Origin of the sequence: Acinetobacter sp. YH12142, from assembly GCF_013418435.1 — a bacterium.
Taxonomy (GTDB): domain Bacteria; phylum Pseudomonadota; class Gammaproteobacteria; order Pseudomonadales; family Moraxellaceae; genus Acinetobacter; species Acinetobacter amyesii.
In genome coordinates this window covers 1-56546 of sequence record NZ_VPCB01000018.1, presented here as the reverse complement: position 1 = coordinate 56546, position 56546 = coordinate 1, and the positions used below count along the sequence as shown (strand labels likewise).

Annotated in this window: 68 protein-coding genes and 4 tRNA genes; 24 read left to right on the top strand and 48 right to left on the bottom strand. The window is 42.2% G+C overall.

Features of this window, described 5'->3' with window-relative positions; genetic code table 11:
- Nucleotides 1-46: 46 nt before the first annotated feature.
- A complete protein-coding gene (locus FTU77_RS13340) occupies nt 47-703 on the bottom strand; it encodes a ribonuclease I (RefSeq protein ID WP_180055997.1) in 657 nt (218 codons plus the stop codon).
- A 49-nt stretch (nt 704-752) separates the two neighbouring features.
- Entirely contained in the window at nt 753-2729 is a 1977-nt protein-coding gene (locus FTU77_RS13335; RefSeq protein WP_180055996.1) for a lytic transglycosylase domain-containing protein, read from the bottom strand.
- Nucleotides 2730-3036: 307 nt separating this feature from the next.
- On the opposite strand from FTU77_RS13335, the gene miaB reads away from it, so the two are divergent.
- From miaB to FTU77_RS13315, 4 genes are all read left to right on the top strand, one after another.
- Nucleotides 3037-4494: a tRNA (N6-isopentenyl adenosine(37)-C2)-methylthiotransferase MiaB gene (miaB, locus tag FTU77_RS13330; protein WP_180035682.1), complete on the top strand. Its 1458-nt coding sequence runs from the start codon at nt 3037-3039 to the stop codon at nt 4492-4494.
- A gap of 38 nt (nt 4495-4532) precedes the next feature.
- Nucleotides 4533-5624, top strand: coding sequence for a PhoH family protein (locus tag FTU77_RS13325; RefSeq protein ID WP_111885944.1), 1092 nt, complete (start codon nt 4533-4535; stop codon nt 5622-5624).
- Nucleotides 5625-5633: 9 nt separating this feature from the next.
- Nucleotides 5634-6116 (top strand): rRNA maturation RNase YbeY, encoded by a 483-nt coding sequence (gene ybeY, locus FTU77_RS13320; protein ID WP_078192431.1) that lies wholly within the window; start codon nt 5634-5636, stop codon nt 6114-6116.
- 63 nt (nt 6117-6179) lie between these two features.
- Nucleotides 6180-6470, top strand: a complete 291-nt coding sequence (locus FTU77_RS13315; protein ID WP_111885943.1) for an antibiotic biosynthesis monooxygenase — start codon at nt 6180-6182, stop codon at nt 6468-6470.
- Here the strand turns inward: FTU77_RS13315 and FTU77_RS13310 are convergent, their stop codons facing one another.
- Nucleotides 6471-7328 (bottom strand): energy transducer TonB, encoded by an 858-nt coding sequence (locus FTU77_RS13310; protein WP_213066202.1) that lies wholly within the window; start codon nt 7326-7328, stop codon nt 6471-6473.
- 258 nt (nt 7329-7586) lie between these two features.
- On the opposite strand from FTU77_RS13310, the gene FTU77_RS13305 reads away from it, so the two are divergent.
- The 4 genes from FTU77_RS13305 (at nt 7587) to FTU77_RS13290 (ending at nt 10476) form a co-directional block, all read left to right on the top strand.
- Nucleotides 7587-8270 (top strand): hypothetical protein, encoded by a 684-nt coding sequence (locus FTU77_RS13305; RefSeq protein ID WP_180055995.1) that lies wholly within the window; start codon nt 7587-7589, stop codon nt 8268-8270.
- 158 nt (nt 8271-8428) lie between these two features.
- On the top strand, nt 8429-9142 hold the full coding sequence (locus tag FTU77_RS13300) for a DUF3108 domain-containing protein (protein WP_111885940.1): 714 nt from the start codon (nt 8429-8431) through the stop codon (nt 9140-9142).
- 90 nt (nt 9143-9232) lie between these two features.
- Entirely contained in the window at nt 9233-9808 is a 576-nt protein-coding gene (locus tag FTU77_RS13295) for a xanthine phosphoribosyltransferase (protein ID WP_078189246.1), read from the top strand.
- Nucleotides 9809-10077: 269 nt separating this feature from the next.
- Nucleotides 10078-10476 (top strand): hypothetical protein, encoded by a 399-nt coding sequence (locus tag FTU77_RS13290; RefSeq protein WP_171319318.1) that lies wholly within the window; start codon nt 10078-10080, stop codon nt 10474-10476.
- Between the two features lie 108 nt (nt 10477-10584).
- Here FTU77_RS13290 and FTU77_RS13285 read toward each other — a convergent pair whose 3' ends face one another.
- Nucleotides 10585-10770 (bottom strand): hypothetical protein, encoded by a 186-nt coding sequence (locus FTU77_RS13285; protein ID WP_111885938.1) that lies wholly within the window; start codon nt 10768-10770, stop codon nt 10585-10587.
- 320 nt (nt 10771-11090) lie between these two features.
- Entirely contained in the window at nt 11091-11684 is a 594-nt protein-coding gene (wrbA, locus tag FTU77_RS13280) for an NAD(P)H:quinone oxidoreductase (RefSeq protein ID WP_111885937.1), read from the bottom strand.
- Nucleotides 11685-11796: 112 nt separating this feature from the next.
- On the opposite strand from wrbA, the gene FTU77_RS13275 reads away from it, so the two are divergent.
- On the top strand, nt 11797-13044 hold the full coding sequence (locus tag FTU77_RS13275; protein WP_111885936.1) for a YihY family inner membrane protein: 1248 nt from the start codon (nt 11797-11799) through the stop codon (nt 13042-13044).
- A gap of 53 nt (nt 13045-13097) precedes the next feature.
- Here the strand turns inward: FTU77_RS13275 and FTU77_RS13270 are convergent, their stop codons facing one another.
- A complete protein-coding gene (locus tag FTU77_RS13270; RefSeq protein ID WP_180055994.1) occupies nt 13098-14027 on the bottom strand; it encodes a DMT family transporter in 930 nt (309 codons plus the stop codon).
- Between the two features lie 103 nt (nt 14028-14130).
- On the opposite strand from FTU77_RS13270, the gene FTU77_RS13265 reads away from it, so the two are divergent.
- A complete protein-coding gene (locus FTU77_RS13265) occupies nt 14131-14946 on the top strand; it encodes a helix-turn-helix domain-containing protein (protein WP_111885935.1) in 816 nt (271 codons plus the stop codon).
- Between the two features lie 96 nt (nt 14947-15042).
- Nucleotides 15043-15813 (top strand): tetratricopeptide repeat protein, encoded by a 771-nt coding sequence (locus FTU77_RS13260; protein ID WP_180055993.1) that lies wholly within the window; start codon nt 15043-15045, stop codon nt 15811-15813.
- 54 nt (nt 15814-15867) lie between these two features.
- On the opposite strand, the gene FTU77_RS13255 is transcribed toward FTU77_RS13260, so the two are convergent.
- Nucleotides 15868-16509 (bottom strand): fumarylacetoacetate hydrolase family protein, encoded by a 642-nt coding sequence (locus FTU77_RS13255; protein WP_180055992.1) that lies wholly within the window; start codon nt 16507-16509, stop codon nt 15868-15870.
- 32 nt (nt 16510-16541) lie between these two features.
- Entirely contained in the window at nt 16542-17039 is a 498-nt protein-coding gene (locus FTU77_RS13250; protein ID WP_111885932.1) for a YcxB family protein, read from the bottom strand.
- A gap of 184 nt (nt 17040-17223) precedes the next feature.
- Between FTU77_RS13250 and FTU77_RS13245 the strand changes: the two genes are divergently transcribed.
- Nucleotides 17224-18507 (top strand): SRPBCC family protein, encoded by a 1284-nt coding sequence (locus tag FTU77_RS13245; RefSeq protein WP_373685826.1) that lies wholly within the window; start codon nt 17224-17226, stop codon nt 18505-18507.
- 93 nt (nt 18508-18600) lie between these two features.
- Here FTU77_RS13245 and FTU77_RS13240 read toward each other — a convergent pair.
- The 4 genes from FTU77_RS13240 to FTU77_RS13225 all read right to left on the bottom strand — a co-directional run bounded on the left by FTU77_RS13240 (nt 18601) and on the right by FTU77_RS13225 (nt 19442).
- Nucleotides 18601-18677: transfer RNA gene (locus FTU77_RS13240), tRNA-Arg, on the bottom strand.
- Between the two features lie 457 nt (nt 18678-19134).
- Nucleotides 19135-19211: transfer RNA gene (locus tag FTU77_RS13235), tRNA-Arg, on the bottom strand.
- Between the two features lie 49 nt (nt 19212-19260).
- Nucleotides 19261-19337, bottom strand: a tRNA-Arg gene (locus FTU77_RS13230).
- 15 nt (nt 19338-19352) lie between these two features.
- Nucleotides 19353-19442: transfer RNA gene (locus FTU77_RS13225), tRNA-Ser, on the bottom strand.
- Nucleotides 19443-19708: 266 nt separating this feature from the next.
- On the opposite strand from FTU77_RS13225, the gene rnr reads away from it, so the two are divergent.
- From rnr to FTU77_RS13195, 6 genes are all read left to right on the top strand, one after another.
- Complete coding sequence (rnr, locus tag FTU77_RS13220) at nt 19709-22129, top strand: ribonuclease R (RefSeq protein ID WP_180056002.1); 2421 nt, start codon at nt 19709-19711, stop codon at nt 22127-22129.
- Nucleotides 22130-22202: 73 nt separating this feature from the next.
- Nucleotides 22203-22787, top strand: a complete 585-nt coding sequence (locus FTU77_RS13215; protein ID WP_111885424.1) for a hypothetical protein — start codon at nt 22203-22205, stop codon at nt 22785-22787.
- 74 nt (nt 22788-22861) lie between these two features.
- Nucleotides 22862-24901, top strand: a complete 2040-nt coding sequence (locus FTU77_RS13210) for a M3 family metallopeptidase (RefSeq protein ID WP_180055990.1) — start codon at nt 22862-22864, stop codon at nt 24899-24901.
- A 40-nt stretch (nt 24902-24941) separates the two neighbouring features.
- Nucleotides 24942-25151 carry a YheV family putative zinc ribbon protein gene (locus FTU77_RS13205; protein ID WP_171256675.1) on the top strand — a complete coding sequence of 70 codons (210 nt, stop codon included), beginning with the start codon at nt 24942-24944 and terminating at the stop codon, nt 25149-25151.
- Between the two features lie 16 nt (nt 25152-25167).
- On the top strand, nt 25168-25605 hold the full coding sequence (locus FTU77_RS13200) for a hypothetical protein (protein WP_180010531.1): 438 nt from the start codon (nt 25168-25170) through the stop codon (nt 25603-25605).
- A gap of 66 nt (nt 25606-25671) precedes the next feature.
- Entirely contained in the window at nt 25672-26550 is an 879-nt protein-coding gene (locus tag FTU77_RS13195) for a DMT family transporter (RefSeq protein WP_180055989.1), read from the top strand.
- A gap of 87 nt (nt 26551-26637) precedes the next feature.
- Here the strand turns inward: FTU77_RS13195 and FTU77_RS13190 are convergent, their stop codons facing one another.
- From FTU77_RS13190 to FTU77_RS13170, 5 genes are all read right to left on the bottom strand, one after another.
- The gene (locus FTU77_RS13190; RefSeq protein ID WP_180003463.1) at nt 26638-28923 is read right to left on the bottom strand and encodes a TRAP transporter large permease subunit; all 2286 of its coding nucleotides are present in this window, start codon (nt 28921-28923) and stop codon (nt 26638-26640) included.
- 192 nt (nt 28924-29115) lie between these two features.
- Nucleotides 29116-29688 (bottom strand): rhombosortase, encoded by a 573-nt coding sequence (gene rrtA, locus FTU77_RS13185; RefSeq protein WP_180010529.1) that lies wholly within the window; start codon nt 29686-29688, stop codon nt 29116-29118.
- Between the two features lie 43 nt (nt 29689-29731).
- Entirely contained in the window at nt 29732-30796 is a 1065-nt protein-coding gene (locus FTU77_RS13180; RefSeq protein ID WP_180010528.1) for a hypothetical protein, read from the bottom strand.
- Nucleotides 30797-31315: 519 nt separating this feature from the next.
- Nucleotides 31316-31702: a hypothetical protein gene (locus tag FTU77_RS13175; RefSeq protein ID WP_078189263.1), complete on the bottom strand. Its 387-nt coding sequence runs from the start codon at nt 31700-31702 to the stop codon at nt 31316-31318.
- Nucleotides 31695-31952 (bottom strand): succinate dehydrogenase assembly factor 2, encoded by a 258-nt coding sequence (locus tag FTU77_RS13170; protein ID WP_078189264.1) that lies wholly within the window; start codon nt 31950-31952, stop codon nt 31695-31697. Before FTU77_RS13170 ends, FTU77_RS13175 begins: the two co-directional genes overlap by 8 nt.
- A gap of 181 nt (nt 31953-32133) precedes the next feature.
- On the opposite strand from FTU77_RS13170, the gene FTU77_RS13165 reads away from it, so the two are divergent.
- Nucleotides 32134-33306: an acyl-CoA dehydrogenase family protein gene (locus FTU77_RS13165; RefSeq protein ID WP_180055988.1), complete on the top strand. Its 1173-nt coding sequence runs from the start codon at nt 32134-32136 to the stop codon at nt 33304-33306.
- Between the two features lie 44 nt (nt 33307-33350).
- Here the strand turns inward: FTU77_RS13165 and FTU77_RS13160 are convergent, their stop codons facing one another.
- The 31 genes from FTU77_RS13160 to FTU77_RS13010 all read right to left on the bottom strand — a co-directional run bounded on the left by FTU77_RS13160 (nt 33351) and on the right by FTU77_RS13010 (nt 50545).
- Nucleotides 33351-34148 (bottom strand): alpha/beta fold hydrolase, encoded by a 798-nt coding sequence (locus tag FTU77_RS13160; RefSeq protein ID WP_373685824.1) that lies wholly within the window; start codon nt 34146-34148, stop codon nt 33351-33353.
- A gap of 133 nt (nt 34149-34281) precedes the next feature.
- Nucleotides 34282-35772, bottom strand: a complete 1491-nt coding sequence (locus FTU77_RS13155) for an NAD(P)/FAD-dependent oxidoreductase (protein ID WP_180055987.1) — start codon at nt 35770-35772, stop codon at nt 34282-34284.
- Between the two features lie 216 nt (nt 35773-35988).
- Nucleotides 35989-36354, bottom strand: coding sequence for a 50S ribosomal protein L17 (gene rplQ / locus FTU77_RS13150; RefSeq protein ID WP_005012953.1), 366 nt, complete (start codon nt 36352-36354; stop codon nt 35989-35991).
- 18 nt (nt 36355-36372) lie between these two features.
- On the bottom strand, nt 36373-37380 hold the full coding sequence (locus tag FTU77_RS13145; protein WP_004650465.1) for a DNA-directed RNA polymerase subunit alpha: 1008 nt from the start codon (nt 37378-37380) through the stop codon (nt 36373-36375).
- Nucleotides 37381-37397: 17 nt separating this feature from the next.
- On the bottom strand, nt 37398-38024 hold the full coding sequence (gene rpsD / locus FTU77_RS13140) for a 30S ribosomal protein S4 (protein WP_180055986.1): 627 nt from the start codon (nt 38022-38024) through the stop codon (nt 37398-37400).
- A gap of 12 nt (nt 38025-38036) precedes the next feature.
- Nucleotides 38037-38423 (bottom strand): 30S ribosomal protein S11, encoded by a 387-nt coding sequence (rpsK, locus tag FTU77_RS13135; protein WP_001040166.1) that lies wholly within the window; start codon nt 38421-38423, stop codon nt 38037-38039.
- A 19-nt stretch (nt 38424-38442) separates the two neighbouring features.
- Nucleotides 38443-38799 carry a 30S ribosomal protein S13 gene (gene rpsM / locus FTU77_RS13130; protein WP_078189269.1) on the bottom strand — a complete coding sequence of 119 codons (357 nt, stop codon included), beginning with the start codon at nt 38797-38799 and terminating at the stop codon, nt 38443-38445.
- Between the two features lie 107 nt (nt 38800-38906).
- On the bottom strand, nt 38907-39023 hold the full coding sequence (rpmJ, locus tag FTU77_RS13125; protein WP_000867907.1) for a 50S ribosomal protein L36: 117 nt from the start codon (nt 39021-39023) through the stop codon (nt 38907-38909).
- A 20-nt stretch (nt 39024-39043) separates the two neighbouring features.
- The gene (gene secY / locus FTU77_RS13120; RefSeq protein WP_171263746.1) at nt 39044-40363 is read right to left on the bottom strand and encodes a preprotein translocase subunit SecY; all 1320 of its coding nucleotides are present in this window, start codon (nt 40361-40363) and stop codon (nt 39044-39046) included.
- Between the two features lie 45 nt (nt 40364-40408).
- A complete protein-coding gene (rplO, locus tag FTU77_RS13115; RefSeq protein ID WP_078189271.1) occupies nt 40409-40849 on the bottom strand; it encodes a 50S ribosomal protein L15 in 441 nt (146 codons plus the stop codon).
- 3 nt (nt 40850-40852) lie between these two features.
- The gene (rpmD, locus tag FTU77_RS13110) at nt 40853-41029 is read right to left on the bottom strand and encodes a 50S ribosomal protein L30 (RefSeq protein ID WP_005012961.1); all 177 of its coding nucleotides are present in this window, start codon (nt 41027-41029) and stop codon (nt 40853-40855) included.
- Between the two features lie 6 nt (nt 41030-41035).
- On the bottom strand, nt 41036-41533 hold the full coding sequence (rpsE, locus tag FTU77_RS13105; protein WP_067762902.1) for a 30S ribosomal protein S5: 498 nt from the start codon (nt 41531-41533) through the stop codon (nt 41036-41038).
- Nucleotides 41534-41535: 2 nt separating this feature from the next.
- On the bottom strand, nt 41536-41886 hold the full coding sequence (rplR, locus tag FTU77_RS13100) for a 50S ribosomal protein L18 (RefSeq protein ID WP_067762903.1): 351 nt from the start codon (nt 41884-41886) through the stop codon (nt 41536-41538).
- 14 nt (nt 41887-41900) lie between these two features.
- Entirely contained in the window at nt 41901-42434 is a 534-nt protein-coding gene (rplF, locus tag FTU77_RS13095; RefSeq protein ID WP_078189272.1) for a 50S ribosomal protein L6, read from the bottom strand.
- Nucleotides 42435-42447: 13 nt separating this feature from the next.
- Entirely contained in the window at nt 42448-42843 is a 396-nt protein-coding gene (gene rpsH, locus FTU77_RS13090; protein ID WP_078189273.1) for a 30S ribosomal protein S8, read from the bottom strand.
- Between the two features lie 12 nt (nt 42844-42855).
- Entirely contained in the window at nt 42856-43161 is a 306-nt protein-coding gene (gene rpsN / locus FTU77_RS13085) for a 30S ribosomal protein S14 (RefSeq protein ID WP_067762906.1), read from the bottom strand.
- A gap of 9 nt (nt 43162-43170) precedes the next feature.
- A complete protein-coding gene (gene rplE / locus FTU77_RS13080) occupies nt 43171-43707 on the bottom strand; it encodes a 50S ribosomal protein L5 (protein ID WP_067762907.1) in 537 nt (178 codons plus the stop codon).
- 15 nt (nt 43708-43722) lie between these two features.
- A complete protein-coding gene (gene rplX, locus FTU77_RS13075; RefSeq protein WP_078189274.1) occupies nt 43723-44040 on the bottom strand; it encodes a 50S ribosomal protein L24 in 318 nt (105 codons plus the stop codon).
- A gap of 9 nt (nt 44041-44049) precedes the next feature.
- On the bottom strand, nt 44050-44418 hold the full coding sequence (gene rplN / locus FTU77_RS13070) for a 50S ribosomal protein L14 (RefSeq protein WP_005012978.1): 369 nt from the start codon (nt 44416-44418) through the stop codon (nt 44050-44052).
- 89 nt (nt 44419-44507) lie between these two features.
- A complete protein-coding gene (rpsQ, locus tag FTU77_RS13065) occupies nt 44508-44762 on the bottom strand; it encodes a 30S ribosomal protein S17 (RefSeq protein ID WP_180055985.1) in 255 nt (84 codons plus the stop codon).
- Nucleotides 44759-44956 (bottom strand): 50S ribosomal protein L29, encoded by a 198-nt coding sequence (rpmC, locus tag FTU77_RS13060; protein WP_005012982.1) that lies wholly within the window; start codon nt 44954-44956, stop codon nt 44759-44761. The genes rpsQ and rpmC overlap by 4 nt, the downstream gene beginning before the upstream one ends.
- The gene (gene rplP, locus FTU77_RS13055) at nt 44956-45369 is read right to left on the bottom strand and encodes a 50S ribosomal protein L16 (protein ID WP_068909575.1); all 414 of its coding nucleotides are present in this window, start codon (nt 45367-45369) and stop codon (nt 44956-44958) included. The genes rpmC and rplP overlap by 1 nt, the downstream gene beginning before the upstream one ends.
- Before the next feature lie 3 nt (nt 45370-45372).
- Entirely contained in the window at nt 45373-46125 is a 753-nt protein-coding gene (gene rpsC, locus FTU77_RS13050; RefSeq protein WP_078189277.1) for a 30S ribosomal protein S3, read from the bottom strand.
- 1 nt (nt 46126) lies between these two features.
- Nucleotides 46127-46456: a 50S ribosomal protein L22 gene (rplV, locus tag FTU77_RS13045; RefSeq protein ID WP_035265103.1), complete on the bottom strand. Its 330-nt coding sequence runs from the start codon at nt 46454-46456 to the stop codon at nt 46127-46129.
- Between the two features lie 11 nt (nt 46457-46467).
- Entirely contained in the window at nt 46468-46743 is a 276-nt protein-coding gene (gene rpsS / locus FTU77_RS13040) for a 30S ribosomal protein S19 (RefSeq protein WP_004281508.1), read from the bottom strand.
- A gap of 19 nt (nt 46744-46762) precedes the next feature.
- Nucleotides 46763-47587 carry a 50S ribosomal protein L2 gene (gene rplB / locus FTU77_RS13035; protein ID WP_078189278.1) on the bottom strand — a complete coding sequence of 275 codons (825 nt, stop codon included), beginning with the start codon at nt 47585-47587 and terminating at the stop codon, nt 46763-46765.
- Between the two features lie 11 nt (nt 47588-47598).
- Nucleotides 47599-47919, bottom strand: coding sequence for a 50S ribosomal protein L23 (gene rplW / locus FTU77_RS13030; protein WP_005012992.1), 321 nt, complete (start codon nt 47917-47919; stop codon nt 47599-47601).
- On the bottom strand, nt 47916-48518 hold the full coding sequence (gene rplD, locus FTU77_RS13025; protein ID WP_078189279.1) for a 50S ribosomal protein L4: 603 nt from the start codon (nt 48516-48518) through the stop codon (nt 47916-47918). Before rplD ends, rplW begins: the two co-directional genes overlap by 4 nt.
- An 11-nt stretch (nt 48519-48529) precedes the next feature.
- On the bottom strand, nt 48530-49168 hold the full coding sequence (rplC, locus tag FTU77_RS13020) for a 50S ribosomal protein L3 (protein WP_078189280.1): 639 nt from the start codon (nt 49166-49168) through the stop codon (nt 48530-48532).
- 59 nt (nt 49169-49227) lie between these two features.
- The gene (gene rpsJ, locus FTU77_RS13015) at nt 49228-49539 is read right to left on the bottom strand and encodes a 30S ribosomal protein S10 (protein ID WP_000070912.1); all 312 of its coding nucleotides are present in this window, start codon (nt 49537-49539) and stop codon (nt 49228-49230) included.
- A gap of 268 nt (nt 49540-49807) precedes the next feature.
- Complete coding sequence (locus tag FTU77_RS13010) at nt 49808-50545, bottom strand: type 1 glutamine amidotransferase (RefSeq protein WP_078189281.1); 738 nt, start codon at nt 50543-50545, stop codon at nt 49808-49810.
- 158 nt (nt 50546-50703) lie between these two features.
- Here FTU77_RS13010 and FTU77_RS13005 point away from each other — a divergent pair, with 158 nt between their 5' ends.
- From FTU77_RS13005 to yihA, 5 genes are all read left to right on the top strand, one after another.
- The gene (locus tag FTU77_RS13005; RefSeq protein WP_180021614.1) at nt 50704-51906 is read left to right on the top strand and encodes a PLP-dependent transferase; all 1203 of its coding nucleotides are present in this window, start codon (nt 50704-50706) and stop codon (nt 51904-51906) included.
- Between the two features lie 14 nt (nt 51907-51920).
- Nucleotides 51921-53504: a helicase HerA-like domain-containing protein gene (locus tag FTU77_RS13000; protein WP_180055984.1), complete on the top strand. Its 1584-nt coding sequence runs from the start codon at nt 51921-51923 to the stop codon at nt 53502-53504.
- Between the two features lie 150 nt (nt 53505-53654).
- Entirely contained in the window at nt 53655-54863 is a 1209-nt protein-coding gene (gene hmpA, locus FTU77_RS12995; RefSeq protein ID WP_078192460.1) for an NO-inducible flavohemoprotein, read from the top strand.
- 86 nt (nt 54864-54949) lie between these two features.
- Nucleotides 54950-55393 (top strand): Rrf2 family transcriptional regulator, encoded by a 444-nt coding sequence (locus tag FTU77_RS12990; RefSeq protein ID WP_078192461.1) that lies wholly within the window; start codon nt 54950-54952, stop codon nt 55391-55393.
- A gap of 85 nt (nt 55394-55478) precedes the next feature.
- Complete coding sequence (yihA, locus tag FTU77_RS12985; RefSeq protein WP_180010522.1) at nt 55479-56339, top strand: ribosome biogenesis GTP-binding protein YihA/YsxC; 861 nt, start codon at nt 55479-55481, stop codon at nt 56337-56339.
- The last annotated feature ends 207 nt before the right edge of the window (nt 56340-56546 follow it).

Sequence of the window (56546 nt, the reverse complement as noted above, 5' to 3'; positions counted from 1 at the left end):
TCAACAAAAGTATGATAGGAAATATAAATAAAATGCCGAAAAAAGCTTAGAAAGAACCTTTAATTATGAAAGTTGCAGGACAATTTCCGACGATAGTTGTAGGGCAACTTTTGTACTGACCATTGTTTTTATAGCAAATTTTAATCTCAGTCAGCAGGCTGCCACCACGGGTTTGCATACAGTTAAATTCAATACTTTGAGATACCAATCCGCTGTTCATACGCAACATTTTATTACGCAAGACATTGGCTTGAATGGATTGGGTTTCTTGGCTAGTCAATTCATCTGGAATTTTTAGCTTATCTGCATGATTAATAATGGTTCTGAAATACTGGCTGGCATTCATAGGAACACAGCCACCGGTATTGTGCCAAAGCGCCACGCGAGCATTTTCATCAGGCATAATCCGTGCAACCACTTTGGCTTGCAGCGGAGAAAGTTTAGCGGAACTATTGGTGGTGCAATCACGGGTAGAAGTTTCTGGATATAGACCCGTGATATTGAGTGAATACCCTTCCAGACATTTACGTTTTTTACTTTTTAAAGGATCATAGGCGCAAACAGCTGGCACCATTTGCACATCCATCACATAGCCATTAACCACGGGTGCTGCCGAAAGCACAGACACACCAAAGCCTGCACCACTGCCGATGAGCAGTGATGTCAGTATTCGATAAACAGGTCTAATGTTCAAGTTCGGCATTCATTATTTACCCATATTGCGCCTCAAAACAGGCGCATTGCTTCAATGCTTATTGCGCATTCCGTAATGGAATCATTTGCATTCGTTTTTCAATCGATTGCGGCCCCTGACCCAATAAAAGGCCGTAATGGGTTGCATTGGTCATCACATGTTTTACATAGTCTCGCGTTTCCGTTAATGGAATCGATTCTGTATATTGGTCCGCTGCAATCGCTTGATACTCAGGCTGCCAGCGTCGAGCACGATTTGGACCCGCATTGTAACCTGCGGTCGCTAATACTGGACTATTACTCAATTGACGTTGAATCATTGATAAATAGAAAGTGCCATAACGGATATTGGTATTCATATCCGTTAATGCAGCGGGGTTATAACTCTCCCCCATCTGACGAGCCACCAATTTTGCGGTGTCTGGCATAATTTGCATTAAACCACCGGCACCGACATGTGAACGTGCGCTAGTAACAAACCGACTTTCTTGACGCATCAAACCATAAGCCCATGCTGGGTCAATCCCTGCATTACGACTATGACTCACCACATAATTTTGATGTGGCATGGCATAACGTAAAGCATAGTTATGCTGGTTGGTGGTTCGATCTGCTGCATAAATCGCCCGATCATACCAACCCATATCGGTTGCTCGTTTAGCTGCGGCAAGAATCATGCCATCATCATGCTTTAAATAGGCTTGACGCACTGCCCAGTTCCATTCACGGTTAATATAGCTGTCAGATGCATTAATATTGCGCAATGCAAAGGCACGACGGAAGTGAATATCCTGACTGAGACGCTGCGCATCTTGTGACGAAGGCTGCACATTTGACGGAATATTGTTATAAGACTGACCAATTTTGTCACGTGCTAACAAATTATGGTAATCATCGCCAGCAGCGAGCTTACGATAAATGTCTTGCGCCGTGCGTTTTGATGAGGCATCGCCACGTTGTTCAGAGGCACGTGCTAACCAATATTGCCAACGATCTTCTTGCTTTTGCGAAACGCTCATCGCATCAATTGCACGAATGACACTTTCCCATGCGCCAAAACGAATGGCTTGTCGCGCATAAATCTCGGCTTCTTCTGCACTAAAAGGCAGTCCATAACTCAAATCAAGATAATTTAGAACTTCACGGTTGAAATTATTTTTCATTACCGTTGTACCACCGATATACCCGACACTACGGTATAGGGCTTTTTGTACATCGGCTGGTGTGCCTTCTGCTGCACGTTTCACCGAAGAAATTGCGCCATTTAAGTCGCTATCTGCCAAGCGTCCCATCGCATAAATCAGGTATGCATGATCTTCAGCTGTGGCTTTGGGTGCAGACCATAAATAATTCAGTGGATTGGCTTGAATGGTGTTGAGTTGCGATAAATTAATATTCACGCCAATGGTTTGCGCAGTCGCAATCGCTTGTCCTGACTGACCCGCTCTTAACTGTCCCCACATCCGTTGATGGCGGTCATCTTGAGTCATTAAAGGACTCGACAGCATCATACGGCCCAAGCCCGTACACGAGTCAGGTTGTGAGTTTGTGGTCAACCATACATCTTTAAATTCTGCGTAAACCAGAGGGTCGCCCGACTTTGCGCGGACTTGAGCCATGGCACATGTTTCAGCACGGTCAGCATTAGTCACATATTGCAAAACAGGCTGTGCTGTAGCGAAATCAGCTTGTTTGACTTTTTCTTCAACATAATCTGCGGCTAATTTTTCTGCCATTGCCGAGTTTGGATAGCGCTGTGCAAAATTAATAATGGCACTTGCAGGTTGTGAAGCCAAATTGTTATTCAGTAACCAATATTCTGGATAATAGCCCAAAACATCATTTTGCATAGATGATTGGTATTGTTGTAATAAACTAATATTGCCTGCATTCGCAGCACGTAAAGCATCGTTAAACTGCTCATCTGCGGCTTGGACAAACGCAGAAATTCCAGAGAGCCCGACACTCAAAGCAAGTAATTTAGCGTAATTTTTCTGTTTAAAATTATGTTTTAACATCCACTTGCCTTCTTTCATGTCATTCTGCTCAGTTACAGCACATCGAACTTTGTTTAGGAATTAGTTTAATAATTCTAAACTCTGCATTGTGTTCTGTTATGTAACCTTATGATTAGCCAATATTAATTTTCAAACATTTTTGCTTCATAAATCAATATGGCAGAGTTGTAATTTTAGGCTGTAAGTTTCTAGTAAATTACTGCTAAAATATTGCCCATTCTTAAAATCCCCTTTTTGACCTCCGCAGCTGCACAATTCAATTGATTGAATTGTCTGTCAGCCACGTATGGTTATTGATTTTCATAAAATTCCTTTAGGAGCCTACATGACGGTTCAAACCTTCATCCCCAATAGTGCCCAAGCTGCCCCAGATAACACTGTTACCCAGCCACAGCACACCCCAGCTCAAGATGGAGCAGTGAAAAAACTGTACATCGAAACGCAAGGGTGTCAGATGAATGAGTATGACAGTCAACGTATGGGCGACCTTTTAGGTGATTCTCACGGCTATGTGCTGACAAACGATCCAAAAGAAGCGGATATTCTCCTGATGAATACCTGCTCTATCCGTGAAAAAGCCCAAGAAAAAGTATTTTCTGAGTTAGGCCGCTGGCGCAAGCTGAAAGAAAAAAATCCTGACTTGGTGATTGGTGTTGGTGGCTGTGTTGCCTCTCAGGAAGGTGACAACATTCAAAAACGCGCACCGTATGTAGATATGGTGTTTGGTCCACAAACTTTGCATCGTTTACCGCAAATGCTGGATCAACACACTGAACAAGTGGTTAAGCCGAAAAAAGAAAAAATTCAATTGGTGGATATTTCATTCCCTGACATTGAGAAATTCGACTTTTTGCCGGAACCGCGTGTAGAAGGTTTTAAAGCCTTTGTCTCGATTATGGAAGGCTGCTCAAAATACTGTTCTTTCTGTGTGGTTCCTTACACACGTGGAGAAGAGGTATCACGTCCACTGGATGATGTATTGGCTGAAATTGCCACTTTAGCTGAAAAAGGCGTACGTGAAATTTCATTACTCGGCCAAAACGTGAATGGCTACCGTGGTGAAACCTTCGAAGGTAATATTTGCACCTTTGCAGAGTTACTGCGTTTAGTGGCCGAAATTCCGGGCATTGGACGTATTCGTTACACCACATCGCACCCGCTTGAATTTAATGATGACTTGATTCAATGCTACCGTGACTTACCGCAAATGGTTTCTCACTTGCATCTACCAGTTCAAAGTGGTTCGAATGACGTGCTACAAGCCATGAAACGTAACCACACGATTGATGTATATATCGATAAAATTGCTAAATTACGTCAAGTTCGCCCTGATATGCATTTATCTAGTGACTTTATTATTGGCTTCCCGGGTGAGACTGACGAAAACTTCGAAGAAACTTATCAATTTATCCAAGATATGGACTTCGATCATTCATACAGTTTCATCTACTCAAAACGTCCGGGTACTCCTGCCTCAGAACTTGAAGACACAACCCCTGAAGATGTGAAAAAAGAACGTCTTGCAAAAGTTCAACAATGGATTAAACAATCCAGTATCGATAAAACTGATGCAATGCTAGGGACCATTCAACGTGTCTTGATTGAGTCTGTTTCAGACAAAGATCCGAACTTGCTGATTGGTACTGCAGACAATACACGTTTGGTTAGCTTTATCGGTGATCCTGCATGGGTTGGGCGTTTTGCAGAGATTGAAGTGACAGATATTAAAACTTTGAAGTTTGTTTACGGTGAACTCTTGAATCTTGAGCCTGACGTGGCGTAATGTAAGCTTAATCGTCAGACCAATTTAAAGGAATTCTCTTGACTGCAGCGATTCGACGTACTGTAACTTTTGCTGGTATTCCACTTGACCGTTTACAAAGCATGCTCGGTGCCTATAACGGTCATCTCAAACAAATTGAACAACGTTTAGATGTCAAAATTTCTCATCGTGCAGATGCTTTTTTTGTCGATGGGGAAATCGATGCGGTAGAGAGAGCCGAAAGTCTCCTTCACCGTCTTTATGAAGAGTCCGAAACCAATCCACAGATTAGTGCGGACATTTTACACATGATGATTCAAGGCAGTCAGACTGACCGCGAAATTCAGGAAGATTTTTCTGAAAATGAGCATACCGGTTTAGACAATGTTTATCTACAAACCCGTAAAGGTCGGATCAATCCACGTGGTGCCAATCAAAAACGCTATGTACAGCGTATTTTACAAAGCGATATTTCATTTGGTATCGGCCCAGCGGGTACAGGTAAAACTTATCTCGCGGTCGCCGCTGCTGTAGATATGCTAGAACGTAATGAAATTCAGCGTATTTTATTGGTTCGCCCTGCGGTTGAAGCAGGTGAAAAACTGGGTTTTTTACCCGGTGATTTGAGCCAAAAAATTGACCCTTACTTACGTCCTCTCTACGACGCTTTGTATGAAATGCTCGGTTTTGAAAAAGTCGCTAAACTAATTGAACGTCAAGTGATTGAAGTTGCACCACTGGCCTACATGCGTGGTCGTACCTTAAATCATTCTTTTGTGATTTTAGATGAAGCACAAAACACGACCCCTGAACAAATGAAAATGTTCCTCACCCGTTTAGGTTTTGGTTCTCGTGCAGTAATCACTGGCGACATTACACAGGTCGATTTACCTCGTGGTCAACAATCTGGTTTGGCACATGCCTTACGTGTGATTGAAAAAATCAAAGAAATTCATATTACTCGCTTCCACTCTCGTGACGTGGTACGTCATCAATTGGTTCAAAAAATTGTTGAAGCCTATGAGGGATGGGACAGCGAACAACATCGCCTTACAGCTGAACAACGTGCAGAACGTAAAGCACGTCAGGAAGCCTTGGTGGCGGACAATGATGCTAAAGCTGATGGGCAGCATCAAGACGAAAACATTTAAGGATTCATTTTGAAACTTAATCTCTCCTTGCAGCAAAATTTTCAGTCACCTGAATTGGTGGTGAAACGTGCGCATATCAAAAAAGTCGTGGAAACGGCTTTACGTCATATCGATACACAAAGTGATTGTGAGATCGGTATTGCATGTGTGGACAATGACGAAAGCCACAAATTGAACTTGGAATATCGTGGTAAAGACAAACCGACTAATGTGTTGTCTTTTCCGAGCGATCTCCCCGATGAAATGGCTGCAGTTTTAGACTCATTTCCGATTGGCGACTTGGTGATTTGTATTCCTGTGGTTCTTCGTGAAGCACAAGAACAAAGCAAAGCACCCCTGACCCACTTTACGCATATGCTGGTACACGGTACGTTGCACCTCATGGGCTACGACCATGAAACCTCTGATGAAGATGCTGAAGAAATGGAAGCTTTGGAGATCGAGATTTTAGCCAAATTGGGGTTTGATAACCCTTATCTGGAAAGAGATTAAGAACCCAAAAAGCGAGCTCCGGCTCGCTTTTTTTATCGTCATAAAAAACAAGGAAGGAAAGATATGCAATATGTCGTGATTTTTAAAGCACGCATTCGTACGCTTGATGAGCTGTATTTTTCGACTGCACAGCAGCTTAGAGACAAAGCCTTGACACACTTTAACTGTCAACATTTTGAAGCGCTGACAGAGGGTGAGCATGAAATCGCCCTTTCCTACTGGAATACATTAGAAGACATTCGAGCTTGGCAACAAGATGCACAACATCTGGTCGCGCAGCAATTGGGGAAAAACCAATGGTATGCGAGTTTTAGCGTCGAAATCTGCGAAGTTTTGCGACGCAATCACAACTGATTAACGCACCTCAAACTCTGCTTCTGCAGGATCGAAGCGCCAAGTACGCACAATACGAAGTTCTGAGATGTCTTTCATTTTGGCATCAAACAAACCAAAAGGTGCCGCCTTACGTACAGAGGTTTTTGCAGCTTCGTCCAATAAGTTTGAACCTGAACTTTCGATCAAACGAATGGCACGAATCCCGCCATTACTGTTCAAAATAACCATTAAACGTACTTCACCGCGTAGCTGTTGCTGTTTTGCCGCTTCAGGATAATAACGGTTACCGTAAAATTCGACTTTTTCGCGAAATTTTTCCATGTAAGCAGCAGAAACATCTTGCTTGGCTTGAATACCATCAATGGTTTTAATTTTTTGCTGACGGCTAAAATTTTGTTGGCGTTGTAAATATTGAGCTTCGATACTCGCCACCATCGCAGCCTTGGCCTGAAACTGACTATTCAACTCCTCAACGGCTTTTTTGCGACTGTTTTCTTCCGCTTGTTTTTGCCAACTCAAGGTTGTCATCAACACTTTGTCTTCAAAGCTCAGCTCTTTCTTTTGTTGCAGTTGTTCTAAAGCTTCGCTTTTTTGCTCCCCGGCTTTTTGTTCGATCATCGGTGCAGGCATGTCACTCGACATACGATGTGACTCACGGAATGTCCCTGAGCCCTGCTGATCGGCTTGTGCTAAAAAGTCTGCATGTTCAATTTTTTCCGTCGTAGAACGTAAAGAAACTGCAATTTCTTTGGTGTTATAATCCGCCTCTTGGGGCATGGAAAATTGCATGGTTAAAAAAGCCAAATGCAACACAGCAGCAAACGCCAATGCAGTTGCAAATATGGGATCTTTCCACCACTCTTTCATCAAGGGCATGAACGTTATTTTTTTCAGCATCACATTAAACCGACAATTTGCCGCATTCCCCAAACTGCTTAAAACAGTATAAAATAAAACTCGTATTCATTTTTTGATGAAAACGAGAAATCCATCAACACATAGATAATGCACAATTAAAATCATGAAAATGGTGCAATTTATTTTGCTAAACTGCAAGATCAAAACCTTGTGTTTTTATAGAAATCGACAAGATAAACATCGTCAAAAAACATAATTTGTCAGGATGCACTTCTTATGCAAACGCTAGTTTCCAATATCGCTAAACGTATACGCCAAGTGTACCAAAAAGCTGAAGGATTTATTGAAGATGAGCGTGAATTCCCAATGTCTCAAGTGTTTTTAAATGCGACATTTCAGCGCTTTGTGACCGATAATGTGAAAATACTCAAAGACTTGCATGCTGACCTGCATGATGACTGGCTTCGACTGTATGCCACATTGGATTATAACGGGCTGATCATAACACTCTCTGTTGATTTAAAACTGGTACAGATGGAACTCAACAAACAAACCCAATTGATCGTATTTGAACAAATTAGTGATACACAAGTGATTGAAGCAAAGTATCCAAATGTTCTGTATAAGATGGGCGTGCGCATGGCGTTATGGTTCTATCAAAAAGTACTCAACCAAGATCCATTGGGTATGATTTTGGAAAAGCTCAATGTGATCAAAGTTAAAGATGATTTACTGTATTTAGACCTGAATCGCTGGCTCGGTAAAAGTCGATCGATTATCGACACACTGGGCAAAGTCCATGTGAACCATGCTGTTTTACGTGAGGCCGAATTGGTGGTGATTGGTAATGTTAATTTAACCGCATTGTTCACCAAAATGTCGCAAGAACGGATGGAAGACTGGGATGATTCAAATTTAAAAGACGATGAAGTCACGCCTATAAAGCAAAAGGAAAGCTAGACTTATCCTGTACTTAGGCATCTTGAACCTATAAAAACGCTACACAATATATACATTAGGCACGGATTTGTGACGTGATTCTCCACAATCCAGCCGCATAATAAACATATCAGGTGGTTTAGCCCACCGCACTTCTATTGAATAGGAAAACCATACTTATGGCACATTCAGTTTTGAAAAATTTAGGTCTTGTTGCTGGGGTATCGACTACACTGCTTTTGACTGGTTTCTCAAGTCAGTCATTTGCCATGAGTCCATTCCAAGCAAGCTACCAGTTTAATTACAACGGCAAAAACTTGGGTTCTGCAACACGTACCCTAAAACAATCTGGGAATAACTGGACGTATATTTTCGCAGCAAAAGCTGGTGCGATGGCCTCTGCAACTGAAACCAGTCGTTTTAGTTTAAATGGCAGCCAAATTCACTCGAACAGCTTTAGCCGCAGCAGCAAAATTTTGGTGCACAACAACACCATGAACATCAATTTCAATGCTGGCGCAAAAACCATTAATACCAAAAAAGATGATAAAGCGCGTTCATTTGCGTGGAAATCAGGTGTGCTAGATGAACTCAATGCTGAATTGCAAATTCGTGAAGATTTAAAAAATGGTGGTTTGAAATCGAATTACTACATTGCCGACGCCAAAGAGGTTGAAGCTCGTAAGTTCGTGAAACAAGGCACTGAAAAAGTGAAAACCACTTATGGAACTTTTGACACCGTTAAAGTCGTGATGCGTCATGACAAACCAGGCCGTCAAACGACTTTCTGGTTAGCACCAAAACTAGATTATCTACCTGTCAAAGTTTCCCACCAAGACAATAAAACCTCTTACGGTTTATTGTTAACGGGCTATAAAGGTGCAACAAATTAATTGATTTGATCAATTTCGCTTGCATTTTTCACGGTGCTTTTTAAAATACGCTTTTGCTTTAAAAAGCACCTGCCCCTCGAGGATTCTCCCGTGCACGCTCTGGAACAGAAAATCTTAGCTGAAGGTATCGTTCTCTCTGAAGAAGTTCTGAAAGTCGATTCTTTCCTGAACCACCAAATTGACCCTGTGATGATGCAGCAAATTGGTCAAGAATTTGCCCGTCTTTTTAAAGATGCTGGCATCACAAAAATCATTACGATTGAAGCATCAGGTATTGCACCTGCAGTAATGGCTGGTCTTGAACTTGGTGTTCCTGTGATTTTTGCACGTAAATATCAATCTTTAACCTTAAAAGATGATTTGTATCGCTCAAAAGTGTTTTCTTTTACGAAACAAACTGAAAGCACTATCGCGATTTCTAAAAAGCACATCAATGCTGAAGATAAAGTTTTAGTGATTGATGACTTCTTGGCCAATGGTCAAGCGGCTTTAGGTCTTGCAGATCTTATTCATCAAGCAAGTGCTGAAGTATTGGGTATCGGTATCGTGATTGAAAAATCATTCCAACCTGGTCGTGATATTTTGCTTGAAAAAGGCTATCGCGTTGAATCATTGGCACGTGTGAAATCACTGGCGAATGGTACAGTTGAATTTGTTCGTGACTAAGTTTGCGTTCAAAAGAAAAAAAGAACACATCAGGTGTTCTTTTTTTTGCTAAAAACTTACGATTAAGGTGACGTAAAGCGCACTTTTTAACGCCTTGGTTACAAGCAGACAAAACATCTGTACGCAAAAATCGATAAAATTCAGGAAAATCGTTGCATTTGATCGAATGGGTCAACTACTCATCTGTCAAATTACATTATGCTGCACCATAAATTCGGCCACTTTATTTTTTAAGGCTACGGAAAGTTATGAATACAGAAAATCAAAACATGGAACCGACAGTTAAATGTCCAAAATGTGGATCAACCCATATTGAAAAGCGTAACCATGAACAAAACTTACAAAAAATTGGTGGGGTCTTACTCAGTGGTGCAGGAACTGCTGCAGGGACTGTCGGTGGTGCGGCATCTGGCGCATCTATTGGTGCTGCGATTGGTGGTGTGACTGCAGGCCCACTTGGCGTGATTATGGGCGGAACCATCGGGACTTTTGTCGGTGCGATTAGTGTCGGTATCACAGGCGGTTTTCTCGGACACCGTTTTGGTAAAAAAGCCGGCGTGATCGTCGATCAAAATATTTTTCTCGACTACCAATGTTTAGATTGCAAACAGCGCTTTGAAGCTGAGCAACAGCCTGAAGACGCTGCAAAAATTTCGGATCAAGACTAAATTCGATGTAAAAAAGAGCGCATCAGCGCTCTTTTTTTAATGGGTTATTGTTTTTCTAGCATGGTTTTCTAGCCTATTGAAATGCTATTCGAAACCATGGCGAATCAACTATTTTGAAGCATCAGTTAAAGATTTTGATTCTGCTTTGACTTGATCTTGTTTCGCCAAAAATTCTTTTTCTTCGGCTTTTTTCTCTTGCGGGAAATCCATACTGTATAAAACTGGCATTGCCGTACACAAGGAAGATGCAGCCAATGCGGAACATAGGAAAATCATTCGAAAATTAATAGACATCACACACCCCAAAGAAGAAATTTAAATACAAATCATGTAATCAAAAAATAAAAATAACGTACCTAAAGAGACAGCAATAATCGACTCAAGGCCATCACTGAGCAGGCTGTATTTAAAAACTTTCAATATGTTATTGATATCACTTATTTTTGGTATTTTAAGAATAGATTGGCAGATTTATTTTTATCTTCTCGTGTACTAATATGACTTCATCAATCAATAAAAAGCGCCGTACAAAAAAAGCAAGAAAAGTGCAATATTTAAGCCTTTTCTTGCCCGTTCGCTACAAAGTTTACTTTATTGCCTTTATCAAGCACGTTTCAAATCAACTTTTTGACCACTTCGCCTAGGCGTTTACCCTGCTCTTCGCATAAGTTTCGCTCATCTTGACTCAATGACTGATCATGACGTGGACCACTGACATGGCTTGCACCATAGGGCGTACCACCCGTTTTGGTATTCGATAATGCAGGAAGGGCATTACTTAAACCCATAACCATCATTCCATGATGAAACAAAGGTGGCAGCATGGTCAGCAAAGTACTTTCCTGTCCGCCATGCATTGAACCTGAACTGGTAAACACACAGGCAGGTTTGCCATGCAATGCGCCATTGAGCCAAAGCGCTGTGGTTTGATCCCAGAAATATTTCATTTCCGACGCCATATTACCAAAACGGGTCGGTGAACCTAGCGCTAGACCTGAACAATGCGCTAAGTCATCTAAGCTACAGTAAATATCGCCTTCGGCAGGAATACTGGGCTGCACGTCGGTCACCACGGTGGATAAATTTGGAACGGTTCGTATTTTTACCGCCATCCCAGAAGCTTCAATTCCATTGGCAATCAAATGTGCCATCTCACGTGTTGAACCATATTTGCTGTAATACAGCACCAGTACATAAGCTTGCGTCATTTTTATAAATTCAATGAAAAAAGAAAACTATACGGTATTTTTCCTATTTTTTGGTTAAGCTAAGTGATGAAAATTGCATAAACATGACTAAAATAACTCGAGACTTGAAAGCATGATCGAAGCATTTTTAAAAAAACTTCCCTTTTACGACAAGAAATGGTTTCAGTTTGTTTTATTTGTCATTCGACGTTTTGAAGCCGATCGCTGCCGTGAACAAGCAGGATCATTGACCTATACCACCTTGTTTGCAGTGGTGCCCATGTTGACTGTATTTTTGGTCATCATCTCATCAATCAATGCCTTAGAGCCTGCTCGTCAACAGCTTCAACAATTGATTTATAGTAATTTTCTACCGAAAACGACGATTGCTTTCGATAAAGCGCTAAATGCATTCACCGATAAATCCAGTAACTTGACCGTGATTGGTGTGCTGTTTTTATTCATTACCACAGTCATGATGCTGACCAGTATTGAAACGGTATTTAACCGAATTTGGCGGGTGCGTGAGACACGTGGCGGCATCATTGGCTTTATGCGCTATTGGACTATTATCTCATTAGGCCCAATCTTACTGGGTAGCGCATTTGTTGTGTCATCCACCTTGGCCTCTATGAATGTCCTCAGCAATAATTTTGCAGGCTATGAACTGGATGGGGCTTTTCTGCTGTGGATCCTGTCTTTTTCATTGACCATTTTAGGTTTTTTCATTCTGTATTGGACGATTCCCAACCGTAGTGTGCCGATCAAGGCGGCGCTGATCGCGGGTGTCTTTAGTGCCGTGGTATTTGAATTACTCAAAAACCTTTTTGGTTTTGTCATGTCAAATTTCACCAGTTATCAAATCGTTTACGGTGCTTTTGCTGCGGTGCCAATTTTCCTACTTTGGATATTCCTTTCATGGAATATCGTGCTGATTGGGGTAGAAATTAGTTATGCACTGACCGCCTTTAATTCAGGCAAAGATCAAAAACGTCATCCTGTGATTATGTTGATGGATTTGCTGGAATTATTTTATAAAAAGCAAAAACTTGGTCAGAGCGTGACAGAAAAAGAAGCGCTTGAGGTTTTAGGGCGTGATGAAATCGGCCGCCTGCCAAGCTATATTTTATTGTTTGAAGAGCAACACCTGATTAAACGTACAGATGATGATCATTATGTTTTAGTTCGTAATTTAACCCAAGTGGACTTTTGGAGTTTTTACAGTAAGCTGCCCTATCCGCTCCCTAAACGGCAAGATTTAGGTCGCGTCGATCCAGATGATGTTTGGATGGAAAAAATTGGGCCGCAACTGGTCGAAGCGGATGATTATCTCGCGGCCAAACTCTCGATTCCACTTGCGACTATTTTTGAAGAAAAATAAGCGTAAATAAAAAAAGGAGAGCCGTAGCTCTCCTTTTTTATTTATACATGATCTTAGGTCGCTGTGCGCTGACGTCCCATCAATTTAGACAACCACCGATGCAAGTTTACCGTCATCACTCCGACCATTACTAAGGCCGTCCCCAAGATAAAATTCAGTTCAATCGTTTCGTTTAAGATCAATACGCCAAAGACCAGTCCAAAAATTGGGGTAAGGAATGAAAAAACGCCCAGACCATTGGCCAGATATTTACTTAACAGCCAAAACCAAAGCATCAGGCTAAAAAATGAAATAATGAGCACATGAAAAATCATACTGCTGATGGACAACACCGTCCAATGTACAGTCATTTGTCCTGTCAGCCACGCCACGGGTAATAAAAATACACAACCACCAACCAACTGATAAAACAAGGTCTGAGTCGGAGGTGCATCAGAGAGTTTGGTGAGTCTTAATGAAATGGTGGTCAAGGCCCACATCACCCCAGCAAGTAATGCCATCGCATCACCCAACAGGGCTTGAGTGTTGACTGTAGTACTACTTTCACGTCCCATAAACGACAGTACTATTCCTGAAAAGGCAATAAAAATACCGACCCATTGGATCGCTGTAAGCTTTTCTTCAGGCAACTTCCAATGTAAACCTAGTGCCACGAATATCGGTGCGGTATAGAGCAAGACAACGGTATGTGATGCAGAGGTATAGCGCAGGGATTCTGCCACTAAAATAAATTCGGCTGAAAATAAAAACGCCAACCAGATACCCGGCAGCAAGTATTCTCGAGTATATAAATGTGTTCCCGGCTTGAGACGGATCAGTGGAAAGACCAACAGCGCAGCCAAACCCGATCGGATGGCAATTTGCATGATCGGCGCAATATCAACCGCGGCCAATTTCAAAATGACCTGTTGAATCCCTAAAATCATGCACAAAATAATCATCAAACCAGAAGCTTTTGCATCTAGCGCCTTACGCTGTTCCACACTATTTACTCGACAATACGATAAGCAACACTATAGAACTGTCAGAAATAAAATATATACTTTAAAATAGACAAGTGATCTTCTTATTCAGGCAAAATTTTTCATGCGTCATAAAGCTCGTGCAGATCATACGCAGTTGCAACAACTTCCCACCAACGATGAAATTCAAGCAGCACTGTGGATCAGTTTTCGTGACGATCCTGCACTGTCTGTTTATCCCGTTCATGGACATGCTTGGGGCGAGTTTGTCTATGCCTTTAATGGCGTAATGGAAGTGAACATCAATCAGATTGACTATATTACCCCACCGCCTTATGGCATCTGGCTTCCCCCACATTTAGAACATAGTGGTTTAAATCGTACAGCGGTTTCACATGGAACCTTATATGTACATGAATCGCTATGTACTCACTTACCGAAACAACCGGGGATTTTACTCAGCTCACCATTAGTCACCGCGATCTTCAGCCATTTGCGTCTCTTACACCAACAAGCCGATCTCATGGAAAATACGGCCGAATATCAACGCTTACTCCATGTGATCTTAGATCAACTGCATCAAGCCAAACTGGTCAGTAGTTATTTACCGCATTCGGATCACCCTGCCCTCAAACAGCTGCTTGATTATTTACATCAACATCCTGCGGATCAGAGCGCGCTTGAGCAATTGGCAAAGCGGATAAATATGACGGAACGTACTCTAGCGCGTTATTGTCAAAAAGAACTTGGGATGTCCCTGCATGAATGGCGACAACGTCTCAAAGTCATGAAAGCCATGTCCATGCTCAACGCAGGCCAAACCGTCGAAAATATTGCCTTAGAACTTGGCTATGCCAATGCCTCAGCGTTTATAAATATGTTTAAAAAATGGATGCTTTGCACCCCAGATCAGTTTAGGAAATCCGCTTTAAAGCCCTAAATGTGTTTAAATTTAGCTATAAGTGTCTCTATAAAGTGATTCAACAATCCGTTAAGATCAAAAAATCTACGAAAAATGATAATAATTCCATTTCAAATGAATAAAAAAACCATTTTAGCGCTGTGTTTATCTGCCGTATTTTTAATGGCTTGTAGTTCCAAAGAACAGCGTGAATTTAAATCCGCGCTCAAAATAGCTCAAAGTGGTGATGCGACCGCACAAATGAAAGTGGGTGATTTATACCTCAGTGGAACGGGCACAGAACAAAATATCGAACAAAGTGTACATTGGTACAAAGCTGCTGCGGATCAAGGCACTACGGACGCATTCGCATGGTTGATGACCCAAGCTTATCAAGGTAACCCGCATGCAGATCAAGTGATTAGAAAGATGCAGCAAGATGGCAATATTTTCCTTGCACACTGGGTGCTAGACCTTGCAAAAAAGACTCATGATCCTGCTGCTGAATATACCGTTGGTTGGATGTACGACACTGGAAAAGGCTTAATTCAAGATAAGCACCAAGCGCAAATTTGGTATGAAAAAGCAGCCAAACAAAAGAATGTCGAAGCGATCAAAGTCTTGGGAAATCAACACTATTTTTCTGAACATCCTTCGTCAACACCCGACAAAGCAGCTGAATATTTAAGCTATGCCGCAGAACAAGGGCAAGATGCTGACGCGGCGATGAAAATGGCACATTATTATCATTATGACATTCGTGATGGTGAAAAAGCGCGACAATGGTATGCCAAAGCAGGTGCATTGGGAGACACCGACTCAAAGTATATGGCCGAGACCTATGAAGCATGGAAAGAGACAGGCCCTTTACAACCCAATGAACCACCGCCAAGCAGTCATGAATAGGTCAATCAAAAAAGGCTGCATTAAGCAGCCTTTTATTTATATTTAGCCCACAGATTATTTGACAAAGGTTGTCCAGATATAATCCTGATTTTTTCCTTTCAGCGTCATTTTCAACTGCTCACCTGACTGTAGTGCCGCGACACCTGCAGGCGTACCTGTCATGACCACATCACCCGCTTCAAGACTAAACACTTGGCTAATATCTGCCAACAAAGTACCCACATCAAAAATCAGCAATGCAGTATCACCGTTCTGACGCAGTTCATCATTGACATGCAAGGTGTAATGCACATTTTTCCAATCTTGAACCACCTCTTGGACATCGACCCAATCCGCAAGGATACAAGAACCATCATAAGCTTTGGCACGTTCCCACGGCTGACCTTTTTTCTTTAAGTCATCTTGTAGATCACGCAAAGTCAGATCTAGGCCCAAAGTCAAAGCTCCAACTGCTTCTAAGGCTTTGAGAGGATCAGTTTCAGCCGATAAAGGACGATCAATACGTAAACTTAATTCGCATTCATAGTGACAACTGCCCCATGCAGGATTCCATGAGATGCCTTGGTCTAATGCGGTTAATGCACTTGGCGGCTTCATAAAAAGTACAGGACGGTCAGGAATTGCATTGCCTAATTCTTTGGCATGATCTGCATAACTACGACCGACGCAAACAATTTTAGATGGACGTGACTGCATACTACTCCCTCTTTTGTTATGAATAGATTGTCTTAGTGCTGAAAAGTATTGGTAAAAATCGCTTGGTCCGCAGTATTTTTAAATGCACTTTTCGGCACAATAATCACGGTTTTATTTTTCAGTTCAAGCATATAGGTCAATTTGCCTTCAGCAAAATTTGCCACTTCAGCATAATGAAAGACATTCTTACGACCATTGGCATGAATTTCTGCATAGTCTTGAAATAAATCAATACCTTGTTCACTTTTGCCTAATTGGTATTTTACAAACTGGCGTTTAAACATCATCGGTAAAAACCAATAACGCATGATGCCTTGAAGGAGTAAAAAGAAAGCACCCAGACCAACATAGTAGGCACCGACACCATTTACACCTAAGTAAAAACCCCAGATGATAATCCCAAGGCTAATGGCTGGCGTTAAAAAACGCGTAAATTGCTTTTTGCCAAAAGTTGCTAGTGCAAAACCATCCTGTGATTCTTCTAGATTTAAAAAATAGCGCAGCGATAATGCAGGTAGATTTTCAGACATAAGCGTATGAATATTTAAAAATGAATTGCGCTAAATACTACACCACAATTCAAACTTGCTTCATGCTTTTTAATGGTCGGTTGTAACACTTCACTACTTCCCTTCCATCTAGAAATACGTTAAAAACAGCAACAAATAAAAGATTGCATACGCAGGATGTGACATGCAGATAACAAAAATAATTATGGTGCTGATGTTTTTGACTGGACTGAGCATATCGACCAGTTGGGCCAAATTCGTTCAATGGCAACCCCAGATCCCCAGTAGTTTGGACTTGTTTAATGGCAATGCCAAAGCCTTGGCAAATCTTGCCGGTGATCACATCGTGATTTTTGCACATCCTTCACAGCAAATTAGTCTACCCACGATGAAAGCAGGTAAAAAAGTCATTGGTAAATTTCAAAGTGCCGCCGTGGTTGTCCCAACCAACAGCAAAAATGTGGCGAGATTACTCAGTAATTATCCAAACTACGCCGGCTTATTTCCCACGCTAAAATCTGCTGAGGTTTTGCAACAGCAAGGTTCAACCAGCCAAGTTGAATACCGCATCCATATCCCGACACCTATTCCGGTTTTAAACTTTAAAGAAACCGTGGTGATGCAGCACCAAATTGATCACAACAGCATTAATAGTTTGGTTCTACAAGCACCGGTGCCCTTTGGTGCAGGGAAAATTGAATGGTTTGAGATCGATGCACAACACACCTTGATTAGTGTGACCCAATGGGGCGATTTAAATCAGCCCAAAGGTTTTTTGTTTTGCAAAATATTAAATGCCTTACCCGATGCCAAATTAGGGATTCCTGCGGGAACCAATGGTTTTTTACTCGAATCATTACAGCGCCGATTTAAAGCCTTTAGTAGTGAAACTCTCGCTGCAAATCAATTGCCTGAACTCAAATTAAATGCCTCTCAACTCGACAAAGTCACCCAATTAAGTCAAAGCTCGAAAGAACCTGTGTCCTTTATTTTGGCAGCGCAGCGCGTTCCCTTTGGGCAAAATTATGAATTGATGCGCTTTAGCACCAGTTTTCAATATTATGCACAAGAGCCTTCGAGCTTACAGCGCTGGATTAATGTGTCTTCGTTCAAGCACTTATTTCCAAGACAAGTTAAACATATGCAAGTGCAGAAAATTAATCCGCACCTCATGGATGCCGACTATAAAATTTCGGTGGGTTTAGGTGTGATCAATATTCCATTTGATTTTAAAATGCGTTTTAACTATCCCGACTTACTGCAAAATCAATATACCGCAACCGGTGGAGACCTAAAGTTTGTCCGAGGTGCAATGCATATTCGCCCCTTACAACAAGGTTCGTTATTACAATTGACCAGTGCGATGAAGATTGATGACAAAGCGCCTTTTTTACTTCGTGCTATGCGCAGTATGCCGTATCACGACATGCTGCCGGCTTTAGGCGGCAATACAGTCTTTGCACTCAAAGTTAAACAGAAGTTAAATTAGAACCTTAATTGATAAGCTGAATTTATTGGTTTTAGCTATATTTCAGACACAAAAAAACCGCAACATGTGCGGTTTTTTCAATCTTGATCAAGTTGGTGCGCTCAGAGAGATTCGAACTCCCGACCCCTTAGTTCGTAGCCAAGTGCTCTATCCAGCTGAGCTATGAGCGCGACGTCTTGATGAGGCTCATTATACGTGATTTTTATTTTTTGTTAAGAGCTTTTTCATATAAATTTAACCAAACGCACAGCAAATAAACAATTACCCTTTAAACACGCTAAAAATCAGCCAGATTTACTTTTTTAATGGCTTTTTCATCACAAGTTTGGAATTTAAACTTAGCAATACTCATGTATAAATGCTCAAGATAGATAACAAATCTATCGCCATCATTGAATCGCGGCTTTAACTCACTCAATTCTTTTTTAAACTTAGATTTAAAAAAATTGCATCACTATGAATATCTGAAAAAAGGGTTATCTATAGAAGATAAGCAAAATTGAAATTTACTGATGGGTAGTTTTATGAAATAGAACGCTTAATAGAATCCAAAAAAAAGACGGCAATATCAAAGCGATAAATCACAAGCACAAAAAAACCGCAACATGTGCGGTAATTTTTTCAAGTTGGTGCGCTCAGAGAGATTCGAACTCCCGACCCCTTAGTTCGTAGCCAAGTGCTCTATCCAGCTGAGCTATGAGCGCATTACTTGTGTGCCAATTTAGGCGATACGTTACTGTTCGGTTTACTTATTGGTGCGCTCAGAGAGATTCGAACTCCCGACCCCTTAGTTCGTAGCCAAGTGCTCTATCCAGCTGAGCTATGAGCGCGACATAAGTAAATCGTGGCGGTGAGAGAGGGATTCGAACCCTCGATACAGTTGCCCGTATGCATCCTTAGCAGGGATGTGGTTTCAGCCACTCACCCATCTCACCGTAACGTGCCGCCATAATACAAAGATCATGATACGACTGCAAGCACAGTCGTTATATTTTTTTCATTTTTTTACTCAATTAGATATTTTTTAAACGATTTTCAAAAAATTAGTGCAAAATTAGTTCAGCACACACTGCTGTCCCCTACATTTCAGCTTTAAACATTATAAAATATCGGCATAAAACACTTTATTGCAATCAATTGCGTGCAGTATCTGCTTGCATGACTTATGCTAATCCTAATCTTCTGATTTGAAGCCAAATACATTATGAAAAACTGGGTCGACCCTGAAGCAAAAGCTGAAGCCGAACGTTATGACAATCCAATTCCAAGCCGTACTCTGATTCAAGAGACGATTGAACAACTGAAAACTGCAATGTCGCATGCCGATCTTGTAGAACATTTTGAAATTGCCGATCAAAAAAGTATTGATGCACTGAGTCATCGTCTGATTGCGATGGTTCGAGATGGTCAGTTGATGAAAGACGGATTTAAGTTCCAGCTTGCAGCTGAGCAACCGACTCATGAAGCAACGGTTTATATCAACTCAAAAGGTTTAGGCACAGCCAATATTAGTGGTGAAGATGACCTCTTACTTCCTGAACGTGAGTTGCGTCAAGTGTTTAATGGTGACCGTGTTAAAGTCCGCCAAACGTCGATAGACCGTAAAGGCAAAGCATGGGGCTTTATTACTGAAGTTCTACAGCATCGTGTCAAAGAAATTATCGGTAAAGTGTCTGAATATGAAGGTGAATATTTTATTCAGCCGGCAAATCCCAATGCACACCAACCGATTACGTTAGAAAGAGAATTAATCGAGCATGCCAAAGTCAAACTCGGCGACTCTGTGCGTATTGCGATTGACAGCTACCCAACCAAAGAGGAATTTGCGACAGGTCATATTGTTCAGTCGATGGCTGATAAAGCAGACACTGAAATTATTATTCCACAAACCATTTTAGAATTTGGTTTACCTTACGAATTCCCTGAAGCGGTACAACAAGAAGCCGACAGCTTTAAAGAGCCATCAGAACAAGACCGTGAAGGTCGTGTCGACTTACGTGATTTAGCGCTTGTCACCATTGATGGTGAAGATGCCCGCGACTTCGATGATGCCGTGTATGCGGAAAAACGTCCGGGTGGTGGTTATCGTGTTGTGGTGGCAATTGCCGATGTCAGCCATTATGTACGTCCGGGTAAACCGCTGGATGACGAAGCTCAAGAGCGCGGTACATCGGTGTACTTCCCTCATTTTGTATTGCCGATGTTGCCTGAGGCGCTGTCGAATGGTTTATGTTCTTTGAACCCACACGTAGACCGTTTATGTATGGTCTGTGATTTAAACTTATCTCGCGCGGGTCGTGTCACTAAGTTTGAGTTCTATCCGGGTGTAATGCATTCAAAAGCTCGTTTGACCTATACTCAAGTGGCCGAATATTTTGAGGGTAATAGTCAAGCCATTCCTGAAGACCGTGATGTACGTAAATCGGTCAATACCTTATTCCAATTGTATCAAGTGTTGAAAGGCTTACGTGCTGAACGCCACGCGATGGAATTTGAAACCGTTGAAACTTATATGACCTTTGATGAGCTAGGCGGTATTAACGAAATCCTACCGCGCAGCCGTAATGATGCACATAAGCTAATTGAAGAATGTATGTTGTTGGCAAACGTCGCAGCGGCAGAATATGCATTAAAAAATGAAATTCCAATGCTGTACCGTGTGCATGAGCCACCTGAGTTTTCACGCATTCAAAAGGTTCGTGATTTTGTGAAATTATTGGGGCTGCCATTCCCTGAACAGCCGACTCAAGCTGACTATCAAGCCGTGATTGATGCCACCAAAGACCGTATTGATGCTCCAAGTATTCATGCCGTTTTACTCCGTTCAATGATGCAAGCTTATTATGGCGCGAACAATGCAGGTCACTTTGGCTTGGCTTATGAAGCGTATACGCATTTCACATCTCCAATCCGTCGTTATCCAGACTTGTTACTTCACCGTGCCATCAAAGCACAATTGAAGAAAAAGCCTTACCCAATTTCTGGTGCTTCGCTGGATGATGCAGGTGAACACTTCTCTGCGACCGAGCGCCGTGCAGATGAAGCTTCACGTTCTGTCACTACATGGTTGAAGTGCCATTACATGCAGCAGCATTTGGGTGAAGAGTTTGTCGGCACTATCAGTGCGACTGCTGAATTTGGTCTGTTTGTAACGCTCAAAGACTTATATGTTGATGGCATGATCCACGTCAGCCAATTGGGTGATGACTTCTTTGTCTATGACCAACCGAGTCAGAGCTTAATTGGTCAATCTCGAGGTCAAGTTTTCAGTCTCGGCGATGAAGTAAAAATTAAAGTCGCTGGTGTAAATCTAGAAGAGCGCAAAATCGACTTTGAATTGATTCAACAATTGAGCCATGCAGGTCGGGCTATTCGAGCGCGTGCCCCTCGTGTTGCAAAGCCTACAGCCAAAGAAGAAGTCTTTTCAGAACGTAAAACCAACGCTGCTGAAGATGGAGAACAGCCCATACGACGCAAAAAATCGAAATCTAAGCCCAGTTCATTCGGTAAAAAGCCTGCTAAAAAATCTGCAAGCAAATCTGAAGCGAAGGCTAAAGATAAAGTGAAGAAAAAATCCAAACCGAAAAAGAAAAAATCCAATGCAAAATCATCTGCGGATTAAGGTTTAAATCAAGAGCGCTTCGGCGCTCTTTTTCATTTAATATATCTCTATAAAAATAAACCACTTAAAAATCATGACATCACAGAAAATTACTAAATACTATTACCATGAATATGTAATATGCTTAGTCTTTGTACTTAGTATTTCAGCACTGATTGCTCTCTTTTTTATAGACTTCACCCCAACAAATCAAGTCAAAATCACAGCCTTCATTGTTGCAACGTTGATTTATTTGGCTGTTTTGATCTACTTTTATGTTCTGCATAGATACGGACAATGGATCATTCCACGTACATGGACAAATGTACAAAAAAAGCCAAAATTCTATTTTTTACTCCTCTTCCCTATTTTTGTAATTCTGTTTCTTTACTTAAATCTAGTTGTCTATCCTCCTCTGCTTCATACCCTAGTTTTGGGTACACCTACTGTGGTGACATTGGAAGCAAGCGCTGTTAAAAAACATGGTAAAAAAGGAAGTGTCTACTATTCTATTGAAACACCGTATGACTCTACTGGTATGTTTCGAATCAATGTAGATGAATATGAACACTACAAAAATCAAAATCTATTCATAAAATTATCGGTCATTGAGGGGCGCTTTGGCACCTACATCCAAGATATTCAATCTATCCACGGTGAAACAAGAGCGAATAAATAGCACCCAAGGCTTGATTTATCCTTCTAGAAGCCTTACTTCTACAAATAACACAGGAAATAAATCGGCAGACCGACATGACATTAGAAAAGGCAACTTTGCCTGTTCCACAATTTGACCAAATTACCCTTGCAGACTTAAAACAAAAGATTGAACAGAGCATTGCCCAAGGTCAGGCATTTTTAAAAGAATTAACGGATGTACCCGAATCCGTACAAGCACAACTACAAGTACTCGAACACATCGATACCCTTGAAAATAACATGAGTGAAGCTTGGGGCGTGCTGTCGCATCTAAATGCCGTGATGAATAATGCTGAAACTCGTGAACTTTACCAATCTTTACTGCCCGTCCTGAGTGAGTACTATACGCAGCTAGGTCAACATACAGTGTTGTATCAAACGTATCAGCATGTACATGACAACAGTGTTTTCGACACGCTTCCTGCAGCACAGCAAAGCGCGATTAAACTTGCGTTACGAGATTTTAAACTTTCAGGCGTAGCCTTAGAAGGTGAACCCAAAAAACGCTATGCAGAAATATCTGCACGACTTTCACAGTTATCATCAGACTTTTCCAATCACGTATTGGATGCCACCCAAGCCTACTTCAAACCTTTAACTGAAGCGCAGCTCAAAGGACTACCTCAAGGCAGTATTGAACTTCTGAAACAATATGGTCAGCAACGCGAACTCGAACAGGCTGTAGCCACACTCGACTTCCCGTCTTATATTGCCATTATGACCTATGCAGAAGACCGCGAAGTGCGTGAAGCGCTCTATAAAGCCTATACCACACGTGCTTCTGATCAGGCAGACTCTGCTGAATTTGACAATACAGCAGTCATGGAAGAAATCTTGAAGCTACGTCAGGAAATGGCAAGCCTGCTTGGTTTTAACAACTACGCCGAATTGTCCTTGGCAAGCAAAATGGCACCCGATGTAGCAACTGTAGATCAGTTCCTGATAGAACTGGCAGAACATGCGCGTGCACCAGCAGAGAAAGAAATCGCTGAACTGAAAGCCATTGCAGCGCAAGACGGTATCACTGAGTTACAACCGTGGGATGCCACTTTCTATTCAGAAAAACTCAAAGTTCAACAGTTTAATTTGTCACAAGAAGACCTGAAGCCCTATTTCCCTGCACCTAAAATTATTCAAGGCTTGTTCAGCATTGTAAATCGTCTCTATGGCATCAATGTAATCGAGCGTGAAGCGCCTGTTTGGCATCCTGATGCACGTTATTTTGAACTTGAAGATCAAGGCAGCGTGATTGGCGGTTTTTACTTTGACCTGTATGCACGAAGCGGTAAACGTGGCGGCGCATGGATGAGCGGCTTCCGTTCACGCATGCAAACTGAAAATGGTCTGCAAAAACCAATTTGCTACATGGTCTGCAACTTTACCCCACCTGTCGGTGAGCAAGCTGCTTTACTTACCCATGATGAAGTAACGACGCTGTTCCACGAATTTGGTCATGGCTTACATCACATGCTCACTGAAGTCGATAATATTGCTGTGGCTGGTACCCATGGCGTGGCGTGGGATGCGGTAGAGTTGCCAAGTCAATTCATGGAATTTTGGACTTGGGATCAAGAAAGTTTAGATTTGCTCAGTGAACATGTTGAATCAAAACAAACCTTACCAGCCGATCTGTTAAAAGCACTACAAGATGCACGTTTCTTCCAGTCTGGGATGCAAACGTTACGTCAAATTGAATTTGCCATGTTTGACTTAAATATCCATAAGGCCAACCCTGCTTTGGACGCTGCAGGCATCCAACACACCTTAGATGATATTCGTCAAAAATATGCGGTTGCACCAACCACTCCGTACAACCGTTTCCAACATGGTTTCAGTCATATCTTCGCAGGTGGTTACGCTGCTGGTTATTATTCATACAAATGGGCAGAGGTTTTGGCAAGTGATGCCTTCGACCGATTCGAAAATGAAGGAATTTTTAATACTTCGACTGGCAAGTCGTTTAGACAATTTATTCTAGCAGTTGGCGGAAAAGATACGGCACTTGACGCATTTATCAATTTCCGCGGACGCGAGCCAAAAATAGATGCTTTGCTGCGTCATCAAGGTTGGACGAACGCATCTAAAAACGCTTAAACTAGGGACCTTAGTTAGATTCAAGGTAAGTATGATGACCATTAAACGACGCTTCATTGCAGGTGCAAAATGTCCAAAATGCCAAGCGATGGACCGGGTTGTCATGCTGACCTCTGGCGAAGACGAATGGATCGAATGCATTGATTGTGGTTACAGTGAAAATCGACCGACTCATGTCGATCAACCTGAACAACCTGCCGTGCCAGACGATATCGGTGTGATCCAATTTAAGCCACGTCAGCCTAAATAAAAATTAAGGTCAAGCAATGACAGAAGATCAAAGACATAATCCAAAATTGTTAGTTGGAATCATTGGGGGCTTAACGTTATTGATTGCTATCTTTTTTGCATATCAATGGTTAAGCAGCAGTACAGCAGATAAATCTGCACTTCAAGAAGAACTGGTCGCTGCACCGGCTAAGCCGCCTGTTGCAACCCCTGTCCAATCTGAGACTGAAGCATCAGTCCCTACCGCAGAGACTGAAACCATTAAATTGGTCGAAGAAGACATTTTAGATGCAGCTGTGCCTGAAAATGCCTCTTTAGCCAAAGAGGAAATTGCCAAATTAGATGACATTCAACAACAATTGAATGATCAGGAGCAAAGTTTAAAACAGCAGCATTCAGATGCAGATGAGCTGATTAAACTGAAAGAAGAACAAATTAAATTACTCGAAGCACAGTTAGCACAACAAGCAAAATAACCGACTTCTGCTACACCATGCGTACTTATAGGCTAGAATATCATCAGATATTCTAGCTTTTTTGTTATGTCCACTACTACACCACCACAAAATATCCCCAAAGCAATTGGCTTTCTCATGCTGTCAGCGCTGCTTTTTTCCATCATGGGGGTTTGTATACGCTACGCCTCCCATACAGTAGATAATGCCACCATCGTATTTTTTCGCAATGCGGTTGGCTTATTCATCTTTCTCCCTTTGATCCTACAAAAAGGCAGCACGTTTTTTCGAACTGAAAAACTGTGGATGCATACCTGGCGTTCAATCGTAGGCTTGGTGGCAATGTATGGCTTTTTTTATGCCATCGCACACTTAAAACTCTCCAATGCCATGGTCTTCACCTATTCCTCGCCGATCTTCATCCCATTAATTGCATGGTTATTTTTAAAAGAAAAAATAACCCTGAGTATGCTCATTGCCGCCGTCATTGGTTTAATCGGCGTGCTCTTCGTCGCAAAGCCCGATGCAGGAATGTTCAATCAGTTATCACTCATCGGACTAACCGCAAGCTTCTTGGCAGCCATGGCATTTGTCACTGTCCGTGCCCTTACTGCAACTGAACCACCTGAACGCATCGTGTTTTATTTCTGCTTTATTGGCACGCTCATATCGATGATCCCGATGCTCTGGCTCTGGCGTCCTTATAGTTTAAAGGAGTTAGCTTTTCTGATTACAGCGGGACTTTTGGCCAATATCAGTCAAATTTTTATGTCCAATGCTTATAAGCTTGCACCCGCAGGTCAAATTGGTCCCGTAAACTATATAGCGATTATTTTTGCCGGTATTTGGGGCTTTACACTGTGGCAAGAATTGCCAGATATTTACAGCCTATTCGGCTTTGCTTTTATATTTTTAGCGATTTTGCTATGTAGTCCGTTCCTACAAAATAAGTTTAAAAAGTCATAAAGATCTCATTCATTTACCATCAAATGCACAGCCCCTTATTCAATAAAAAAGCACCCGAAGGTGCTTTTTTAATGCTTCAAAATTAATTTATTGATACCAACCAAACAGCTTAAAGAAATACGGCAGATACGCAATAATCAACATTGCAGGGAACAGCACAATCAGCGGCAAAATCCAACGTTCATAACGGTAATAAAACGACAAGTGACGAACTTCAGCATCCGCTTCATTGACTTCAGCATCCCCTATCGACTGTCGGGCCAAGAGGTGGTTCAATGCAACTGGAGGCGTAACATAACCTAGCTCAAAACCAATGAGTGTAATCATCCAAAAATGCACAGGATGAATACCGTATTGATAGGCTACAGGAGCAATAGTTGCAGAAATTAAAATGACTGCGCCAAACGGATCCATAATCATACCCACAAAGACCATCAATCCGACAATCAATGTGATAACCAAAAAAGTACTGCTGATATCAGTTGGGAATAAACTCATGACTTCAGTACGCTCTAGCAATCCACCAACGCTTACCGAAAGCGCCATCAAAATAACCAAAGCACCGATATGTCCAACGGTTTCACTGGTCGAAATATGCATCGACTTCCAAAAACCAACTTGACGTAGAATCTGCATAGAGCTGGATTGAGCCACTGTATGATTCGCAGCCTGCCCATCATCTGTGCTATTACCATGTAATCCTTCACGGTATTCTGCATGTGCAACCTGTGCGCCGGCTAAAGCAGGTTCAGCATTCGCACTATAATTTGCTGTTAGTGTTTCATCCCAATGCCCAACTGCTGACAATGGTGCTGGCTGATGACGTAATTTATCCACTAAAACGATCATCAGCAGAATAACAGGCATCATGACTGGTGCAGTAAATTCATTTAAATCTGTATTCAATAAATATTTATAGAACATCCAAATCAGCACGAAAATCACAATATAAGGAATAACGGCTAAGAAGGCACGTCCTGACTGCGGCGCTGCCACATTGGCTTGAGCAATACGGAACTTATGTTCTGCAAAAAATAACGACACAATTAAAAACATCGTAGATGTCAGCAAGAACGTATAAATACCATATTGATAAAGCAGATCCGTGGTCACTTCTTTATTTAGCGATGCAACAACCACAATCAATAAGCATGGACGTAAAACCACCCCAAGCGAACCGGACATTGCTGTTGCAGCCAAGGCAAATTGACGGCGTCCGCCAGCGTTCCACACTTCCTTATAAATAATCGCGCCTGCCGCAATGACAAAGATCCCCGATGCTCCAGTATAGGCTGTAGGCAATGCTGCTGCGATTAAAATCAGCCATGTTAAAGTCTCAGGAGCTAAGTTCCATGGGCGTAAAATATTCAAGAATAAATCTACGACACGGGTTTGCTTCAACAACATACCCGCCCAAATGAATAACGCTAGATTCAGGAAAATACTTGAAAACTCGACCAATTGCCCTAAATAGATGCCTTGCCCCATCGGGTAGTCCATAAAGAAGATAAAGGCGATACCTGTAATCAACGCCATATACGCATATAAAGGCACGCTTAGGAACGCGAAACTAAGACTACCGCCCTCTTTGGCATCTTTTGGCGGACTAAACAATTGCAAAACACTGATCAATGTCAGGATTGAGAACAGCGTCATCCACATCCAATAAATCAGTTCAGTTTCGGTGGTCATTGGAACTCCCGAATTTTTCACTGAATTGAATTGGCTGATACTTGAGTAGGTTAACAGTCCATTACCGAAGCTCATCATCAGGCTATAAACACGATAATCCTTCTTGGTTGCAGGACCGCGTAGACCAATATGATGAATTTTCAATGTCGCACTAATCGCAGCTATAACCACCATAAAAATCAACAAAATGGCGCGATTTTCAGTACCAAATTTAAAGATACCGAAGAAGCTTGTTTCAAAATTACGATAGGCGCGAATACTCGGATGCTTCTCCATATGTTGCATGGCTTTATCATAAAATTGATACTTTTCTTCACACTGCTGCACACTCGCTAAAATAGACGAACGAACGTCATTCTCAGATGCCGTACCAAAAAAATCAGCAAACTCATCTGCTGCATTGGCTTGCATTTGAGTTTTCACCAACGCATCGACATTCGGGTTACGGTCACATTCAGGCTTGGTCGGTTCTGCACGTAAAAATGAATACTGCATCCCAATGCTTTCATTACCATACAAACGCTCACCAGTACGCAGAAGCTGACCATGAATCATCTCCCCTGTACCGATAATCAATGTAAGCAGAAGCAAGATCAACACGACTAGAGTCGAAATCCATTCTGTCCAGACATACCTTAACAGCCCGACGATGCCGGATCTGTTTTGTGCATCATTTTGCATGAGTCTTCCTATTTTTTATTTTGGAGCCTAGCGGAGCCAAGCATCCTTTTCCTTAGCGGCTCGAGAAGTTCCTTTCCCTGACCTAACTGTTTTATTATTACGTTTAAATTTGCATCAATATTCAAAACATTAAAATGACAATATGTATTTTCTTTTCGGTTTTTTTTTGTCAACCCAATCACCTAAAGTGCGCTAGCGATCCCAGAAATAATTACCAATAAGATAAAACACGGCGATGACAATGCCCCAAATCACCCCCAATAAATGGGCTTCGACTAAAACGGGGCTTCCTATTAATTCTGCCGTTCCGGTATTCCCCATGGTATTTTCCCACACCAATTTTGCCAAAATCAGCAAGAGAACAAAGGCTGCAAAATTTCGCTCCCGTTTATACATTAAATGTACGCAAGCGACCGCAACATAGGCGCCATGCAAGACACCAGATAATCCTGCATAGGCTTCAATATCGGAAAGGAAAAAATAGAAACTCAGACTGATTAAAGGGGATAAAATCAATAAGATGGCAACAAAGTGCCATATTGAAACTCTTGGAAAAATAAACGGTAAGCAGATAAAGGCCAACATATTTAAAGCAAAATGAATCCAACCGACGTGAACCCAATGGGCAGTCCATAAGCGCCAAAAGTCATGAAATAAATCATCTTGCCAGTAGATAAAATAATCTTTAAATACCTGTAGCGAGGCACAGATCGAAACGAATACGGCAAGAAAGACAATTTTCGGTATTAAAAATTGTAGTTTCATTTTCGCTCCTCCTGTACCTCACTTTTAAACGCTATTGCAAAGATTAATTTGCAGCTGTGCCACTGGTTTCAATATCACCACTAAACAAATCATCGAGTTCAGAACTATTGGCACTTTCATCCCAGAAATGTTCCATACCATCATCAGCCGTACGAACGCCTGTATGTTCAGTCCAATAACGATCTGAAATCCCTTTCACCATGCTTTCAGCCATGCTATCGATGAGCTTAAATTGTGGATTAACAGGTTTCTCATCGCTACGCGCTTGTGCAAAGGTACGTAAGGCATCACGGATTTTCGCATCATCGCCACTGGCTTGTGCAGCAACCGCATATAAAGCATGTGACAGTCTCACACCCTTTTGCTCACCAATTTGCGTAGATTGTTTCAATGTTTGGTATGGATCAGGTTTTCCATCTCCAGCACCCGGTAATAACGTCCAGATCACAGCGCGGGTTGCATTTGGTGCGCCCCAGAATTTTTCATTATTCAGACACACCATACCGCGTTCAACAATCGCAGCAATGTCTTTTGGAACGTTTACCGCCCCACCTGAGTTAATATCATTGGTCATGGCCTGTAAGCCACTTAACATTCCCAACATATACACTGTTTGGTCAATGTCGCTGTTCATTTTTGGACAGCCTTCACCTAGACTTTTCTTATACTTCTTTTCAAAACGATCTTGAAATAATTGATAGCCGGTATATTGACGCTGTGCAGCAAGTGCCGCCCAACGCTTTTGCTCAACACGAGCATCCTGTGCTTCGGATACTTGGTTAGCTTTAGATGCACGTAAATAGCGTAACTCTGCATCCAAGGCTTTTTGTTCTGCACAAATCCCTGCTGCTGAATACATCAACACAGCCACACGTGTTGGGTCTGCGCCCATATCTTTGGTGGCCATAATGGCTGGAGTTAATGAATTACCTGAATTACACACCATTTCAGCATCTTCCATGGCTAAAATTGGTGGCACAATATGTTTTTCGGTAAATCCGAGTGCAACATTAGCACCGGTTTTTACAACCTGCGAACAACCCGCGAATAATGTACTTGTTATTGCTACAACTGCCACACCCTGGCATATTTTTTGGACGCTCGACATTTTCCTGTCCTCTATAATTGTGTTTATGTCCATCACGACAAACATATCAGAAGCAAAAAATGAATAAAAGAGTATTTGCTCTAATTTGAACGACACACTGTGCCATGAATCACGCTGAATGCAATTGACTGATTTTTTACAAAGACTAAATTTTAGGCAAAAAAAAGTAGCATAGCGACGGTTCGGCACATGCTACTTATTAACTGTGAAAGCGTTTGACTGCTTATTTTTGAGTTAACTGTTCCTTCAGCACTGTTCCTAGTCGTCCTATAACAATTGCTAACACAATCGCTATTACCAGAAACATCCAAGTTGGCATCATCATGATGATTTCCCTTAACGGCTGTTGGTAAGGCTAATATATAGGCAGAGAATCACCGCACAGCTTAAAATTGTCAGACAATTTAAATATTTTGCCAATAAATTTCAATCCTGTCAGACAAGATTATTTTACCCACAATATAAGATAATGAAATATTTGCATTTTATTGAATTTTAAAAATAAAGGCTGTCTAACAATTAGATCATTTTGGCCAATACTTTGAGTGATTTCCACTGTTTCAATGACAATTGATCGCGCCAAATAATCACTGGTTTTGCACGTGCATGCATAAAATACACCACAATATACATTTGATGATCCAAAATATGGCTTATTTGAACGCGTTGCACCGGGCGGTTGAGTCGTTGCAAAGACCAATCAGTTCCATCCAAATAATCTAGACTGGTGACGTGTAAATGCTTACGGAAAAACAGAACATAAACCACCAGTCCAATGAGGAAAAATATCCCCCAAAGCATGGGTGTTAGTAACTGATAAAGCAGCGTCATCAATACCGCAAAAATAAAAAACTGAAACGCATGCGATAAAAAACTGCGTTTCAGTTTGAATTGCCGATTATCCATGAACGTAATGTTTTAATTTTTGAATAAACGTTTTTAATTCAGGACGTGGCGGTTCACTAACTTCCATAAACCAATCCAACAAATCTGGATCTTCTGCAGCAACGAGTTCTGCAAACATGTCTTTTTCAGCTGCATCGGCTTGTAAATAGTAATTTTTGACGTAGGGATCAAAATAAACATCAATCTCTTTTAAACCACGACGTGCACGGTAGATCACTTTACGCTCTTCTAAGCTGATTTCATCAGTCATTGTCTTCCCCAATCGTTGAACCCGTCTAGTGTAACTCATCCACCCCATTGAAGTGGAGTGTTTTCACAGATTGACCGAATGCTTCATCGCATTCCCTGCTTTTGAATGTTCTGCACATTGCAGTCACTCGCTGCATCTTATAAGTTGAGACAAAGCCATAAAAATGAATAGGATATTCAAAATGCAATCTGGAGCGATTCGCCCACTCAACAACATGCTGCCACGTCAATTATTTAATGCAGAACATGATGCATTTCGTGAAACAGTACGAAAATTTTATGAAAAAGAAGTTGTGCCCAATATCGAAAAGTATGAAAAACAACAACATGTAGACCGTGACTTATGGAATAAAGCCGGTGCCATGGGCTTGCTTTGCCCGACCATGCCCGAAGCTTATGGCGGCTATGGTGTAGACCGACTCTATAGCATGATTCTGATTGAAGAGCAGGCCTATGCTATGGACTCCTCTACCGGCTTTTCACTGCACTCCGACATCGTGGCCAATTATATTCATAACTTTGGCAATGAAGAACAAAAGCTGCATTGGCTGCCGAAAATGGCTTCTGGCGAAACCGTGACTGCCATTGCAATGACCGAACCGGGCACAGGTTCAGACCTACAAGCGGTACGCACAACCGCTACAGAAGATGGCGATGACTATATTATTAATGGGTCAAAAATCTTTATCACCAATGGCTATTTATGTGACATGGCAATTGTGGTCTGCAAGACAGGTAATAGTGAAAAAGGTTCAGCTAATTTATCGCTAATTATCGTCGAGGCAGATCGCGTCGGTTTTAGCAAAGGCAAACCTTTAAATAAAATTGGCATGAAAGGTCAGGATACCTGTGAACTGTTCTTTGACAATGTCCGCGTCCCTAAAAGCAACTTACTTGGCATGCAAGGTATGGGCTTTATGATGCTGATGAAGGAATTGGCTTGGGAACGTATGTTGGTCGCGATTATTTGCCAAGCCGGTGCAGAAGCAGCCTTTGCGCACACTGTTCAATACACCAAAGAGCGTAAGGCATTTGGCAAGACCGTATCTAGTTTCCAAAACACCCGTTTTAAATTGGCAGAGCTACGCACTGAAATCGATTTTTGTCGAACTTATCTAGACCGATGTATGGAGCTGCAACTTGAGGAACAGCTCGGTATTGACGCAGCCGCAGCTGCTAAATACAAAATTTCAGAAATGTTCTCCAAAGTCGTGGATGAATGTCTGCAGTTGCATGGCGGCTATGGCTATATGCTTGAATATCCAATTGCACGGGCTTATATTGACAATCGAGCCAATCGTATTTATGCCGGTACCAATGAAATTATGAAAGAGCTGATTTCCCGCTCTTTATAACAAATAAGCCCATCAGATGATGGGCTTTTTTCATTCTTTCGATATCAACTTAAATCATTCACAAAATCACAGATTAATGCAGCGACCAATGCGGGTTGCTCTTTGTGCGGCATGTGATGAAGCCCTTCCAAAATCTCTAGCTCTGCATCAGCTTTTATACCCGAAAAAAGTTTCTGAGCTTGTGCTGTCGTCCCGTATTCATCCAGTTCTCCATGGATGATCAAGCTTGGACACTGTACTTTTCCAACATAATCTTCGAGGTTCCATTGACGGAAACTTGGTGAAAGCCAAGTTTCCGTCCAAGCATCCAAAACCCATTGGGCTTTATCCCCATGGTATTTAGCCAAGCGTTCAAGCTGTCCCGGCTGCGCAAAACCTGTTTTGGCTTCACGTATACCCGATAATGTCAGTTCTTCCACTTCATACTGCGCAGCTATGGTAATCAGACCATGACATTGTTCTTGATATTCAGTTGCAATGACGACTGACATTCCCCCGCCAACACTATGCCCCATCACGATAAACTGTTGAATGGAATAATGTTGAAGAAGTGCCTTAAAGCCCTGCCGCGCTTCAGCATAGACAAAATCTGTACTTAATAGATGAGGATTCGCTGACGATCGGCCAAAACCCAATCGATCATAGGCAATCACCGTTCTGCCAGACTCAGCAGCCAATTGCGCAGGAAAATCACGCCATAAATCCACACTCCCCAGTGAATCATGCATCAATATAATCGGGGCCAAAGTTGCATCTTTATCTGCTGTTTCAGGCTGCCAAGCTTTGGTATATAGCTCATAATCATTTAATTTTATAAATTCTGAATGTTCTTGATTCTTCACATTAACCCTGTGTGTTTTTCCTTGTTTTCAACATCATATATTTTTCAACAAATAAAGCGCATCAAATAAAACCCTAAAGTCACACATCTAAAGCAAAAAAAGGAGCATGATGCTCCTTTTTTATGTAACTGACTTAAGAAACTAATCTGGGTTTAGCCGCTAGTTGATCTGACTTTTTTTCAAATTTCAGCACTCCATCTTCAAATGAAGCATGCTTTAATTCTTTACGATCTGCCAAATAGTTGTTACTGACTTTCCACGGTGCATGTTTACCCTGTTTTGGCATCACATCCGCTGCACGTGCAATATAGCCTGACGTCAAACTTCCCATCACCGTATCTTCTAACAACTCGGTCGCATCACCTTGTGGAATCACTTGGTTATAACCATTTTGATCCATATAGTTAATCAATTTACAGATGTATTCAGAAGCAATATCGACTTTTAAAGTCCATGAAGCATTAATATAGCCAATAATCATCGCCATATTTGGTACATCACTGACCATCACGCCACGGTACAACATATGCTTAGAGGTATTCAGTGGCTGTCCATCGATTGTGGCACTGATCCCGCCTAGAATTTGAATGTTGAGTCCTGTAGCTGAAATCACCACGTCCGCTTCTAAATGTTTACCTGATTTTAATTGAATGCCATTTTCAGTAAAACTTTCAATTTGATCGGTTTCAACAGATGCACGGCCTTCGCGTAAAATTTTAAACAAATCACCATCTGGCACCACACAAAGGCGCTGATCCCAAGGATTGTAATCTGGGGTAAAGTGCTTCATATCCACTTTACCTTTTAACTGCAACTCAATTGATTTTAATAAAAATTTACGGAGTAATTTAGGTTGCTTTTGTGCAACAGCATAAACAGCCCGTTGGACACCGATATTTCGTGCACGGGTCAGTTTATAAGCAACATCTTCAGGCAATACTTTACGCATCTTGTCATAAATGATGTCAATAGAAGGTACTGAGGCAATATAGGTTGGAGAACGCTGTAGCATGGTCACATGCCCTGCACCGCCTTTTGCCATAGCTGGCACAAGGGTAATTGCTGTTGCGCCACTACCAATAATCACCACTTTTTTACCTGCGTAATTAAAATTTTCAGGCCAATGTTGTGGATGAATGAAGGTACCTTTAAAGTTTTCCTGCCCTTTAAACTCAGGTTGGAAACCTTGGTCATAATTATAATAACCCGTACAGCCAAAGACGAAATTTGCAACCCAGGTTTGTTGTTTCTTCTTCGCATCTTCAATAACAACAGACCATTTACGAGTTTGTGAATCGTAGTTCGCACTCACAACACGGTGCTGAAAATGAATTTTTTCTTTGATCTTATATTCATCAATCACTTCAGAAAGATAGCCTTTAATCGAAGACCCATCAGCAAGCACACTAGATTTTTTCCACGGCTTAAAATTGAAGCCAAAAGTTGACATATCCGAATCAGAACGAATACCCGGATATTTAAAAAGATCCCATGTACCACCGAAACTTTCACGTCGTTCAATAATTTCAAATGAACGATTTGGACAATTTTTTGAAAGATGAGCAGCCAAACCTACACCAGAGATCCCTGCACCTACAATGAGAATATCAACTTGTTTTTCCATGTTGTTCTTTTAACCTATCTTAGATTTATATTTATTAAATCACATTTTTGACAATGCACAATGTCAAGTTTAAGCAAAAGGCGATTTATTTTTATCTTTTAAGGACAAATTGAATTATTGTCTAACAATATACAGCCAATACAAAACTGCAGGCATTAAAAAAGGTCGGTTAAAAACCGACCTTTTTTAGAACAACGTACGCTGCTCTTCACGAAATTAGTTAACTTCGCGATCTACTAGCTCAACGTAAGCCATCGGTGCAGCATCACCTGCACGGAAGCCCGCTTTAAGAACACGTAGATAACCGCCGTTACGTTCTTTGTAACGAGGGCCAAGAACGGTAAATAATTTACCAACAGTTGCAGCTGAACGAGTACGAGCAAACGCTAAACGACGGTTTGCTACAGAATCGACTTTAGCTAAAGTGATTAAAGGCTCAGCAACACGACGTAATTCTTTTGCTTTAGGAACAGTAGTTTTAATTAACTCGTGTTCGAACAAAGAATTAGCCATGTTTTGGAACATCGCTTTACGATGACTGCTTGTACGGCCTAATTTCACACCACTATTACGATGACGCATGGTGATAGTCCTACTTAATTAACGGCTACGATAAGCAAAGCGATCGTCCATGCGGAGGCTAGCCGGTGGCCAGTTCTCTAAACGCATGCCCAATTGCAAGCCTTTCGATGCCAGAACATCTTTAATCTCAGTCAACGATTTTTTACCTAAGTTAGGAGTTTTAAGCAACTCAACTTCAGTACGTTGAACAAGATCGCCAATGTAGTAAATATTTTCTGCTTTCAAACAGTTAGCAGAACGAACAGTAAGCTCTAGATCATCTACTGGACGAAGCAAAATCGGATCAACTTCTTCACGAGGCTCTTGAGCAACTGGTGCTTGATCTTTCTGAAGATCAACAAAAATTGCAATTTGTTGTTGCAAGATTGTTGCCGCTTTGCGGATTGCTTCTTCAGGATCAACAGTACCGTTGGTTTCAAGATCAATGATCAGTTTATCAAGGTCAGTACGTTGTTCTACACGAGCGTTTTCCACTGTATAAGACACACGTTTGATTGGGCTGTAAGAAGCATCTAATTGTAAACGACCCACTGGGCGAGTTTCGCCTTCAGGGAAGCGTGAATCAGAAGTCTCATAACCACGACCTTGAGAAACTTTCAGGCGCATTTTTAATGAGCCAGAAGCACTTAAAGTACCGATCAAATGTTCAGGGTTAACCACTTCAACATTGTGTGGTAAACGAAGGTCAGCGGCTGTAACGTCGCCAGGACCTTGTTTTTCCAATGTCAGATAAGCTTCATTTTGATCGAACAGCTTAATAGACAATCCTTTTAGGTTCAGCAAGAGCTCGACGATGTCCTGCTGCAAGCCTTCCAAAGTACTGTACTCGTGCTCGACACCTTCAATCTCTACTTCAACCACGGCTGCGCCAGGTAAAGAAGACAAAAGGATACGACGTAAAGCATTACCAAGAGTATGACCAAAGCCACGCTCTAATGGTTCTAGAATAACTTTTGCCGAGGTCCCGCTTGCCGCTTCGACCTTGATCGCTTGCGGAGTTAGAAACTCATTTGCAGTACGCGTCATTATTGCTACCTCAAGGATTATTTAGAATACAATTCTACAATCAAGCTTTCGTTGATTTCAGCAGGTAAATCAGAACGATCTGGTGCAACTTTGAACGTACCTTCCAATTTAGAATGATCAATTTCAATCCAAGCTGGAATGCCACGTTGAGTCGCTAACTCAACTGCGTTTTTGATACGCAATTGTTGTTTAGCACCTTCGTGAACTGCAACAACGTCACCAGCTTTAACTTGGATAGACGCGATGTTAACACGACGACCATTTAAAGTGATTGAACGGTGAGATACAAGCTGACGAGCTTCTGCACGTGTAGAACCAAAACCCATGCGATAAACAACGTTATCTAGACGGCTTTCAAGAAGTTTCAACAAGTTTTCACCTGTTGCGCCTTTAACACGAGCAGCTTCTTTGTAGTAGTTACTAAATTGACGCTCTAAAACACCGTACATACGACGTACTTTTTGTTTTTCACGTAATTGTAGTGAGTACTCAGATTGTTTGCCGCCACGAGCGCCACCATGTTGGCCAGGTGCTTTAGCAGCTTTTTTTGTTTTGACGTCAAATGGTTTAACGCCAGATTTTAATTGCAGGTCTGTCCCTTCGCGGCGAGAGAGTTTGCATTTTGGACCAATATAACGAGCCATGAATGTTTCTCCTTACACGCGACGTTTTTTAGGTGGACGGCAACCGTTGTGCGGGATTGGCGTCACATCGGTAATGCTGTTAATTTTATAACCCACTGCACCTAAAGCACGAACCGCAGATTCACGACCTGGACCAGGACCTTTTACAAGGACGTCCAAGTTTTTCAAACCGTAATCTAAAGCAGCTTTACCAGCAACTTCAGCAGCTACCTGAGCAGCAAACGGAGTTGATTTACGTGATCCACGGAAGCCTTGTCCACCAGAGGTAGCCCAAGCCAGTGCATTACCTTGACGATCGGTAATAGTCACAATGGTGTTATTAAAAGAAGCGTGAATGTGTGCAACACCTTCAGAGACGGTACGAGTGACCTTCTTGCGTGTGCGAGTATCTTTAGCCATCTTTTAGCTTCCAGAAATCTTATTTCTTAATAGGTTTGCGCGGACCTTTACGGGTACGTGCGTTAGTTTTGGTGCGTTGACCACGGACAGGCAAGCTGCGACGATGACGAAGACCGCGGTAGCAGCCTAAATCCATTAAACGTTTAATGTTCATGGAAATTTCGCGACGTAAATCACCTTCGGTAGGAACCTTAGTAACTTCTGCACGAATCGCATCAAGCTGAGCGTCATCTAATTCACGAATTTTAGTTGTTGGTGCAATACCAGCAGCAGCTAAGATAGCTTTTGCAGTGTGGCGACCAATACCAAAAATGTACGTTAGAGAGATAACAGCATGCTTGTTATCCGGAATGTTTACACCGGCAATACGAGCCATTCAATTTTCTCCAAAAAGGCAGTTAAGATAATCAACCGCCCGACAAAATCTTTGAGGGGCGGATAATAACCTAATTAGCCTACTGAAATCAACAGGTCTTGATCAGATTAACCTTGACGCTGCTTATGACGAGGTTCTGCGCTGCAAATTACGCGAATAACCCCATTACGACGGATAACTTTACAGCTACCACAAATTTTCTTTACAGAAGCTTGAACTTTCATAATGAAACCTCTAAGTGCGCTTATCCTTTCGGATGAGCAGTCGTTTTACGCATTAACGATTGATTGTCATATTGATGCGATGTGAGATGAGCTTGGAGCTGAGCCATAAAGTCCATCACCACCACCACTACGATCAGTAAAGACGTACCACCTAAGCTAAATGGAATACCAAATGAGCTTTGTAGAATCATCGGCATTAAACAGATGATTGTGATATAAACCGCGCCAATAAAAGTCAAACGATTCAAAATATGATCTAAATAGCGTGCAGTTTGCTCACCAGGACGAATACCCGGCACATAAGCACCACTACGTTTTAAATTCTCTGACACTTCTTTCGGACTAAATACTAGCGCAGTATAGAAGTAACAGAAGAAGATAATTAATGCACCAAATAGCACCAAATACATCGGTTGACCCGGCGACAATACGAGTGCCAAATCTTGTAGGCCACGTTTAATCACGCCAGCATTTGGGTCTGCACTGCCAACCCATTGCCCTAAGCTCGCTGGGAACAATAGCAATGAACTCGCAAAAATTGCAGGAATCACACCCGCCATATTAATTTTTAATGGCAAATGTGTTTGCTGAGCAGTAAATACACGACGACCTTGCTGTTTTTGAGCATAGTTTACTGGAATGCGACGCTGCGCCTTCTCAATAAACACAATTGCTGCTAACACTGCAACAGATAGCAATGCAAAGATTGCAAGACCAATTAAACTTGATTGGCCATTATCTACTGAGGTTAAAGATTGCAGAACCAAGTTCGGCAAACCAGCAACGATACCAGCGAAGATGATCATGGAAATACCATTCCCTACTCCACGCTCAGTAATTTGCTCACCTAACCACATCAGGAACATTGTACCTGCAACCAAAGAAGTTACAGCAGGAACGTAAAAAGCAAGTCCACTAGTCAAAGTAATATTTTGACTAATCAGACCTGCACACATCCCAACGGCTTGCACAAGTGCAAGAAACAATGTGCCTTGTCGCGTATATTGATTGATCTTACGCTTACCTTGTTCGCCTTCTTTCTTTAAAGCTTCCAGCGAAGGAACAACCGTAGACATTAACTGCACGATAATCGATGCAGAGATATACGGCATAATCCCAAGAGCAAGAATTGACATACGCTCTAATGCACCACCTGAGAACATGTTAAACAAACCAAGGATCGTACCTTGGTTTGCATTAAACAGATTCTCTAGTGCGGCATTGTTAATGCCCGGTACTGGAATATGTGCTCCCAGTCGAAAAACCAACAACGCCCCGATGAGGAACATCATACGGCGAATAATTTCACGATATTTCACATGAAAAGGTTGGCCTTTCATCATGTTAACATGACCTGTCGAACTAGGAGTCATAGACACTGGGGATTACTCCTCGACTTTACCGCCAGCAGCTTCAACAGCAGCTTTAGCGCCTTTAGTCAATGCAACACCTTGAACAGTGAATGCACGAGTAATTTCACCAGAAAGTACGATGCGTGCACGCAACATATCTTTACGTACAACGTTAGCAGCTTTTAAAGTTTCAAGAGACACGATGTCGCCTTCAACTTTAGCAAGTTCTGATAAACGTACTTCAGCAGTTTTCAAAGCCATTTGGCTAGTGAAACCGAATTTAGGTAAACGACGGTATAACGCAGTTTGACCACCTTCGAAACCAGGACGTGTACCACCGCTCTTACGTGAGTTTTGACCTTTGACACCACGGCCACCAGTCTTACCAACGCCAGAACCGATACCACGGCCTAAACGAAGGTTGTCACGCTTAGCACCTTCTGCAGGTGCAATTGTATTTAAACGCAGAGTCATGGCTTATTCCTCTACACTAACCATATAGTAAACTTGGTTGATCATACCACGGTTAGAAGGCGTATCTTGCACTTCAACTGTATGACCAATACGACGCAGACCTAAACCTTTAAGGCTAAGCTTGTGATTTTTCAAGCGGTGCGATGAAGATTTAGTCTGGGTAACTTTAATCGTTTTCATGATTGATTACCCTTGAATTTGTGCTACTGATAAACCACGTTTCGCAGCAACTTTCTCAGGAGAAGTCATATCACGCAAACCGTTAAAAGTTGCGTTTACTACGTTAGCAGCGTTAGTAGAACCATAACACTTAGTTAATACGTTACGTACACCTACAGCTTCTAAAACTGCACGCATAGCGCCACCAGCAATTACACCAGTACCTTCAGAAGCAGGTTGCATGTAAACGCGGCTTGCACCGTGACGAGCATTGATAGGGTGCTGAACAGTACCGTCAACAAGGTCAACAGTAATCATGTTGCGACGAGCAGCTTCAAGTGCTTTAGAAATAGCAGCTGGAACTTCACGTGCTTTACCACGACCAAAACCTACGCGACCATTACCATCACCCACAACAGTTAATGCTGTGAAAGAGAAGATACGACCACCCTTAACAACTTTGGCTACACGATCAACGGCAACCAGCTTTTCAACAAGACCTTCGTTTTGTTCAACTTTAGCCATGATTAGAACTCCAAGCCGTTTTCACGAGCAGCATCAGCCAAGGCTTTGATACGACCATGATATTTGAAACCAGAACGGTCAAATGCAACTTTAGTTACACCAGCCGCTTTAGCACGTTCTGCAATTAAAGCACCAACTTTCTGAGCCGATTCAACGTTACCAGTAGTACCAGCACGTAGAGTAGCGTCTAAAGTAGAAGCTTGCGCTAATACTTTGCCACCATCTGCAGAGATAACTTGAGCATAGATGTGACGCGGAGTGCGGTTTACACACAAACGAGTCGCACCCAATGCACGGATGTGCAAGCGTGTGCTTTTCGCACGACGCAAACGGGATTGTTTCTTTTCGTTCATAAGAACCTCGCGCCTTATTTCTTCTTAGCTTCTTTACGAAGTACAACTTCGTCAGAATAACGAACACCTTTACCTTTATAAGGCTCTGGCGGACGGTAACCACGGATTTCTGCAGCAACTTGACCTAATTTAGCTTTATCAGCAGATTTAAGTACAATTTCAGTTGCAGTAGGAGTTTCTGCAGTTACACCTTCAGGAAGGTTGTAGTCGATCGGGTGAGAGAAACCAAGGTTAAGGTTAACAATGTTACCTTTAACCGCAGCTTTATAACCAACACCGATAAGCTGTAACTTACGTTCGAAACCTTCGTTAACACCTTTTACAAGGTTGTTAAGCACAGCGCGAGCAGTACCAGCTTGCATCCAAGCATCTTTAGATTCAGCTTTAGGAGCAATAACTAGAGTACCGTCTTCCTGTTTTAGCTCGACCAGCGCATGCAGGTTGAAAGACAATGTACCTTTGCTGCCTTTCACTTCGACCTGCCGGCCGTTCTGAGTAACTGTAACACCGTTAGGTACAGTTACTGGGGCTTTAGCCACACGAGACATGAGGAATCACCTATTAAGAAACAAAAGCAATAACTTCACCACCGATACCTGCAGCACGTGCAGCGCGATCAGTCATGATGCCTTTGCTTGTAGAAACAATTGCAATACCTAAACCTTGCTTAACGCTAGGAAGTGCATCTTTACCGCGATATTGACGTAGACCAGGACGGCTTACGCGTTTCACAGTATCGATAACTGGTTTGCCTTCGAAATATTTTAAAGTAATCGTTAAAGTCGCTTTGCCTTCATTGTCAGCAACAGCTACATCAGCGATATAACCTTCTTGTTGAAGTACGTTAGCAATCGCAACTTTCAACTTTGAGTTTGGCATAGAAACAGTTTGTTTCTTTGCCATTTGTGCGTTACGAACACGTGTTAGCATGTCGGCAACGGTATCTTGCATACTCATTTATAGTGCTCCTTACCAGCTTGCCTTAACAACGCCCGGTACATCACCTTGCATTACTGTTTCACGTAATTTGTTACGGCTTAAGCCGAACTTACGGAAGTAACCATGAGGACGACCAGTTAAACCACAACGGTTACGTAGACGTACTGGAGACGCATTACGTGGTAATGCTTGAAATTTCATCATCGCTTCGAAACGTTCTTCGTCTGATGCATTAACGTTTGCGATAATTGCTTTTAATTCAGCACGTTTCGCAGCGTATTTAGCAACAGTAGCTTCGCGTTTCAATTCGCGATTAATCATACCTTTCTTAGCCATATCGACCTCTTATTTGAACGGGAAGCCGAATGCACGCATAAGCGCACGGCCTTCGTCATCGGTGCGAGCAGTCGTAGTGATGGTAATGTCCATACCACGAATACGATCAATCTTATCAAAATCGATTTCAGGGAACATGATTTGTTCCTTAAGACCCATTGAGTAGTTACCACGACCATCGAATGATTTCGCAGAGAAACCACGGAAGTCACGGATACGAGGGATCGCGATAGAGATCAAACGGTCTAAGAATTCGTACATACGTTCGCCGCGTAAAGTAACTTTACAGCCGATCGGCCAACCATCACGGATTTTGAAACCAGCGATAGATTTACGAGCTAAAGTAAGTACTGGTTTTTGACCAGCAATTGCTTGCATATCAGAAAGAGCGCCATCTAACAATTTCTTGTCAGCTGATGCAGCACCAACACCCATGTTGATGGTGATTTTTGTAATGCGAGGAATATCCATCACATTCTTAACGCCCAATGTTTCTTTTAATTGAGCCTTAAGTTCGTCGTTGTAACGCGTTTTAAGTCTGGCCATTGCCTAGTCAACCTATTACTTCGCTACCGCCACTGATTCACCATTAGATTTGAATACGCGAGTTTTCACGCCTTCAATCACTTGGTAACCAACACGGTCAGCCTTTTGGGTTGTAGCATTAAAAATTGCCACGTTAGAGATATGAAGCTCAGCTTCTTGAGTTACGATGCCGCCTTCAGCGCCAGTAGCTCGGTTAGGCTTTTGATGCTTCGTTACCAAGTTAAGGCCTTCAACCTTAACACGGTCATTTGAAACAGACAAAACAGTACCTTGTTTGCCTTTTTCTTTACCTGCGATCACAATTACTTGATCGCCCTTTTTAATCTTAGCCATGAGTGCCTCTTATAGAACTTCAGGAGCCAATGAAATAATTTTCATGAACTGTTCAGTACGAAGTTCACGAGTCACTGGTCCGAAAATACGAGTTGCAATCGGCGCTTTGTTGTTGTTCAAAATAACAGCTGCGTTATCGTCGAAACGAATAACTGAACCATCTGCACGACGGATGCCGAATTTTGTACGTACAACTACAGCATTCATCACGTCACCTTTTTTAACACGTGCACGTGGAATAGCTTCTTTTACAGTAACTTTAATAATGTCGCCAACAGAAGCATAACGACGATGTGAACCACCAAGTACTTTAATACATTGTACGCGGCGAGCACCACTGTTGTCTGCTACGTCGAGCATACTTTCGGTTTGAATCATTGCCCTACTCCAAAACCGAGCATCACCGGTCGCAATTTCGAAAGGCTCAAAGAGTACTCGAAATTGACCGATGATGCAAGAACGTTTAATTACTCAGCAGCTTCAACAACTTCAACTAAAGTCCAAGACTTAGTTTTAGAAATTGGGCGGCTTTCTTTGATGCTTACTACGTCGCCAACTTTAGCAACATTATTTTCATCATGAGCATGTAATTTAGTTGAACGGCGGATTGATTTGCCATACAACGGGTGTTGAACGCGGCGTTCGATAAGAACAACGATAGACTTGTCCATCTTGTCGCTAACTACTTTACCGGTTAACGTGCGAACTGTTTGTTCACTCATTGTCCGTTCCCCTGTTTTTCGGTAAGGAGGGTCTTAATACGAGCAATTGTCTTACGAGTAAGCGCAACTTCGTGCGATTTACCCAATTGACCAGTTGCTTTCGCCATACGAAGACGGAATTGGTTAAGCTGTTGCTCATCAAGCAAAGCTGTCAACTCTTCTACCGACTTTTCACGTAGATCATTAGTTTTCATTACATTACCGTCCGAGTCACGATAGTGGTTTTAAACGGAAGTTTTGCAGCAGCAAGCGTAAACGCTTCGCGAGCAAGTTCTTCGTTAACACCATCAATTTCGTACAAGACTTTACCTGGTTTGATTTGGCAAACCCAGTATTCCACAGAACCTTTACCTTTACCCATACGAACTTCTAATGGTTTTTCAGTAATTGGTTTGTCTGGGAAAACACGGATAAAGATCTTACCACCACGTTTAATACGACGGCTGATTGTACGACGCGCTGCTTCAATTTGACGTGCGGTCATTTGACCACGTTCAACTGATTTAAGTGCAATAGTACCAAAAGATACTGAGCTACCGCGATGTGCTAGACCAGTGTTACGGCCTTTTTGCACTTTACGGAATTTAGTACGTTTAGGTTGTAACATGGATTATTCTCCTTTTTCAGCAGAACGATCATTGCGACGACCACGACGCTCTTGACCTTCACCACGACCACGACCACGTTTAGCTGGACGTTCTTCAGCTGGAGCTGGGTTCATGACTTGTTTCATGCCGCCCAAGATCTCACCACGGAAGATCCATACTTTAACGCCGATCGTACCGTAAGTAGTCTCAGCACGCATAGTAGCATAGTCGATGTCAGCACGAAGAGTATGAAGAGGTACACGACCTTCACGATACCATTCAGTACGAGCAATCTCAGCACCACCTAGACGGCCTGAAACTTCTACTTTGATACCTTTAGCACCAGCACGCATAGAGTTTTGAACCGCACGCTTCATAGCACGACGGAACATTACACGTTTTTCTAATTGAGAAGCGATTGCTTCAGCAACTAAACGAGCGTCTAAATCTGGGCGATCGATTTCGTTGATACTTACTTGCGCAGGAACACCCATAATGGCTGTTAATTCGCGTTGTAATTTCTCAATGTCTTCGCCTTTTTTACCGATCACGATACCAGGACGTGCAGTGCTAATAGTTACTTTAGCTGCGCCTGTAGGGCGTTCGATAAGAATATTGCTTACCATCGCATTCTTAAGTTTTTTAGTTAAAAACTCACGAACTTGAAGATCTTTTAGCAAATATTCAGCATATTGTTTCGGATTCGCATACCAGTTAGCGTTATGACGTTTCACAACACCTAGGCGGATACCGATTGGATGAACCTTCTGACCCATATCAAACCCCTACCTTAACGGTAATGTGACAAGTACGCTTAGTAATACGATCTGCACGGCCTTTAGCACGTGGCAAAATACGTTTCAGGCTCATGCCTTCATCAACGTAGATCGTAGAAACTTTAAGGTCGTCTACATCTAAACTGTTATTGTGTTCAGCGTTTGCAATCGCAGATTCCAATGCTTTTTTAACTAAAACTGCAGCTTTTTTGTTGCTGAAGTTTAAGATATTTAAAGCATGCGCAACAGATTTGCCGCGAATTAGGTCTGCAACCAAACGTGCTTTTTGTGCCGAGATAGCGGCACCGCGTAATTTAGCAGTTACTTCCATCATAGCACCTATTAACGTTTAGACTTCTTGTCAACACCGTGACCACGATAGGTACGAGTTGGCGCGAATTCACCTAATTTATGACCAACCATATGCTCAGATACGATCACTGGAACATGGTTACGGCCATTGTGTACAGAAATTGTTAGACCAACAAAATCCGGTAAGATCATCGAACGACGCGACCAAGTTTTGATCGGCTTACGGTTATTAGCCGCGATAGCCGCTTCAACCTTAGCGAACAAGTGCGCATCGACGAATGGGCCTTTTTTCAGAGAACGAGGCATTGTCAGATTCCTTTACTTGTTACTTAACGCGACGGTCGCGAATGATCATCTTAGTCGTACGCTTGTTGGTACGTGTTTTGTACCCTTTAGCTTTTTGACCCCATGGACTTACAGGTTGAATACCTTTGTTACGTCCTTCACCACCACCATGTGGATGGTCTACTGGGTTCATCGCCATACCACGTACGGTAGGACGAACGCCACGCCAGCGTGATGCACCTGCTTTACCAAGTGAACGAAGGTTGCTTTCTGAGTTAGAAACTTCACCTAACACAGCACGGCATTCAACGTGTACTTTACGCATTTCGCCTGAACGAAGACGAATGATAGCGTAAGAACCGTCACGACCCAACAATTGAGCAGATGTACCAGCAGAACGTACTAATTGTGCGCCTTTACCGATTTTAAGCTCGATGTTGTGAAGAGTAGAACCGATAGGCATGTTGCGAAGTGGCAAGCAGTTACCTGGACGGATTGGAGCATCGTTACCAGATTGAACTTGATCACCAGCGCGAAGGCCTTTAGGTGCAATAATATAGCGACGTTCACCGTCAGCATATTTCAATAAAGCAATATGAGCTGTACGGTTTGGATCGTATTCAATACGCTCAACTACAGCAGGGATGCTGTCTTTGTTACGTTTGAAGTCTACGATACGGTAGTGCTGTTTATGACCACCACCAACGTGACGAGTTGTAATGTGACCGTTGTTATTACGACCGCCAGTACGTTTTTTAGCTTCAACCAACGGAGCATATGGCGCGCCTTTGTGAAGGTGGTTATGAACCACTTTCTCTACAAAGCGACGTCCTGGAGACGTTGGCTTACATTTTTGAATCGGCATAATTTTCGTCCTTATTCCGCTGCGTTTTCAGCGGTATCGCCCAAGTCAGCCATTTCAACATCTTGGCCAGCTTTCAGGGTGACGTATGCTTTTTTAACATCAGAACGACGTCCTAATGTTTTACCAAAGCGTTTAGTCTTACCTTTAGTGATCGTTGTGTTAACTTTAACAACTTGAACACCAAATAGTTGCTCAACAGCTTTTTTGATTTCAAGTTTGTTTGCATCTAGTGCAACTTTGAACACTTGAACACCAGCAGTTTCGCCTAAAACTTGTGCTTTTTCTGAGAATACAGGTCCTTGTAGGACTTGATAGATACGTTCGTTGTTCATCCGAGTTCTACCTCAATTTTCTTAGCAGCAGCAACAGACATAACAACTTTATCGAACGCGATCAAGCTAACAGGATCGATTGCAGCAGCATCAACCACATCAACGTGTGGAATGTTGCGAGCAGCAAGATACAAGTTCTCATCAACAGCATCTGTAACGATTAATGCACGAGGTGCATTCAAGTCGTTAAGTTTTGCAAGCAATTCTTTAGTTTTTGGAGCTGCAACAGCAATCTCTTCAACTAAAACAAGGCGATCTTGACGAACAAGCTCAGCCAGGATGCATTGCATAGCACCGCGATACATTTTACGGTTTACTTTTTGAGACCAGTCTTGTGGACGAGCAGCAAAAGTTTTACCACCGCCAACCCAGATTGGGCTACGAATAGAACCAGCACGAGCGCGGCCAGTACCTTTTTGACGGAAAGGTTTTTTACCACCGCCAGAAACGTCAGCACGTGATTTTTGCGCTTTAGAACCTTGACGACCACCAGCTAAGTAAGCTGTAACAACTTGGTGTACAAGAGCTTCGTTAAAATCACGACCAAACGCAACTTCAGATAACTCAACAGCAGAGCCGGAAACAGTATTTAAATTCACGTTATTTCCCCTCAGGCCTTGATAGTAGGACGAACAGTAACGTCGCCACCAGTAGCACCAGGAACCGCACCTTTAACAACTAGAACTGAACGTTCTGCGTCGATAGCAACGATTTCAAGACCCTGTGTAGTTACACGTTCAGCACCTAAGTGACCAGGCATTTTTTTGCCTTTGAACACGCGACCAGGAGTCTGGTTTTGACCTGTAGAACCGATAACACGGTGAGATACAGAGTTACCATGTGTAGCGTCTTGAGTACGGAAGTTCCAACGCTTAACACCACCTTGGAAACCTTTACCTTTAGATGTACCAGTAACGTCAACAATTTGACCCACTGTGAACACATCTACACCGATAGTTCCGCCAACTTCACGACCTTCAAGATCAGCTTCTGTAGCGCGGAATTCTTGAACTAGACGACCAGCAGCTACACCCGCTTTAGCGAAGTGACCTTTCTGAGCGTTAGTTACGCGAGATTCGCGACGTTCACCAGTAGTGATTTGAATCGCTTGATAACCATCAGTTTCAAGCGTTTTGATTTGTGTGATGCGGTTAGGATCAACCTCAATCACTGTTACAGGTACAGAAACACCAGCATCTGTAAAGATACGTGTCATACCGCACTTGCGACCGACTAAACCAATAGCCATGTGCATAAACCTCTAAAAAAGCGGCCTAATTAACTTAGAGCGTTAATTAACCGAAAGCCTTAACCCAAAGCGATCTGAACATCAACACCAGCTGCAAGATCTAACTTCATCAATGCATCAACAGTTTTATCTGTAGGTTGAACGATGTCGATCAAACGTTTGTAAGTGCGGATCTCGTATTGGTCACGCGCATCTTTGTTAACGTGTGGTGATGTTAAAACGTTAAAACGTTCGATACGTGTAGGCATCGGGATTGGACCACAAACTTGTGCGCCAGTACGTTTTGCTGTTTCTACGATTTCTTGAGCTGATTGATCAATTAGACGGTGATCAAAAGACTTAAGACGGATACGAATTCTCTGGTTAGACATACCAGTTAACTCCAAGCCAAATATATAAAGAATCACCCTTGACGCATCTCACCCCACTTTAAAAGAGGCAAGTGTCAAGAGCAGTGAAATATCACTAAGGTCACGATCGATGCCGCGACTGTCACGATGTTAACTACTTTATTCGTAGCTAACCCCCTTCATCAAAGGGTCGCCCATTATAGCTATTGTTTAATGCATAAGCAAATGTCTTTTGCTGTTTTTCTTATATTTTTCATTTTTTATGCAAGATCAATTGCTTAACTTTTAATCAATAGGCATTTTTTCTTAATACATACTCTATTGCTTGGTTTAGTATTTGATTTCCCTCAATAAATTTGTTTTTTGCGCTTTTCCGTAGATCATGTACTGGCTGTACATGTGTTCCTGAAAAAAATGCCACTTCTTCATCATTTTCCAAAAATAAATCGAGTACTTCCGGGGTAATTTCAGGATGAAATTGGAAGCCCAAAACATTTTGCCCGATTTGATACATTTGATTACGACATGCATCATTTTCTGCCAGTAATACCGCTCCTTTCGGAATTTCAAATGTTTCACTGTGCCACTGCATGACTTTAAACTCTTCAGGTAGTTTGAAACAGTCATGCGGTACGTTAGCGACCTTACGGATGGTCGTCCAACCCAATTCTTGTTGTGCATTTCGACTCACCGCACCACCCAAGGCATTGGCAATCAATTGCCCACCTAAACAAAGCCCAATTGCGGGTTTACCGAGTGCTAAATAGCGTCGCAGCCACCGTTTTTCTATTTTTAACCATGGGAAATTTGCCTCATCATTTACACTCATGGTCCCACCCATAATGATAAGTAAATCGACATCTTCAACATGCGGCAAAGCCTCGAGATCCAAGGCTTGATCGACCGGTAATGCAAAGAATTCTGTGGCCGTAATTTTGGCCTGATGCTGTTTTAAAAATTCATAACAACTGCCGAACCCTTCGCCAGCAATATGCTGAAAATAATGTACTTTTAAATGCGACTTCATGCGCTAAACCTATTGTTGTTGCTCTGATATCGGTTTTGCAAGAATGAAGCCAACTTTGCTTTTCACTTAATTTTCTATACAAAAGCATCGTAAATCCATGCCTTTTAGTCGTATTCTTTTGAACATTCATTATTATTTTGATCATTTCAGAGCGCCACGTGAAAAAGAATCCTCAAACTGAACTCATTCATGCACCAAGAATGGCACCGCAATACATCAATAGTGTTCAACCTCCCCTGTTTCGTGCATCCACTATAATTTTCGAAAATACAGATGCGCTATTTAATCGCCATTGGACCGATGATTATGACTATAGCTATGGCACGCATGGTACCCCCACGACATTTACCCTAGGCGATCAGCTTGCTCAGATTGAAGGAGGCTTGTATCACTTACTTGCACCAAGCGGTTTGTCTGCAATTAATTTGGTCAATTCATGTTTTTTAAGTCAAGGGGATGAAGTGTGGGTCGCAGATAATATCTATGGCCCAAATATGGAACATCTACGCAACCTAGAAACCCGCTACGGTATCGTGGTCAAGGTTTATAACCCGATTGATGTCAACTCATTCACACCTTCAGCGCAAGCCAAGCTTATTTGGTTAGAAGCTGCTGGATCTGTCACTTTAGAGTTTCCAGATTTAGTCGGCTTGGTCAAAAAAGCCCAAGCCCATAACATTCTCACTGCACTGGACAATACTTGGGGAGCAGGACTTGCCTTTAATGCTTTTGATTTCAGTGCTGAGCATCTGAGTGTCGATATCAGTGTACATGCCTTGACCAAATACCCAAGTGGCGGCGGGGATATTTTGATGGGTTCGGTAATTACACGAGATAAAAAGCTTCATCACAAACTGTTTCGTGCCCACGCCATTCAAGGCATTAGCATCTCTGGTGATGATGCAGCACAAGTACAACGCAGCCTGGCTTCAATGCGCCTGCGCTATGAACACCAGTCACAAAGTGCTTTAACTTTATTAAATTGGCTAAAACAGCAGCCAGCCTTTGTACAGGTTTTACATCCTGCTGATGAAGCTTCCGCAGGACATCAGCATTGGAAAGAAATTTGTACAGAACAACACAGTGCCGGCTTGGTCAGCGTGGTATTTAATGAAAAATATAGCTTGCAAGATGTACGCCGCTTTTGCGATGCGCTGAAACTCTTTAAGCTTGGTTTTAGCTGGGGTGGCCCAGTCAGTTTAGTCATGCTATATAACTTAAAAGATATGCGTGTACTCGAACATTCACACATTCAAGCCGGCTTACTGGTTCGCTTTTGTATAGGACTAGAACATCCTGCAGATTTAATACAAGATATAGAAAACGCACTACAACATTTAAATAAACAGCAACTCGAATAAATACAGGAACATCTATGGGTACACCAATTGTTATTGGCAAAAAAACACAAGACACCACACAAGATGTGGTGCTTCATTCACAATTTGCAAACCGCCATGGTTTGATTGCTGGGGCCACAGGTACTGGTAAGACGGTGACGTTGAAGGTGTTGGCAGAAAGTTTTTCTCGGCTGGGTGTACCCGTATTTTTAGCTGATGCCAAAGGGGATGTTTCTAGCCTTGCCAAAGCAGGTGAAAGCAATCCTAAGTTTGACGAACGAATTAAAAGTTTAAATATCGAGAGCATTCCTTTTGCTGCCTCCCCTGTGGTGTTTTGGGATTTGTTTGGTGAACAAGGTCATCCCATTCGCACTACCATTTCTGAAATTGGCCCACTGCTCCTTGCCCGAATCCTCAACTTAAATGACACGCAAGAAGGTGTGTTATCTGCGGTCTTTCGTATTGCTGATGATCAGGGCTTATTGCTCATCGACTTTAAAGACTTAAAAGCCATGATTAGCTACGTCAGTGAACATGCAGCAGAATTTAAAAATGAATATGGCAATTTATCGCCTGCAAGCTTAGGTGCAATTCAACGTAATTTGCTCGCATTGGCTGATCAAGGTGGTGACAAGTTCTTTGGTGAGCCTGCGCTCAATATCATGGATTTCATTCAAACGGATGCACAAGGTCGTGGCAACATCAACCTGCTTACCGCTGACAAGTTAATGAATACCCCTAAGCTCTATGCGACCTTCTTACTTTGGATGCTGTCAGAACTGTTTGAACAATTGCCTGAAGTTGGAGATATGGATAAACCCAAACTGGTGTTCTTCTTCGATGAAGCGCATTTATTGTTTGATAATGCCAGCCCTGCTTTACAAGAAAAGATTGAACAAGTGGTTCGTCTAATTCGCTCTAAAGGTGTCGGCATTTACTTTGTAACGCAAAATCCACTTGACCTACCCGAGAGTGTTTTAGGACAACTAGGTAACCGCGTTCAGCATGCGCTACGTGCATTTACCCCAAAAGATCAGAAAGCCGTAAAAACCGCAGCAGATACTTTCCGAGCCAATCCTGCGTTTAAAGTCGATCAAGTGATTACGGAACTGGCTGTAGGTGAAGCACTGATTAGCTGTCTAGATGAACAAGGCACACCTCAAATTGTTGAACGTGCTTGGGTGATGCCACCCTACTCTTCATTTAGCCCAATTGCTGTAGAAGAACGCAAAGCTCTGATGGCAAATAGCGTTGTCGCAGGTGTGTATGACACCGAAGCAGATCGTGAAAGTGCCTATGAACTTTTACAAAATAAAGTGGCGGAGCGCCAACAACAAGCCGTCCAAGCGGAACAAGATAAAATAGAAGCCAAAGAACAAGAAGCGTTGGCCAAACAACAAGCCAAGGAAGCAGATGCACTCGCTAAACAGCAAGCGCGTGAACAAGAACGCCTTACACGCGAACAACAAAAAGAAGCTGAGCGCTCAGCCAAACAACGTGAAAAACTGATTCAAGACACTGTAGGAACTTTTGCAAAAAGTGCAGCACGCAGCTTGGGTGGGTCGACAGGTCAGAAAATTATCCGTGGCCTCTTAGGTTCTATCTTCGGCAAGAAATAATCTAAAAGCCCAATTAAAAAGTACAAATTTATGGAATCTTTTTATATTCCATAATTTTTTTATGGTTTTTACTAAAACATGTATTGCGCGGATGTATTTAAAAATGTATTTTAAATACATCTTATAAATAACAGCCATGAGAGATCAGCTATGACTCCGCAGCAAATTGACCTAGTAAAAGCTACTGTTCCTGTTCTACGTGAAAATGGTGTCGCGCTGACTGGTTACTTCTATAATCGTATGTTGGGCAATAACCCTGACCTCAAAGAAACCTTTAACATGGGACATCAGCGCAGCGGTGCTCAGGCACAAGCCTTGGCGGGTGCTGTATTGGCTTATGCTGAAAATATTGAGGACCCATCTGTACTTTTACCAGTTGTAGAATTAATTGCGCATAAACATGTGAGTCTTAACATTCAAGCGCCAGACTATAATATTGTCGGCGAAAATTTGCTGCACTCGATCAGTGAAGTATTAAGCATTTCAATGGAAGATCCACTGATTGCCGCTTGGGCAGCAGCATATGGACAATTGGCAGACTTGTTTATCAGCACTGAAAAAGCGATTTATGAGCAACATCAGCAAACTAAAGGCAGTTGGTTAGGTTGGCGTAATTTCAAAATCGCGAAAAAAGTGGCTGAAAGTGATGAAATCACCTCATTCTACCTTGAGCCTTCTGATGGTGGTGATTTACCAAAATATGAAGCAGGTCAGTACATCTCTGTACGTGTATTGGTCGATGAGCTGGGTCTAAAACAGCCACGTCAATATACACTGTCGACCAGCCCGCAAGACAACTACTTACGTATCTCTGTAAAACGTGAAGATCAGAAAGGTGACTTGGTTCCAGGTTGGGTATCGAATACACTGCATGGCTTGGAGATCGGTTCAGAAATCGAAGTGTCTGCACCAACAGGTAATTTCTTCCTGATTGATTCACAAAAACGCAATGTCTTTATCAGTGGTGGTGTAGGTCTAACACCAATGATTGCGATGCTAAATCAGTTGGTGACTTTAGACATGCCACAACCTGTAACATTTATCCATGCCTGCCGTAGCAAACAAGTGCATGCAATGCATAAACACATTCAGGATTTGGAAGCAAAATACCCACGTCTTAGCACCTTTACAGCGTATGAGTTCCCTCATGCTAATGATAAGTTAGGTGAAGATTATGATGCTGCTGGTCGTCTAGACTTAGGCAGCATGGATACTGCACTGTTACCGATCAATGCGGATTATTACCTTTGCGGTCCAATGCCATTTATGGCTGAACAACAGAAAGCTTTAATTGCTCGTGGTATTCCTGCTAGCAATATTCACAGCGAAGCTTTCGGCACTGGTGGTGTAAAACACTAACTAAGCTATTCACCTGAAATACAAAGGGTTAGTTTAGTTATGCTAGACTAGCCCTTATTTATTTCTCTCAGACTCACAGTATTATCATGCAACTCAATAAATTCACCGATTATGCATTACGCATTTTGCTCTATATCGCACGTCCTCGTGATGTGCCTTATAACATTGCTGAAATTGCAGAAGACCTGCACGTTTCGCGTAATCACTTGGTGAAAATTGTGCATTTTATGGCAAAGCAAAACTGGTTAATCACCAGCCGCGGCAAAGGTGGCGGCATCCGCCTTAACCCTGAAGCACTTGAGGCTCAGCTCGGTCAAATCGTACGGATTTTGCAAGGTAATCACCAGATTGTTGAATGCAATGACCCACCCTGCGTACTGCGCAGTCAGTGTGGTTTAAAAAGCATTTTAGACCAAGCTTTAGAACAGTTTTATCAAAGTCTCGATCAGTACAAACTTGCCGATGTCTTGCAACCAAGCAGCGCATCTAAATTTACAACACAATCTCCAATTCAAATGATCAATCTCTAATTTCACTTTGCCTGCGACAAAATTCGCTTGCCTGCCCGACTTCCTTTATAATGCGTGTTGTTAAATCAGTTATTGAAGTTGGGTTATGCATCAGCACAGAGGAAAATCACGAAACAGTAAAGCGGCCAATGCGCCGAAGCAAAAGATTACTTACGAGAAAAAAGTAGACTCTGCGATTACTGAATATGCTGTGCGCTCGCTCAACTGGCTACGCAAAGCTGAGTTCTTAATGAGTGCGCCTAAACTCAACCTCTGCGTTGAAGATACCGGCTATGAAATTGCCTTTGCTGGCCGCTCCAATGCGGGTAAGTCGAGTGCCATTAATGCGCTCACCAACCAAAAACAATTGGCTCGTGCGTCGAAAAAACCGGGTCGTACCCAAATGATCAACTTTTTCAGTTTAGGAAATCCTGATCAACGTTTGGTCGACTTACCGGGTTATGGCTATGCCGCTGTACCTGAAGCGATGAAAATCGTGTGGCAAAAAGAGTTAGAAAACTACCTGATACACCGTGAAAGTTTACAAGGTCTTGTGCTGCTGATGGATATCCGTCATCCACTACAACACTTTGATGTCATGATGTTGGAATGGGCACATTCACGTAAATTGTTCGTGCATGTACTACTGACCAAATCAGATAAATTAAACCGTGGCCCAGCCTCTAAAGCACTACAAGAAGTGAAAGCAGCATTGAAAAAAATGAAGCTAAACTTCTCTATCCAATTGTTCTCATCATTGAATAAACAAGGTTTAGAAGAGTTAGCGAGTGTCATGGCGGGTCGTCTTAACTTCACTCTAGAACAATCCACAGAGTTTGATCTTGATAGCATTCCTGAAGCATCGGAAGATGATATTGAAATCGATGCAGATGCGGAAGCATTCGATGACGTCGACACTACATCTGAAGATTTACCCCAAGCTGAAGGCAAAAATTCAGACCACTAATCCAGTAATTTTAAAGTCAGCGCAAGGATGATTGTCTGACAAAAAGTATCATCTGAAGATAATGAAATGTCCTGTATTGCTAGGGTCTGTTGACATTTGTTGATTAAAAAAATAGCGAGATAGTAAAATTAAATCGCCAAACCCAATTTTACACTCGCTATGCCTCGAACAATGCTAAATGATCAACACTGGTCCAAGTTACTTGCT

Bases quoted from the DNA above. Each gene is read 5' to 3' on its own strand.
- rpsD (WP_180055986.1), bottom strand. From the start codon at position 38,024: ATGGCTCGTTATATTGGTCCAAAATGCAAACTCTCTCGCCGCGAAGGG.
- FTU77_RS13165 (WP_180055988.1), top strand. From the start codon at position 32,134: ATGCAATCTGGAGCGATTCGCCCACTCAACAACATGCTGCCACGTCAA.
- rplW (WP_005012992.1), bottom strand. From the start codon at position 47,919: ATGAACAACGAACGTATCTATCAAGTCCTACAAGGACCTGTATTCTCA.
- FTU77_RS13180 (WP_180010528.1), bottom strand. From the start codon at position 30,796: ATGTCGAGCGTCCAAAAAATATGCCAGGGTGTGGCAGTTGTAGCAATA.
- FTU77_RS13290 (WP_171319318.1), top strand. From the start codon at position 10,078: ATGGAACCGACAGTTAAATGTCCAAAATGTGGATCAACCCATATTGAA.
- FTU77_RS13175 (WP_078189263.1), bottom strand. From the start codon at position 31,702: ATGGATAATCGGCAATTCAAACTGAAACGCAGTTTTTTATCGCATGCG.
- FTU77_RS13155 (WP_180055987.1), bottom strand. From the start codon at position 35,772: ATGGAAAAACAAGTTGATATTCTCATTGTAGGTGCAGGGATCTCTGGT.
- FTU77_RS13190 (WP_180003463.1), bottom strand. From the start codon at position 28,923: ATGCAAAATGATGCACAAAACAGATCCGGCATCGTCGGGCTGTTAAGG.
- rplE (WP_067762907.1), bottom strand. From the start codon at position 43,707: ATGGCCAGACTTAAAACGCGTTACAACGACGAACTTAAGGCTCAATTA.
- rpsN (WP_067762906.1), bottom strand. From the start codon at position 43,161: ATGGCTAAGAAAGGTATGATTAATCGCGAATTGAAACGCGAAGCTACT.
- rplF (WP_078189272.1), bottom strand. From the start codon at position 42,434: ATGTCTCGTGTGGCTAAAGCCCCAGTAACTGTACCTAACGGTGTTACA.
- rplP (WP_068909575.1), bottom strand. From the start codon at position 45,369: ATGTTACAACCTAAACGTACTAAATTCCGTAAAGTGCAAAAAGGCCGT.
- FTU77_RS13010 (WP_078189281.1), bottom strand. From the start codon at position 50,545: ATGAAGTCGCATTTAAAAGTACATTATTTTCAGCATATTGCTGGCGAA.
- rpsQ (WP_180055985.1), bottom strand. From the start codon at position 44,762: ATGAGTGAACAAACAGTTCGCACGTTAACCGGTAAAGTAGTTAGCGAC.
- rplN (WP_005012978.1), bottom strand. From the start codon at position 44,418: ATGATTCAAACCGAAAGTATGCTCGACGTAGCAGACAACAGTGGTGCT.
- FTU77_RS13335 (WP_180055996.1), bottom strand. From the start codon at position 2,729: ATGAAAGAAGGCAAGTGGATGTTAAAACATAATTTTAAACAGAAAAAT.
- rplC (WP_078189280.1), bottom strand. From the start codon at position 49,168: ATGGCTATTGGTTTAGTCGGTCGCAAGTGCGGTATGACACGTATCTTT.
- FTU77_RS13250 (WP_111885932.1), bottom strand. From the start codon at position 17,039: ATGTCTGAAAATCTACCTGCATTATCGCTGCGCTATTTTTTAAATCTA.
- hmpA (WP_078192460.1), top strand. From the start codon at position 53,655: ATGACTCCGCAGCAAATTGACCTAGTAAAAGCTACTGTTCCTGTTCTA.
- FTU77_RS13285 (WP_111885938.1), bottom strand. From the start codon at position 10,770: ATGTCTATTAATTTTCGAATGATTTTCCTATGTTCCGCATTGGCTGCA.
- FTU77_RS13305 (WP_180055995.1), top strand. From the start codon at position 7,587: ATGCAAACGCTAGTTTCCAATATCGCTAAACGTATACGCCAAGTGTAC.
- FTU77_RS13340 (WP_180055997.1), bottom strand. From the start codon at position 703: ATGCCGAACTTGAACATTAGACCTGTTTATCGAATACTGACATCACTG.
- FTU77_RS13310 (WP_213066202.1), bottom strand. From the start codon at position 7,328: ATGCCCTTGATGAAAGAGTGGTGGAAAGATCCCATATTTGCAACTGCA.
- rplB (WP_078189278.1), bottom strand. From the start codon at position 47,587: ATGCCGATTCAAAAATGTAAGCCAACGTCTCCAGGACGTCGCTTTGTA.
- rpsS (WP_004281508.1), bottom strand. From the start codon at position 46,743: ATGCCTCGTTCTCTGAAAAAAGGCCCATTCGTCGATGCGCACTTGTTC.
- FTU77_RS13215 (WP_111885424.1), top strand. From the start codon at position 22,203: ATGACATCACAGAAAATTACTAAATACTATTACCATGAATATGTAATA.
- FTU77_RS13255 (WP_180055992.1), bottom strand. From the start codon at position 16,509: ATGCAGTCACGTCCATCTAAAATTGTTTGCGTCGGTCGTAGTTATGCA.
- FTU77_RS13265 (WP_111885935.1), top strand. From the start codon at position 14,131: ATGCGTCATAAAGCTCGTGCAGATCATACGCAGTTGCAACAACTTCCC.
- miaB (WP_180035682.1), top strand. From the start codon at position 3,037: ATGACGGTTCAAACCTTCATCCCCAATAGTGCCCAAGCTGCCCCAGAT.
- FTU77_RS13275 (WP_111885936.1), top strand. From the start codon at position 11,797: ATGATCGAAGCATTTTTAAAAAAACTTCCCTTTTACGACAAGAAATGG.
- rplR (WP_067762903.1), bottom strand. From the start codon at position 41,886: ATGAACGAAAAGAAACAATCCCGTTTGCGTCGTGCGAAAAGCACACGC.
- secY (WP_171263746.1), bottom strand. From the start codon at position 40,363: ATGAAAGGCCAACCTTTTCATGTGAAATATCGTGAAATTATTCGCCGT.
- rpsM (WP_078189269.1), bottom strand. From the start codon at position 38,799: ATGGCTCGTATTGCCGGTGTAAACATTCCGGATAACAAGCATGCTGTT.
- rpsH (WP_078189273.1), bottom strand. From the start codon at position 42,843: ATGAGTATGCAAGATACCGTTGCCGACATGCTAACACGTGTTCGTAAC.
- rplQ (WP_005012953.1), bottom strand. From the start codon at position 36,354: ATGCGTCATCGTAATAGTGGTGTGAAATTAGGCCGTACAAGCAGTCAT.
- FTU77_RS13170 (WP_078189264.1), bottom strand. From the start codon at position 31,952: ATGACTGATGAAATCAGCTTAGAAGAGCGTAAAGTGATCTACCGTGCA.
- FTU77_RS13200 (WP_180010531.1), top strand. From the start codon at position 25,168: ATGACAGAAGATCAAAGACATAATCCAAAATTGTTAGTTGGAATCATT.
- rplO (WP_078189271.1), bottom strand. From the start codon at position 40,849: ATGACTCTGCGTTTAAATACAATTGCACCTGCAGAAGGTGCTAAGCGT.
- FTU77_RS13245 (WP_373685826.1), top strand. From the start codon at position 17,224: ATGGTGCTGATGTTTTTGACTGGACTGAGCATATCGACCAGTTGGGCC.
- rpmJ (WP_000867907.1), bottom strand. From the start codon at position 39,023: ATGAAAGTTCAAGCTTCTGTAAAGAAAATTTGTGGTAGCTGTAAAGTT.
- rpmC (WP_005012982.1), bottom strand. From the start codon at position 44,956: ATGAAAACTAATGATCTACGTGAAAAGTCGGTAGAAGAGTTGACAGCT.
- FTU77_RS13000 (WP_180055984.1), top strand. From the start codon at position 51,921: ATGGGTACACCAATTGTTATTGGCAAAAAAACACAAGACACCACACAA.
- yihA (WP_180010522.1), top strand. From the start codon at position 55,479: ATGCATCAGCACAGAGGAAAATCACGAAACAGTAAAGCGGCCAATGCG.
- rplV (WP_035265103.1), bottom strand. From the start codon at position 46,456: ATGGAAGTAACTGCTAAATTACGCGGTGCCGCTATCTCGGCACAAAAA.
- wrbA (WP_111885937.1), bottom strand. From the start codon at position 11,684: ATGACGCAAGCTTATGTACTGGTGCTGTATTACAGCAAATATGGTTCA.
- rpsK (WP_001040166.1), bottom strand. From the start codon at position 38,423: ATGGCTAAAGATACTCGCACACGCAAGAAGGTCACTCGTACCGTCTCT.
- FTU77_RS13210 (WP_180055990.1), top strand. From the start codon at position 22,862: ATGACATTAGAAAAGGCAACTTTGCCTGTTCCACAATTTGACCAAATT.
- FTU77_RS13300 (WP_111885940.1), top strand. From the start codon at position 8,429: ATGGCACATTCAGTTTTGAAAAATTTAGGTCTTGTTGCTGGGGTATCG.
- FTU77_RS13260 (WP_180055993.1), top strand. From the start codon at position 15,043: ATGAATAAAAAAACCATTTTAGCGCTGTGTTTATCTGCCGTATTTTTA.
- rpmD (WP_005012961.1), bottom strand. From the start codon at position 41,029: ATGAAAACGATTAAAGTTACCCAGACTAAATCTTCATCGCACCGCTTG.
- FTU77_RS12990 (WP_078192461.1), top strand. From the start codon at position 54,950: ATGCAACTCAATAAATTCACCGATTATGCATTACGCATTTTGCTCTAT.
- rplX (WP_078189274.1), bottom strand. From the start codon at position 44,040: ATGGCTAAGATTAAAAAGGGCGATCAAGTAATTGTGATCGCAGGTAAA.
- rpsE (WP_067762902.1), bottom strand. From the start codon at position 41,533: ATGGCTAAAGTTGAACAAAACGAAGGTCTTGTTGAAAAGCTGGTTGCC.
- rpsJ (WP_000070912.1), bottom strand. From the start codon at position 49,539: ATGTCTAACCAGAGAATTCGTATCCGTCTTAAGTCTTTTGATCACCGT.
- FTU77_RS13195 (WP_180055989.1), top strand. From the start codon at position 25,672: ATGTCCACTACTACACCACCACAAAATATCCCCAAAGCAATTGGCTTT.
- FTU77_RS13315 (WP_111885943.1), top strand. From the start codon at position 6,180: ATGCAATATGTCGTGATTTTTAAAGCACGCATTCGTACGCTTGATGAG.
- FTU77_RS13145 (WP_004650465.1), bottom strand. From the start codon at position 37,380: ATGACGCGTACTGCAAATGAGTTTCTAACTCCGCAAGCGATCAAGGTC.
- rpsC (WP_078189277.1), bottom strand. From the start codon at position 46,125: ATGGGTCAGAAGGTTCATCCAATCGGTATCCGCCTAGGTGTTGTGAAA.
- rrtA (WP_180010529.1), bottom strand. From the start codon at position 29,688: ATGAAACTACAATTTTTAATACCGAAAATTGTCTTTCTTGCCGTATTC.